The organism is Acinetobacter sp. 243_ASPC, from assembly GCF_001054715.1.
GTDB classification, from domain to species: domain Bacteria; phylum Pseudomonadota; class Gammaproteobacteria; order Pseudomonadales; family Moraxellaceae; genus Acinetobacter; species Acinetobacter soli.
Genome location: NZ_JVOR01000091.1, coordinates 1 through 57671, shown reverse-complemented (window position 1 = coordinate 57671; position 57671 = coordinate 1). Strand labels below are relative to the sequence as shown.

At 46.3% G+C, this 57671-nt stretch carries 57 protein-coding genes (1 of these 57 running past the window's edge); 31 read left to right on the top strand and 26 right to left on the bottom strand.

Annotation, left to right across the window (positions count from 1 at the left end; genetic code table 11):
* The 3 genes from ADA42_RS11045 to ADA42_RS11035 all read left to right on the top strand — a co-directional run.
* A protein-coding gene (locus tag ADA42_RS11045) for a VOC family protein (RefSeq protein WP_048765225.1) crosses the window boundary here: on the top strand, positions 1 to 248 show its end. Its footprint begins 304 nt before the window's first position; the window shows 248 of its 552 coding nt (coding positions 305–552); its start codon lies off the left edge, out of view; it ends in the stop codon at positions 246 to 248.
* A 106-nt stretch (positions 249 to 354) separates the two neighbouring features.
* Positions 355 to 642, top strand: a complete 288-nt coding sequence (locus ADA42_RS11040; RefSeq protein WP_048765222.1) for a GNAT family N-acetyltransferase — start codon at positions 355 to 357, stop codon at positions 640 to 642.
* Positions 643 to 644: 2 nt separating this feature from the next.
* Complete coding sequence (locus ADA42_RS11035; protein ID WP_048765217.1) at positions 645 to 1112, top strand: DUF523 domain-containing protein; 468 nt, start codon at positions 645 to 647, stop codon at positions 1110 to 1112.
* Here the strand turns inward: ADA42_RS11035 and ADA42_RS11030 are convergent.
* Positions 1109 to 2068 carry a bile acid:sodium symporter family protein gene (locus ADA42_RS11030; protein WP_048765215.1) on the bottom strand — a complete coding sequence of 320 codons (960 nt, stop codon included), beginning with the start codon at positions 2066 to 2068 and terminating at the stop codon, positions 1109 to 1111. The two genes, ADA42_RS11035 and ADA42_RS11030, sit on opposite strands and share 4 nt — an antisense overlap.
* A gap of 50 nt (positions 2069 to 2118) precedes the next feature.
* Positions 2119 to 2748, bottom strand: a complete 630-nt coding sequence (gene pncA, locus ADA42_RS11025; protein ID WP_025094599.1) for a bifunctional nicotinamidase/pyrazinamidase — start codon at positions 2746 to 2748, stop codon at positions 2119 to 2121.
* A 387-nt stretch (positions 2749 to 3135) separates the two neighbouring features.
* Between pncA and dapA the strand changes: the two genes are divergently transcribed.
* From dapA to ADA42_RS10985, 8 genes are all read left to right on the top strand, one after another.
* A complete protein-coding gene (gene dapA / locus ADA42_RS11020; RefSeq protein WP_048765213.1) occupies positions 3136 to 4032 on the top strand; it encodes a 4-hydroxy-tetrahydrodipicolinate synthase in 897 nt (298 codons plus the stop codon).
* 9 nt (positions 4033 to 4041) lie between these two features.
* Positions 4042 to 4647: a hypothetical protein gene (locus ADA42_RS11015; RefSeq protein ID WP_004933685.1), complete on the top strand. Its 606-nt coding sequence runs from the start codon at positions 4042 to 4044 to the stop codon at positions 4645 to 4647.
* Between the two features lie 37 nt (positions 4648 to 4684).
* On the top strand, positions 4685 to 5404 hold the full coding sequence (gene purC / locus ADA42_RS11010; protein ID WP_004933683.1) for a phosphoribosylaminoimidazolesuccinocarboxamide synthase: 720 nt from the start codon (positions 4685 to 4687) through the stop codon (positions 5402 to 5404).
* A 488-nt stretch (positions 5405 to 5892) separates the two neighbouring features.
* Positions 5893 to 6678, top strand: a complete 786-nt coding sequence (locus ADA42_RS11005; protein ID WP_004933682.1) for a transporter substrate-binding domain-containing protein — start codon at positions 5893 to 5895, stop codon at positions 6676 to 6678.
* Between the two features lie 33 nt (positions 6679 to 6711).
* Entirely contained in the window at positions 6712 to 7377 is a 666-nt protein-coding gene (locus tag ADA42_RS11000) for an amino acid ABC transporter permease (RefSeq protein ID WP_004944663.1), read from the top strand.
* 11 nt (positions 7378 to 7388) lie between these two features.
* Positions 7389 to 8048, top strand: coding sequence for an amino acid ABC transporter permease (locus ADA42_RS10995; protein ID WP_048765361.1), 660 nt, complete (start codon positions 7389 to 7391; stop codon positions 8046 to 8048).
* The gene (locus ADA42_RS10990) at positions 8026 to 8757 is read left to right on the top strand and encodes an amino acid ABC transporter ATP-binding protein (protein WP_048765209.1); all 732 of its coding nucleotides are present in this window, start codon (positions 8026 to 8028) and stop codon (positions 8755 to 8757) included. The genes ADA42_RS10995 and ADA42_RS10990 overlap by 23 nt, the downstream gene beginning before the upstream one ends.
* A 208-nt stretch (positions 8758 to 8965) precedes the next feature.
* Positions 8966 to 9820: a formate/nitrite transporter family protein gene (locus ADA42_RS10985; protein ID WP_048765360.1), complete on the top strand. Its 855-nt coding sequence runs from the start codon at positions 8966 to 8968 to the stop codon at positions 9818 to 9820.
* Here the strand turns inward: ADA42_RS10985 and ADA42_RS10980 are convergent.
* The 7 genes from ADA42_RS10980 to ADA42_RS10950 form a co-directional block, all read right to left on the bottom strand.
* Positions 9817 to 11853 (bottom strand): putative bifunctional diguanylate cyclase/phosphodiesterase, encoded by a 2037-nt coding sequence (locus tag ADA42_RS10980; protein WP_048765208.1) that lies wholly within the window; start codon positions 11851 to 11853, stop codon positions 9817 to 9819. The two genes, ADA42_RS10985 and ADA42_RS10980, sit on opposite strands and share 4 nt — an antisense overlap.
* Before the next feature lie 296 nt (positions 11854 to 12149).
* Positions 12150 to 13082 (bottom strand): IS5-like element ISAba40 family transposase, encoded by a 933-nt coding sequence (locus ADA42_RS10975; RefSeq protein WP_002033903.1) that lies wholly within the window; start codon positions 13080 to 13082, stop codon positions 12150 to 12152.
* Positions 13079 to 13291, bottom strand: a complete 213-nt coding sequence (locus ADA42_RS10970; protein ID WP_414629814.1) for a hypothetical protein — start codon at positions 13289 to 13291, stop codon at positions 13079 to 13081. The genes ADA42_RS10975 and ADA42_RS10970 overlap by 4 nt, the downstream gene beginning before the upstream one ends.
* A gap of 92 nt (positions 13292 to 13383) precedes the next feature.
* Positions 13384 to 14658, bottom strand: a complete 1275-nt coding sequence (locus tag ADA42_RS10965) for a replication-associated recombination protein A (RefSeq protein ID WP_161798549.1) — start codon at positions 14656 to 14658, stop codon at positions 13384 to 13386.
* Between the two features lie 79 nt (positions 14659 to 14737).
* Positions 14738 to 15922, bottom strand: coding sequence for an ASDC family class C beta-lactamase (gene blaASDC, locus ADA42_RS10960; protein ID WP_048765201.1), 1185 nt, complete (start codon positions 15920 to 15922; stop codon positions 14738 to 14740).
* Entirely contained in the window at positions 15923 to 17113 is a 1191-nt protein-coding gene (locus tag ADA42_RS10955; protein WP_048765198.1) for a PQQ-dependent sugar dehydrogenase, read from the bottom strand.
* Positions 17114 to 17235: 122 nt separating this feature from the next.
* On the bottom strand, positions 17236 to 17649 hold the full coding sequence (locus tag ADA42_RS10950; protein WP_025096031.1) for a Cd(II)/Pb(II)-responsive transcriptional regulator: 414 nt from the start codon (positions 17647 to 17649) through the stop codon (positions 17236 to 17238).
* Positions 17650 to 17713: 64 nt separating this feature from the next.
* On the opposite strand from ADA42_RS10950, the gene ADA42_RS10945 reads away from it, so the two are divergent.
* Positions 17714 to 18352, top strand: coding sequence for a cation transporter (locus ADA42_RS10945; RefSeq protein ID WP_048765196.1), 639 nt, complete (start codon positions 17714 to 17716; stop codon positions 18350 to 18352).
* Here ADA42_RS10945 and ADA42_RS10940 read toward each other — a convergent pair.
* A complete protein-coding gene (locus tag ADA42_RS10940) occupies positions 18349 to 18801 on the bottom strand; it encodes a YcgN family cysteine cluster protein (RefSeq protein WP_004933643.1) in 453 nt (150 codons plus the stop codon). The genes ADA42_RS10945 and ADA42_RS10940 overlap by 4 nt on opposite strands.
* Before the next feature lie 187 nt (positions 18802 to 18988).
* On the opposite strand from ADA42_RS10940, the gene ADA42_RS17885 reads away from it, so the two are divergent.
* The 8 genes from ADA42_RS17885 to ahr all read left to right on the top strand — a co-directional run bounded on the left by ADA42_RS17885 (position 18989) and on the right by ahr (position 24136).
* Entirely contained in the window at positions 18989 to 19147 is a 159-nt protein-coding gene (locus tag ADA42_RS17885) for a DUF1328 domain-containing protein (RefSeq protein WP_004933640.1), read from the top strand.
* Between the two features lie 192 nt (positions 19148 to 19339).
* Complete coding sequence (locus tag ADA42_RS10930; RefSeq protein ID WP_004933637.1) at positions 19340 to 20083, top strand: dienelactone hydrolase family protein; 744 nt, start codon at positions 19340 to 19342, stop codon at positions 20081 to 20083.
* 59 nt (positions 20084 to 20142) lie between these two features.
* Positions 20143 to 20505 carry an HIT family protein gene (locus tag ADA42_RS10925; protein WP_004933633.1) on the top strand — a complete coding sequence of 121 codons (363 nt, stop codon included), beginning with the start codon at positions 20143 to 20145 and terminating at the stop codon, positions 20503 to 20505.
* A gap of 130 nt (positions 20506 to 20635) precedes the next feature.
* Entirely contained in the window at positions 20636 to 21670 is a 1035-nt protein-coding gene (gene mutY, locus ADA42_RS10920; RefSeq protein WP_048765194.1) for an A/G-specific adenine glycosylase, read from the top strand.
* 37 nt (positions 21671 to 21707) lie between these two features.
* Positions 21708 to 22244, top strand: coding sequence for a M23 family metallopeptidase (locus ADA42_RS10915; protein ID WP_004933628.1), 537 nt, complete (start codon positions 21708 to 21710; stop codon positions 22242 to 22244).
* Between the two features lie 11 nt (positions 22245 to 22255).
* The gene (locus ADA42_RS10910) at positions 22256 to 22501 is read left to right on the top strand and encodes a hypothetical protein (protein ID WP_025096036.1); all 246 of its coding nucleotides are present in this window, start codon (positions 22256 to 22258) and stop codon (positions 22499 to 22501) included.
* Between the two features lie 34 nt (positions 22502 to 22535).
* On the top strand, positions 22536 to 23090 hold the full coding sequence (locus ADA42_RS10905) for a DNA-3-methyladenine glycosylase I (RefSeq protein WP_004933621.1): 555 nt from the start codon (positions 22536 to 22538) through the stop codon (positions 23088 to 23090).
* A gap of 23 nt (positions 23091 to 23113) precedes the next feature.
* Positions 23114 to 24136: an NADPH-dependent aldehyde reductase Ahr gene (gene ahr / locus ADA42_RS10900; RefSeq protein ID WP_004933617.1), complete on the top strand. Its 1023-nt coding sequence runs from the start codon at positions 23114 to 23116 to the stop codon at positions 24134 to 24136.
* 42 nt (positions 24137 to 24178) lie between these two features.
* Here ahr and ADA42_RS10895 read toward each other — a convergent pair whose 3' ends face one another.
* Positions 24179 to 25591, bottom strand: coding sequence for a PLP-dependent aminotransferase family protein (locus ADA42_RS10895; RefSeq protein WP_048765192.1), 1413 nt, complete (start codon positions 25589 to 25591; stop codon positions 24179 to 24181).
* Positions 25592 to 25681: 90 nt separating this feature from the next.
* Between ADA42_RS10895 and ADA42_RS10890 the strand changes: the two genes are divergently transcribed.
* Positions 25682 to 26035, top strand: a complete 354-nt coding sequence (locus ADA42_RS10890; protein ID WP_048765190.1) for a hypothetical protein — start codon at positions 25682 to 25684, stop codon at positions 26033 to 26035.
* On the opposite strand, the gene ADA42_RS10885 is transcribed toward ADA42_RS10890, so the two are convergent.
* Positions 26018 to 26923 (bottom strand): LysR family transcriptional regulator, encoded by a 906-nt coding sequence (locus ADA42_RS10885; RefSeq protein ID WP_048765189.1) that lies wholly within the window; start codon positions 26921 to 26923, stop codon positions 26018 to 26020. The genes ADA42_RS10890 and ADA42_RS10885 overlap by 18 nt on opposite strands.
* Positions 26924 to 27064: 141 nt before the next feature.
* Here ADA42_RS10885 and dkgB point away from each other — a divergent pair, with 141 nt between their 5' ends.
* Together dkgB and ADA42_RS10875 are read left to right on the top strand one after the other, a co-directional pair.
* The gene (gene dkgB, locus ADA42_RS10880; RefSeq protein WP_004933595.1) at positions 27065 to 27868 is read left to right on the top strand and encodes a 2,5-didehydrogluconate reductase DkgB; all 804 of its coding nucleotides are present in this window, start codon (positions 27065 to 27067) and stop codon (positions 27866 to 27868) included.
* Positions 27869 to 27877: 9 nt separating this feature from the next.
* Positions 27878 to 29056 carry an MFS transporter gene (locus tag ADA42_RS10875; RefSeq protein WP_004944623.1) on the top strand — a complete coding sequence of 393 codons (1179 nt, stop codon included), beginning with the start codon at positions 27878 to 27880 and terminating at the stop codon, positions 29054 to 29056.
* Positions 29057 to 29104: 48 nt separating this feature from the next.
* Here the strand turns inward: ADA42_RS10875 and ADA42_RS10870 are convergent, their stop codons facing one another.
* The 6 genes from ADA42_RS10870 to ADA42_RS10845 form a co-directional block, all read right to left on the bottom strand.
* Positions 29105 to 29752, bottom strand: coding sequence for an START domain-containing protein (locus tag ADA42_RS10870; protein WP_048765186.1), 648 nt, complete (start codon positions 29750 to 29752; stop codon positions 29105 to 29107).
* 199 nt (positions 29753 to 29951) lie between these two features.
* Positions 29952 to 30773 (bottom strand): 4-hydroxy-tetrahydrodipicolinate reductase, encoded by an 822-nt coding sequence (gene dapB / locus ADA42_RS10865; RefSeq protein ID WP_004933588.1) that lies wholly within the window; start codon positions 30771 to 30773, stop codon positions 29952 to 29954.
* A 119-nt stretch (positions 30774 to 30892) separates the two neighbouring features.
* Positions 30893 to 32011 (bottom strand): molecular chaperone DnaJ, encoded by a 1119-nt coding sequence (gene dnaJ / locus ADA42_RS10860; RefSeq protein WP_004944612.1) that lies wholly within the window; start codon positions 32009 to 32011, stop codon positions 30893 to 30895.
* A gap of 102 nt (positions 32012 to 32113) precedes the next feature.
* Complete coding sequence (locus ADA42_RS10855; protein WP_004933584.1) at positions 32114 to 32491, bottom strand: hypothetical protein; 378 nt, start codon at positions 32489 to 32491, stop codon at positions 32114 to 32116.
* Positions 32492 to 32623: 132 nt separating this feature from the next.
* Positions 32624 to 35752: an efflux RND transporter permease subunit gene (locus ADA42_RS10850; RefSeq protein WP_048765184.1), complete on the bottom strand. Its 3129-nt coding sequence runs from the start codon at positions 35750 to 35752 to the stop codon at positions 32624 to 32626.
* Positions 35749 to 36855 (bottom strand): efflux RND transporter periplasmic adaptor subunit, encoded by a 1107-nt coding sequence (locus tag ADA42_RS10845; RefSeq protein WP_048765182.1) that lies wholly within the window; start codon positions 36853 to 36855, stop codon positions 35749 to 35751. The genes ADA42_RS10850 and ADA42_RS10845 overlap by 4 nt, the downstream gene beginning before the upstream one ends.
* A gap of 148 nt (positions 36856 to 37003) precedes the next feature.
* On the opposite strand from ADA42_RS10845, the gene ADA42_RS10840 reads away from it, so the two are divergent.
* The 4 genes from ADA42_RS10840 to ADA42_RS10825 all read left to right on the top strand — a co-directional run bounded on the left by ADA42_RS10840 (position 37004) and on the right by ADA42_RS10825 (position 43085).
* The gene (locus tag ADA42_RS10840; protein ID WP_004944601.1) at positions 37004 to 37618 is read left to right on the top strand and encodes a TetR/AcrR family transcriptional regulator; all 615 of its coding nucleotides are present in this window, start codon (positions 37004 to 37006) and stop codon (positions 37616 to 37618) included.
* 187 nt (positions 37619 to 37805) lie between these two features.
* Positions 37806 to 40490 (top strand): phosphoenolpyruvate carboxylase, encoded by a 2685-nt coding sequence (gene ppc / locus ADA42_RS10835; RefSeq protein ID WP_048765181.1) that lies wholly within the window; start codon positions 37806 to 37808, stop codon positions 40488 to 40490.
* Positions 40491 to 40762: 272 nt separating this feature from the next.
* A complete protein-coding gene (locus tag ADA42_RS10830) occupies positions 40763 to 42058 on the top strand; it encodes a solute carrier family 23 protein (RefSeq protein ID WP_004933573.1) in 1296 nt (431 codons plus the stop codon).
* 112 nt (positions 42059 to 42170) lie between these two features.
* Positions 42171 to 43085, top strand: coding sequence for a LysR family transcriptional regulator (locus ADA42_RS10825; protein WP_048765180.1), 915 nt, complete (start codon positions 42171 to 42173; stop codon positions 43083 to 43085).
* Here the strand turns inward: ADA42_RS10825 and ADA42_RS10820 are convergent.
* From ADA42_RS10820 to ilvD, 4 genes are all read right to left on the bottom strand, one after another.
* Positions 43077 to 43811, bottom strand: a complete 735-nt coding sequence (locus ADA42_RS10820) for a sulfite exporter TauE/SafE family protein (RefSeq protein ID WP_414629815.1) — start codon at positions 43809 to 43811, stop codon at positions 43077 to 43079. The genes ADA42_RS10825 and ADA42_RS10820 overlap by 9 nt on opposite strands.
* Positions 43812 to 43944: 133 nt before the next feature.
* Positions 43945 to 45264 (bottom strand): NAD(P)/FAD-dependent oxidoreductase, encoded by a 1320-nt coding sequence (locus ADA42_RS10815; RefSeq protein ID WP_004933566.1) that lies wholly within the window; start codon positions 45262 to 45264, stop codon positions 43945 to 43947.
* A 186-nt stretch (positions 45265 to 45450) separates the two neighbouring features.
* On the bottom strand, positions 45451 to 46773 hold the full coding sequence (locus tag ADA42_RS10810) for a hypothetical protein (RefSeq protein WP_048765178.1): 1323 nt from the start codon (positions 46771 to 46773) through the stop codon (positions 45451 to 45453).
* A gap of 72 nt (positions 46774 to 46845) precedes the next feature.
* The gene (gene ilvD, locus ADA42_RS10805; RefSeq protein ID WP_004944583.1) at positions 46846 to 48531 is read right to left on the bottom strand and encodes a dihydroxy-acid dehydratase; all 1686 of its coding nucleotides are present in this window, start codon (positions 48529 to 48531) and stop codon (positions 46846 to 46848) included.
* Positions 48532 to 48843: 312 nt separating this feature from the next.
* Here ilvD and fmt point away from each other — a divergent pair, with 312 nt between their 5' ends.
* Both fmt and rsmB read left to right on the top strand, forming a co-directional pair.
* Complete coding sequence (gene fmt, locus ADA42_RS10800) at positions 48844 to 49803, top strand: methionyl-tRNA formyltransferase (RefSeq protein WP_048765176.1); 960 nt, start codon at positions 48844 to 48846, stop codon at positions 49801 to 49803.
* Entirely contained in the window at positions 49800 to 51104 is a 1305-nt protein-coding gene (gene rsmB / locus ADA42_RS10795) for a 16S rRNA (cytosine(967)-C(5))-methyltransferase RsmB (RefSeq protein ID WP_048765174.1), read from the top strand. Before fmt ends, rsmB begins: the two co-directional genes overlap by 4 nt.
* Positions 51105 to 51135: 31 nt before the next feature.
* On the opposite strand, the gene zupT is transcribed toward rsmB, so the two are convergent.
* The 4 genes from zupT to ADA42_RS10775 all read right to left on the bottom strand — a co-directional run bounded on the left by zupT (position 51136) and on the right by ADA42_RS10775 (position 55504).
* On the bottom strand, positions 51136 to 51942 hold the full coding sequence (gene zupT / locus ADA42_RS10790; protein WP_048765172.1) for a zinc transporter ZupT: 807 nt from the start codon (positions 51940 to 51942) through the stop codon (positions 51136 to 51138).
* A gap of 82 nt (positions 51943 to 52024) precedes the next feature.
* Positions 52025 to 52168, bottom strand: coding sequence for a methionine/alanine import family NSS transporter small subunit (locus ADA42_RS17880; RefSeq protein ID WP_004933550.1), 144 nt, complete (start codon positions 52166 to 52168; stop codon positions 52025 to 52027).
* Positions 52169 to 52180: 12 nt separating this feature from the next.
* Positions 52181 to 53659 carry a sodium-dependent transporter gene (locus ADA42_RS10785; protein ID WP_004944572.1) on the bottom strand — a complete coding sequence of 493 codons (1479 nt, stop codon included), beginning with the start codon at positions 53657 to 53659 and terminating at the stop codon, positions 52181 to 52183.
* 396 nt (positions 53660 to 54055) lie between these two features.
* Positions 54056 to 55504 (bottom strand): aldehyde dehydrogenase family protein, encoded by a 1449-nt coding sequence (locus tag ADA42_RS10775; protein ID WP_004944566.1) that lies wholly within the window; start codon positions 55502 to 55504, stop codon positions 54056 to 54058.
* A gap of 325 nt (positions 55505 to 55829) precedes the next feature.
* Here ADA42_RS10775 and ADA42_RS10770 point away from each other — a divergent pair, with 325 nt between their 5' ends.
* Together ADA42_RS10770 and ADA42_RS10765 are read left to right on the top strand one after the other, a co-directional pair.
* Positions 55830 to 56927 carry a zinc-binding metallopeptidase family protein gene (locus ADA42_RS10770; RefSeq protein ID WP_048765170.1) on the top strand — a complete coding sequence of 366 codons (1098 nt, stop codon included), beginning with the start codon at positions 55830 to 55832 and terminating at the stop codon, positions 56925 to 56927.
* Positions 56928 to 57083: 156 nt separating this feature from the next.
* Positions 57084 to 57623 (top strand): type 1 glutamine amidotransferase domain-containing protein, encoded by a 540-nt coding sequence (locus tag ADA42_RS10765; RefSeq protein WP_048765168.1) that lies wholly within the window; start codon positions 57084 to 57086, stop codon positions 57621 to 57623.
* Positions 57624 to 57671: the final 48 nt, after the last annotated feature.

Here is a 57671-nt window from a genome sequence, read left to right as displayed (position 1 = left end):
AAGCACATCTGGAAAACAATGGTGTGGACGTTCTAGGCGTGACCAATCACGGAATTTTCCACTCGATTTACTTTTTCGATCCGAATGGACACCGTATCGAACTCACTTATGATGATCCGCGCTCGCCTGAAAAGATTGCAAAAATTACCGATCAGATCAAACAAGAGATGCTAGACGAGTGGACACGCACCAAACGCGCCCCACATCATACACAGTTTTTACATGCTGAAGAATTGAGCGAAATCTAATTTTGAGGAGTTATGTATACTGGCGCTATTTTTTTGATTTTTCATGCTATGTTCGAGGCGTGCCGCAATAAGCAGCCCCATAATATCGTATAAGCAGGAGAATGCTTTGGACATACAAAAAATAGAAGATGGTAAACAGGGCATGTTTCAGGCCCTAGATGACGACAAAGTCGCGGGTGAAATGCACTTTACTTGGGTAGGCGATCATAGCCTGAGTATTGACCACACCGAAGTCGAAAGTGCGTATCGTGGAAGAGGCATTGGCCGTGAGTTGCTCGATGCCTTGATCAGCTTTGCTCGACAAGATCAAATCAAGGTCATTCCACTTTGCCCATATGCAAAATCGGTATTTGATAAACGCCCTGAATTGCAAGATGTGTTGCGAGACGCATAAATATGATTTTGGTCAGTGCCTGTTTGGCTGGTGAACCAGTACGTTACGATGCAAAAAGTTGTCCTATTGCACTGGTTCAACGTCTGCTGGCACAAGGTCTGGCCAAAAGTATTTGTCCCGAATGCTTGGGCGGATTACCTACCCCTCGCCCTGCTGCCGAAATTCAGGGCGGTTCGGGTGAGGATGTTTTGGCTGGTCGCGCACGGGTGATAGATGCGACGGGTGAAGATGTTACAGCCGCCTTCATCGAAGGTGCCCATCAGGCACTACGCATTGTAAAACTGCATAATGCCAGCGCAATTGTACTTAAAGAGAATAGCCCCTCATGCGGTTCACACTTTATTTATAACGGGCATTTTAATGGCCAGAAACAGGCAGGTTTAGGCGTAACTGCCGCACTGCTCAAACAGTACGGATTTGATGTTTTGTCCGAACATGAACTTGAAGATTGGTATCAACGACAACACTAATCAACAGATGTTGTATCTGTTTCTTGACGACTTTGACGCGCCCAATAAGTCGCCAGCAACGCGCCTGAGATGTTATGCCATAAGCTAAACAAGGCACTCGGTACAGCGGTCAATGGTGATGCCGCGAAATGAACCGCGGCCAGTGCCACACCTAAACCTGAATTTTGCATCCCCACTTCAACCGCAATCGCCTTGCCATCGCGATGCGAGAGCTTAAATGCTCGACTGGCCCAGTAGCCAATTAAAAACCCAAGTCCGTTATGCAGTATCACCACAGATAAAATCAACGCGCCCGACTGTAAAATCGCGGCTTTACTGGCCCCAATAATTGCCGCCACAATCGCAACAATCGCCACGACTGAAATCAGCGGCATCACCTCGATATATCGATTCACTGGCACTGCAAAAAAACGTCGCAGCAATAGCCCAATCACGATGGGCACCAGAATCACCTGTAAAATCGATACAAACATCGATATGGCATCAATCTGAATCCATTGACTGGCCAAAAAATAAAAAATAGCGGGTGTCAACAGCGGTGCCAGTAAGGTCGAAACACTGGTACATGCCACCGAGAGCGCAACGTTGCCTCGCGCCATATAGGTAATTACATTCGATGCCGTTCCACCCGGACAACATCCCACCAAAATCACGCCAATCGCGATCGCTGAAGGCAACTGAAATAATTGACACAGTAAAAAGGCCAGTCCCGGCATCACCACGAACTGCGCCACCACGCCAATCAATACGGCTTTAGGATGGCGCAGCATGTCTTGAAAATCGTCTAGCGACATGGTCATGCCCATGCCCAGCATAATGATCCCCAGTAGCCATGGAATATAAGCTTTAAGCCACACAAATAAATCCGGCGTCCAGAGTGCCAGCGCAGCAAAGACCACCACCCAAAGGGCAAAGGTTTTTTGCACAAATGCCGTAAAACGAAGTAAAGCTGTCATGAAGAGATAAAACCTTTAAAAACCAAAAATGAAAAGCATGCTTGCTGAACCTAGTTCAATAACTCACGCGATGAAATGCGTTTCACCCCTGCTTTTAACATATCTTGCCACGCATGCTGTAAAGAGCCATTCATGTCGATGGCTTTACAGGCATCGACCACCACGTAGCTATCAAACCCAGCCGCGCAGGCATCTATGGCAGTCCATGCCACACAAAAATCGGTCGCGATACCCACAATATAGACAGTATCGATACCACGCGCCTTTAAATATGCCGCCAGACCAGTTGTGGTCTTACGATCTGCTTCCATAAAAGCGGAATAACTGTCGATATCGCGGTGAACGCCTTTTCTTAAAATCAACTGTGCCGAAGGCAAATCAAGTGCGGGATGCAATTCGGCATCATGCGTCCCTTGAACGCAATGGCTCGGCCACAGGACCTGATCGCCATAAGGCAGTTGAATGTGCTGGTATGGCTGTTTACCTGCATGATTTTGGGCAAAGGAAATATGATCTTCGGGATGCCAATCCTGCGTGATGACAATCGTATCAAAACAAGCACCCAACTGATTAATACACGGAATAATCTGATCGGCATCTGCAACCGCGAGGTGCCCACCGGGCGTAAATCCATTTTGTACATCGACCACAATTAAAGCAACGTGATTGGGTTGTTTCATTTTTCTCTCCATGGAAATTCATGCCCACCGTCGCAGAGCGCTTCAGCAGTCTTTCTTATATGAGGAATCGATCATATTTTAAATATTTCACAGCATAGCAACTCATACGCCGCTGACAAGTCATGTTAAAAAATTCAATGATTGAATGCGTCGCACTGATTATGTGACAGATCGGCCACACCATCCTTTTGAGACTTTGTATTGTGTCAAAGTTTTTACATGCTTTGATCAAAGGATATTGTTCTTATCTCTCTGATCAGTCATAATTTGCATAATAGTCATCCAGCCTACTTGTTTAGGCCGTGACTTACACTCAAAATACTGCAGACCGTCCACTTTTCGTATTTACTATTTCATCCGGATGGAACAATAGGATATTTTTTTAAAATGACTCAGCAAGCACCGACCATTCAAGGTTCAATCGTCGCAATCGTCACCCCTATGTATAAAGATGGCAGTGTAGATTGGAAGGGTCTTGAGAAGCTCGTTGAGTGGCATATCCAACAAGGTACAAACAGTATTGTCGCCGTCGGCACCACTGGCGAAGCGTCAACACTTAGCATGGAAGAACACACAACCGTTATTAAAGAAATTATTCGTGTGGCGAACAAACGTATTCCAATTATTGCAGGTACTGGTGCAAATTCCACTCACGAAGCCATTGAATTGACAAAAGCCGCAAAAGAGCTTGGCGCAGATGCCGCACTTTTGGTGACGCCATATTATAATAAACCAACACAAGAAGGCCTTTATCAGCATTATAAAGCCATTGCAGAAGCCGTAGATATTCCACAAATTCTATACAACGTTCCGGGCCGTACCGGCGTGGATATGTCGAACGAGACGGCAATCCGTCTGGCCGAGATTCCAAATATTATCGGCATTAAGGATGCAACTGGTGACGTGCCACGTGGCAAAGCATTGATCGACGGTTTAAAGGGCAACATGGCGGTGTATTCGGGTGATGACGAAACCGCATGGGAATTGATTACGCTTGGCGCCAAAGGCAATATTTCGGTCACTGCCAATATTATTCCTAAAGCAATGAGTGAGTTATGTGCAACTGCTTTGCAAGGTGAGTCGGAGCAGGCAAAATCGCTCAATGAGCAAGTTGCAAATGTACACAATATTCTGTTTTGCGAATCGAACCCAATTCCTGTGAAATGGGCGCTACATGAGATGGGCTTAATCGAAACTGGAATTCGTCTTCCTTTGACTCCTCTCGCCGAACAATATCGCGAACCTCTCCGTCATCAGCTAAAAGCTGCGGGAATTATTCAATAAGAGCAAATTATGATGCAGTTACGTCTTGGGTTTACCTTCGCAATCGCCAGTATCGCTTTGGCCGGTTGTAACAGCTTGAGTTTAAATAATCATTCTTTGGACTATAAAAAGGCATCTAATGTTGCTCCGCTTGAATTGCCTGCCAATGCAACCATGCGCCCGTTTACACCGCTGTATCCGGCGCCGATTGTTGATGATCTGGCAATTCAGCATGCACCAAATTTTGAAAATAAACGCGGTAACCGCTATGCAGCGCCTCGTCCGGAACAGGTACAAGCGCAACCTGCAACTGCATCTAATACCAGCATGAGCATGAGTCGTCCGCGTTTGGTGACCGATGGAAACAAAAATCCGTTATTGCAAATTGACGGTCCATCAGAAGCGGTATGGCAATACACCATGGCCACGCTCAGCAGCATGAACTACACCGTGATTGCACAAGACAAAAATGCGTATCAAGCCACCATCAAAGTGGGTGAGCAAGTTTTTGTCCTCAGATTAACTGCCGTTGGTACAAGTAACAATCTGGCACTGTTTACGCCAAGTAACAGCTTTGCCGATACTGCGACTGCCAACCAAGTGTTAAACCAGATTAACCAAAACTGGCCAGCCTAGACTCTCTAGGCGATTTTTTTTTGAAAAAGGTTCCCCCATGTTAAAACAAACCTTGCTCTATACTGGCAAAGCAAAATCTGTATACGAGACAGACAGCGCAGACCATTTGATTTTAGTCTTTCGTGATGATGCCTCCGCGTTCAATGGCGAAAAAATCGAACAACTAGATCGTAAGGGCAAGGTCAACAACCGTTTTAATGCCTTTATTATGGAAAAACTGGCCGAAGCAGGTATCGAAACGCATTTTGAACAGCTGCTTACACCAAACGAAGTGTTGGTGAAAAAGCTCGACATGATTCCAGTCGAGTGCGTGATTCGTAACTATGCGGCAGGTTCATTGTGCCGTCGCTTAGGTGTAGAAGAAGGCAAAGAACTGACTCCGCCAACATTTGAATTGTTCTTTAAAGACGATGGCCTTGGCGATCCGATGGTGAACGAATCTCAAGCGATTGCTTTAGGCTGGGCGACAGCGGATCAGTTGGCTAAAATGAAAGAACTTACCTATCAAGTCAATGATGTGTTAAAAGCATTGTTTGATGCGGGTAACATGATTCTGGTCGATTTCAAACTTGAATTTGGTGTGTTCCACGACCGTATCGTCCTTGGTGATGAGTTCTCTCCAGACGGTTGCCGTTTGTGGGACAAAGACACCAAGAAGAAACTTGATAAAGACCGTTTCCGCCAAGGTTTAGGCGGCGTGGTTGAAGCCTACGAAGAAGTGGCAGCACGCTTGGGTATCGATTTAACAGATATCTAATTGTCTTGTGTTTAAAAAAAACAGCGCTTGGCGCTGTTTTTTTATGTTTGCTCCATCTTTATTTTCTTAGTCTATCGTCGAAGGCAATTCTGGTGCAAAAATTAAGCATCGATCAAAAATGATCCAAAAAAGTACATTTTAATGCATCTAGAACATTCATTCACTACTTACTTCACTCTATAAACCACATTAAGATACTGAAAAATATTAGTTTTTTAAAAAATATTTTTTAGTATTCGATTCAGCCTCGATATCGATGTTTATCTTCTGGTCTGACCTGGTCTTACCAGAAGGGACTATTTCCGTTTTTTTATACTCATTATTAAGCATTTTAAATAGTCCAACTTTTTATTGATTCAATTATGAAAACCTTAAAGCAATTTAAAATCATATACTTATATTAATTAATTTTCTTTTTTTCATCATGGCATGGTTGTTGCTAAATCTAGATACACAATCTGTTCTCCCCTATGCTTGCTGGAGTGACCATGTCAAACCGTACATCCTTTGTTTTTGCTTTAACCACGCTTTCTGCTGTTTTAGTTTCAAACTTTGCTCATGCCGATGCCCTAGCCGATATTAAAAAAGCCGGTGTAATTAAAATTGCAATTCCGCAAGATTTTCCGCCATTTGGCACTGTGGGGACCGATTTAAAAGCACAGGGCTACGATATTGATGTGGCCAAACTGATTGCACAAGATTTAGGAGTAAAATTGCAATTGGTGCCAGTCACCAGTGCCAACCGTATTCCCTATCTGACCACCAAAAAAGTGGATTTGGTGATTTCAAGTTTAGGTAAAAATCCTGAGCGAGAAAAAGTCATTGATTTTGCTGGACCCTATGCGCCTTTTTATAATGGCGTGTTTGGACAAAAGAATATCGCGGTAAAATCTGCTGCGGATTTAGCGGGTAAAACGATTGCCGTCACACGTGGTTCAATCGAAGATTTAGAGCTGAGCAAAGTCGCACCAAGCTCAACCACCATTAAGCGTTTTGAAGACAATAACTCGACCGTATCGGCTTTTTACTCAGGTCAGGTGAATTTGATTGCAACTGGCAACGTGGTCGCGGGAAGCTTAAGTAAACACTTTAGCAAAAAGCCGCTTGATACCAAATTCATTATTAAAAACTCGCCATGTTATATCGGTCTAAATAAAGGCGAAGCAGCTTTACAAGGCAAGCTCAATGCCATTATTAAAACCGCAAAAAGTAACGGTCAGCTCAATCGAATTTCGGTGCAATGGTTGGGTGCTCCTCTTCCAAAACAACTCTAATGTCACCCACGTCCGTTTGAATGAGAGATCGAGATGGCCTACGAGTTTGAGTTTTCCAGTGTTCTGCCCTACACCGGCATGATTGCCGAAGGGCTGGGCCGTACAGTGGTTCTAACACTGATTGGTACGGTGTTTGGTTTGGCACTGGGGGTGATTGGGGGAGCATGCCGTGCTTGGCGTATTCAACCGGTCAGTGCCCTGTTTCGGATTTATGTCGAAGTGATCCGTAATACCCCGTTTCTGGTGCAGTTGTTTTTTATTTTCTTTGGCTTACCCGCCATTGGCGTGACCATGAATGCATGGACTGCATCCATTTTGGCCATGATTATCAATTTGGGTGCTTATAGTACCGAAATCGTTCGTGCTGGTATTCAGGCCACGCCCAAAGGTCAAATCGAGGCAGCAGCTTCACTGGCCATGACCCGCTTTCAAATTTTGCGACATGTGGTTTTGCCACCGTCACTGGGTCGGGTCTGGCCAGCGCTGTGTAGCCAAATTATTATTGTGATGCTGGGTTCTTCGGTGTGTTCGCAAATTTCGATGGAAGAACTCACCTTTGTCGCCAACTTTATTCAGTCGCGTAATTTCCGTGGCTTTGAAATCTATATTGTGGTGGCGGTGCTGTATCTGGTGTTGGCGGTATGCGTTCGCGCAATCTTGATGCGAATTGGACGTGTCTGCTTTAAAGGGAGCGTTTAATCATGATGATGATGCAAGAATTTACGCTCTGGAACATTATTCAAAATCTGCTGAATGGCTTGGGCTGGTCATTGCTGTTATCGCTGATGGTCTTTGTGCTCGGTGGTGTGTGTGGCTTACTGGTTCTGATGCTTCGGATTAACCCAGATCCGATATTACAAAAAGTTGCTGTGGTGTATATCGAATTTTTTCAGGGTACGCCGCTGCTGATTCAATTATTTATGACCTTTTTTGGCCTGTCACTGTTGGGTATTGATATTTCACCATGGGCTGCTGCTGCCTTTTCACTCACAGCCTATGCCGCTGCCTATTTTGCCGAAATCTGGCGCGGCTGTGTACAAGCGATTCCAAGCGGTCAATGGGAGGCGGCTGCAAGCCTTGCGATGACGCGTTTACAGCAGTTTCGTTATGTGATTTTGCCTCAGGCAACTCGTATCGCCATTGCACCAACAGTCGGGTTTTCCGTACAGATTGTAAAAGCCACTGCCGTTACCTCGATCATTGGTTTTACCGAACTGACCAAAACTGGTTCTGTACTGGCCAACGCCACCTTTGAACCATTCTTGGTTTTTGGATTGGTTGCGATCGGTTATTTCATCTTGTGTTATCCACTGTCTGCCTTGGCAGCTTATCTTGAGAAGAAACTTCATGGCTCTGCTTCACATTCATAATTTGCATAAACGCTTTGGCGATCACCATGTACTCAAAGGTATTGGACTAGAAGTAGAAGCTGGTTCAGTGGTGTCGATTATTGGCCGCAGTGGTTCGGGCAAAAGTACTTTATTGCGATCGATCAATGGCCTCGAAACCATCGATGAAGGATACATCGAGGTTGATGGGACCTTACTTGAAGTCGGGCAAACCGATTTAACGGCACTGCGCCTGAAAGTCGGGATGATTTTTCAGCAGTTTAATTTATTTCCACATTTGAGCGTGATTCAAAATGTGATGCTGGCGGTCCAGATTGTCAAAAAAGTCGATAAGGCGGCGACTCGTGATCTGGCCATGCTGATGCTGGATAAAGTTGGTTTAAAACACAAAGCCGATGCCATGCCGAGTCAGCTTTCTGGCGGACAGCAGCAGCGTGTTGCAATTGCACGTGCATTGGCCATGTCGCCTAAAATCTTGCTCTGTGACGAGATTACCTCGGCACTCGATCCAGAATTGGTCAATGAAGTTTTGGCAGTCGTACGAGACTTGGCCCAAGATGGCATGACCTTGATCATGGTCACGCATGAAATGCGCTTTGCCCGTGACGTGGGCGACTACTTGCTGTTTATGCATGAAGGTCGCGTACATGAATACGGCCCTGCCAAAGAATTATTTGCAGCACCGCAAACCGATGAATTACGTTCGTTTATTCATTTAACTCACGCCTAAAACCTGTTCAGGGCAATTCATCTGCAGGATGTATTGCCTACTTTTTTCTACCGTCCTCAGTGATCTAAGATTACATAAATCACCTCGTTGAATACTGGACTCTTTGTAAAAATCTTATAAAAATAAAGAGAATAACACGCATAAATCAATGCCAGATGCTGGCTTATATGCATTTCAAAATCACATGATCACAATAAAGGAAATTGCAATGAGCGAGACTGAAAAAGAAAAAGCCGAGGTTGAAAAAGAAAAAAACGACAACAATCTAAGCTGGCAAGAGCGAATGGCAGTGGAAGAACACGAAAAGCTTTCGCCCCGCTTGGTTTATGAAATTATCCGCCGCGATGGCATTGAGGAGCTGAACCGTCCGACCAAGGCGCTGATTTTCTCGGGTATTACCGCAGGCGTGATTATCAGCTTCTCCTTTGTTTTTAAAGCCATTTTAACCGCCTACTTGCCCGCAGATGCACTTTGGGTAGATCTGGTCACCAACATGGGCTACACGGTCGGATTTGTACTGGTCATTATTGGACACATGCAACTTTTTACCGAAAACACCATTACTACGGTGGTTCCACTCTTTAATCCATTTACCTTTGATAAGCTCAAAGGCGTATTTCGGCTGTGGGGGATTGTATTTGTCTGCAATTTAATCGGAACGGCGCTGGCGGCTTTATTTTTACTCAACGCCCAGCTTTTTCCACCAGAAGTTGATCAGGCTTTACACGAGCTGGCCCATCATGTAGCTGCGTTGAGTGCCACAGACAATATTATTAAGGGAATCCCTGCGGGTATCCTGATTGCATCCTTGGTCTGGATGCTCCCTTCGGCCACCAACAAGTTTTTACTGATTTTCTTTATTACCTATCTGATGGGTTTGGGTGGATTTACACATGTGATCGTCGGCTCGGCAGAAATGGCCTACTGGGTATATCAGGGGCAGGCATCGCTTTATGACTATGTGCTTCAGTTTTTACTTCCGACCACCTTGGGCAATATTTTGGGAGGAACAGGCGTGTTTACCTTACTGATTTACGGACAGGTGAATGAAGAACTGGACTAATCGTGCAGCGTCTTGATCGGTAGTGGTCGCCCAAACAAAAAGCCCTGAAAACTAAAGCATTGGTTTTCTTTTAGGCAGTCGAGCTGCTCTTGAGTTTCGACGCCTTCGGCGACAATATTCAAATCAAGCAGATGGGCTAGACGGATAATCGTATTCACAATCGCCAGATCGCGCGGATTATCCACAATATTTTTTACAAAGGATCGATCGATCTTGAGCTGATCTAAAGGCAATAGCTTCAAGTAATTCAGCGATGAGTAGCCCGTGCCAAAATCGTCCATCGAAAAGCGAACGCCAATTTCGATCAGTTTTTTCATTTTTTGAATTGAACTGTGCATATCGCGATAAAACATACTTTCGGTCAGTTCTAAACGCAGGCGATGAGGATTGGCCTCTGTTTCGCGAATGATCTGCATGACGTTGTCTTCAAAATCGGATTGGCGAAATTGCTGTACACTAATATTGACCGATACCGTCCAGTGCGCCGAATGTTCATGCTGGCTCCATTGGTACAACTGCTGACAAGCCATCCGTAACACGCGATTGCCAATATGATGGATCAGATCCGATTTCTCGGCCTGTTCAATAAATTCGCCGGGTAAAATCAGCCCCCGTACCGGATGAATCCAGCGCAATAATGCTTCATAGCCAATAATGGTTTTATGCTGATCCACAATAGCCTGATAATACAACTCGAACTCATCTCGAATCAGTGCCTGCCGTAAATCTGAAATGAGCGAGGCGCGTGACACCACCTGCGATTCCATCAAAGGATCAAAGGTACAAATGCAGTTTTTTCCGTTGGCCTTGGCTTGATAGAGCGCCATATCCGCATATTTGAGCAGTGCATTTTGTGGAATGGAATCATCTTTAAATACAAAAATTCCGATACTGGCACTGGTTTGAATGACCTGATTTTCAAGTACAAAAGGCTGATAAATCACTTGAGAAATACGCTCTGCAATCGAATGTGCCTGCTGATGCGCTGTGGCCTCATCTTCACTTAAGTGAGACAGAATAATCAGCAGCTCATCACCACCCAGACGTGCCGTGGTTTCTGTTTCCCGCACACATTTGCTGACCCGTTTCGCCACCATTTTGAGTAAATGATCGCCGTAGTCGTGCCCCAAGGTATCATTGACCGTTTTAAAGTTGTCCAGATCCATCATCATGATTGCACTATGATGTTGCTCATCTTTACTGGCCTGAATCACCTGCTTTAGCCGCTCTTTGACATAGCGTCGATTGGGCAGTCCGGTTAATTCGTCATACAGCGCCATGTACTTGGCATGATCTTCGGAAGATTTCAACTGCGTGATATCGGTTCGGATAGAAATATAATTCTTTAATAAACCATTGTTGTCTTTAAGCGGCACTATGGTGGTATCGACCCAGTACAAATTGCCATGTTTGGTACGATTACAGATCTCACCTTTCCAAATCTGCCCTTGAGCAATGGTTTTCCACATGGTTTTAAAAAATGTCCGTGGATGATAGCCCGAGTTGATAATTTTATGCGTGCTGCCCACCAGTTCGTGATATTCATACTGCGAGATATCACAAAATTTCTCGTTCACATGGGTGATGATGCCACGATGATCGGTGATGGCCACAATCGAATGCGCATCGATCGCCAGTTTGTAGTTTTCGAAATCTTTCAGAATTTTCGCAAGCTGCTGCTGCATGCTAAGCTGATCAGCTTGTTCAACCACACTAAGGGTGATGCCCGCGACCTGCTGATCGCCTGAAAAATAAGGCGATACAAAGGCCATTTTAGAGAGAGTACCCTGCTTGTGACATTGAATCTGCCAGCAGGCCTGTCCCGAGTGTCCCTCAATTGCGGGTTGCAATAAGGGATAGATATGCTGCCACCAGTCATCTGGAAGTAGATCTTGCAAATCCCGTTGCTGACATACCGCGACATCCATGTTAACGCGTTCAAAGAATGCGGCATTTCCACCACACACCGTCATATTTTTATTTAAATAAGTGATGCTATTAACTGTATGATCCAGATTTAAACTATTTTTCACTTTTATATCAGCACTATTTTATTCTATAGACAAATCTGTCTATAAGTATAACATCATTTGTCATCCGTTTTATTTGGCATAAAAAATCTATTTAAATATTAGAAACATAATTTTACTATAAATTATAATTTTTTAAATTTTTCATTTTTAATAGATTAACTTGAAGATATATTCATGATTAACGGATCGATGGTATTTGATCCGTTATAATCTGCTTAAGCATTATGACATTTTATCTGTTGTAGGCTTTGTTGCACAAAGGCTTGAAAGATAGAGCTCCCCTAGAAGATCCAAATTTAAGTTACAACTCGGGTTTGAGGTCGGCCTAATTCCGTAAACTTATTTAAGATTGCCACACGTGTATGTATTTCATTGACTTGGCTTTGAAAGTTTCTCGCACTGAGTTTATCCCCTAATAATTTGATGCAATGCATCTTAGTTTCAACCAAACTTCGCCGGTGATAACCTGACCATTTTTTCCAAATGGTTCTTCCTAAATGCTTAACTGTTCGAAGCAGCTCATTTCGCTCTAACGAGCAAATCTTTGTATCTTTCCAAGGCTTTGCATTTTTCCTAGGTGGAATCACTGCATGTGCTTGCCGATCCGAAATTACTTGACGGCATTGTTTTGTGTCATAAGCCCCATCAGTATATACGGAGTCAATCTGCTCATCTTGTGGAATCTGATCAAGTAAATCACCAAGTACCTGCGAATCACTCACATTGTTAGTGCTGAGCTGAACTGCCCGTATTTGAAGGGTTTCAGCATCTATACCAATATGTAATTTACGCCATTGGCGGCGATATTCAGGCTGATGTTTCTTTCGTTTCCATTCACCTTCACCCAGAAACTTTAAACCAGTAGAATCGACGAGTAGGTGGAGACCATTACTGTTTTTTTGATAGTTAATTGCAATATCAAGATACTTTTGTCTTCTACAGAGAGTGGAATAATCTGGGGCTGTCCAATCTAATCTGCAGAGATGAATGAGACTTTGAACAAAGCCAGTGACCATACGTAAAGACAATCGAAATAGGGATTTGATCATCAGACAGCATTGAATCGCTGTGTCAGAATAAGTTTGATTTCGTCCATGTTTGCCTTTGGGTTGAGCATACCATTGAGTTTTGGGATCAAACCAAATTGAGAGATTTCCTCGATTTATCAGAGCACGATTGTAGAATGACCAATTGCTTGTACGATAAATTTTAGGTGTAGGCTTATTCATTTGCGAATTATATTACGGAATAAGGCTTTATCGGTAGGTTTGTGCAACAAAGCCTCTGTTGTATCATTTTCTAAATCCACCAATAACCTTGCAGGATAGACACGATCCCAGTTTTCTTTAAATTTTTTATGGATCGCATCGATTTCAAAGATACTGGTTTTCGCAACCTGTTGCGCATGTTGAATATCTCGCGCAGGTTTGCAATTCAAACTGCTCCAACATCCATTTTTTCCGCTGCTACCCATTTTTCTCATAATTCTATTGATAGAACTCTCATCTTTCTTGATGGGAGTTCCTTTGATTATTGTTGCTGCTGCTCATGTTGCCAGCGACGTTGCTGTAAACGCTCACCTTCGACTTCACGCTTGTTTCGGGCGTATTCGTATAGCTTGGTGCCTTTGAGTTCAGGCGGCAAATACTCTTGCTCTACAAAATGCTCCGGATAATGATGCGGATACAGATAATCCACACCATAGCCCTGCTGCTTCATCAGTTTGGTCGGTGCGTTGCGTAAATGCAATGGTACAGGCAAATTGGCGGTTTTTTCTGCCAAAGCCAAGGCCCGATCAATGGCCAGATAAGTGCTGTTACTTTTCGGACTCGTAGCCAGATATACGGCACACTGGCCCAAAATAATTCGCGCTTCGGGCATGCCCACAGCCTGCACTGAGCGAAAACATTCTCCGGCCAACAGCAATGCATTCGGATTGGAGTTACCAATATCTTCAGAAGCGGCAATCAGCATGCGCCGTGCAATAAATACGGGATCTTCCCCGCCTTTAAGCATTCGTGCCATCCAGTATAGCGCTGCATCCGGATCACTCCCGCGAATCGATTTGATAAAGGCCGAAACGATATCGTAATGCTGTTCACCCGATTTGTCGTAGCGGGCAATATTTTGTTGTGCCACCTTAACCGTTACGGCATTGTTGACCAGATTTTCCTGATCGGGCTCAAAAGTACTGGCAATTAAGTCGATCAGGTTGAGTGCCTTACGGGCATCACCAGCGGCGAACTGAAGCAGCGCATCGTATTCTTCAATATGAATATGGCGCGCTTTTAAAAAGGCATCCGAATCGAGCGCTCGATCAATTAAGCGTTGAATGGCATTTGCATCGAGCACATTCAAGGTATATACCTGACAACGCGACAATAGCGCACCATTCACCTCAAACGACGGGTTTTCGGTGGTGGCGCCAATCAGGGTAATCTTGCCTTTTTCAACCGCGTTCAGCAGCGCATCTTGCTGCGACTTATTAAACCGATGAATCTCGTCAATAAATACCACGGGAGTCAACAGGTCGCCACTTTCGGCAATCACCTCACGCAGCTCTTTAACCCCGGTATTGAGTGCAGACAGACTGATAAAAGGCCGATCTACCGCCTGTGCCAACAGCAATGCAATGGTGGTTTTTCCCACTCCAGGTGGCCCCCAGAAAATAATCGAGGGCAAATGGCCCTGATCAATCATTTGACGCAGTGGCGCATGTTCACCCAGCAAATGATCTTGTCCAATAATTTCTGATAAATCGCGTGGACGTAAACGTTCGGGAAGTGGAATATGAGTATCTGACATCATCAAAGACTTTATGGGGTTTTCCTGTAGTCTATTGCGTCTGGTGGAAATCTACAATTTGAATCTACACTGCAACTGATCATTTGTTGTGATTAGACTGAATAAGCTGCGTAAGCGTGGCATAGGCGGCACGAATGCGGGCTTCATTGGGAAAATTACGGTTTGCCAGCATGACCAGTCCAATCTGCTCACTTGGAATAAATACCACATAGGCTGCAAAGCCATTGGTTGCACCAGTTTTGTTTAGCCAAGTTTGTGCTGGCGCTTTGACCGGATGAGCAATCGGCTGAGCCGGCTGTGCATTTAGCGCCATTTGAGTTGAATTACCGGCCAGCAAAGTGTCTAAAGCAACAGGATAGGCATACTGCTCCCACCCCAAACCTTGCTGCATAGGCCCAACCTTAAAATAAGCGATTTGTGTGCTTTCCACTGCTTGTTGCAGGGCAGGTTTGAGCCGCTGCGGATTCAGCTCAGCATCTAAAAACTTGAGCATATCGGCTGAGGTACTCTTGAGCCCATACGCCTGTGCATCAAACATCCCCGGTGAAACCCGAATCGCTTGTTTAGCCTTATAGCCCCACGCGTAATGTGGCATCTGAGCAGTTGGAACCTGAATATAAGTATGGCGCATGCCCAGCGCCACCAGCAAATTGCGCTCCATTAAGGTGGTGTACGGGGCTTTCATGGCTCTCGCCGTCAGTTCTCCCATCAAACCAATGCTCGGATTAGAATATTCACGAATACGGTCTGGGGCTGCTTTGGGCTGCCACTGCTGAAAATACTTGACCATGTCGGATTGACTGGTGACCTGCTCGGGAAACTGTAGCGGAAAGCCCCCTGCGGTATAGGTACCCAAATTCAGTAGCGTAGCCTGATTCACGGCGCTTTGTTTTAACTCTGGAAAATACTGTGCGGGATGATCGCTGAGTTTCAGGTTGCCCTGTGCTTGCGCATAACCTGTTAGGGTCGCTGTAAACAGTTTACTCACGGAACCAAGTTCAAATAGTGTTTGCTCAGAAACCGCCTGCTGGGTTTGTACGGATGCCACACCATAATGACGGTAGTAATGCCGTCCGTGCATGGTGACTGCAACGGACATACCCGGAATCTGATACTGATCGATCAATGGCTGAAAATGCTGATCGATTTGATGCTGAACCTGCTGCGCGCTCAGTGGCTGAGCGACTGCAGTGCAGGAGATGAGTCCTGCCATACAGCCGGTAAAAGTGAACGATGCGATACGATGTAAATAAGTGGATTTCATTTAAAGTCTGTCGGTTGATGATTTGGGCGTTAATTTGAGTAGGCTGGCATTGGCGCCATCTTGAATCACCCAAAGACTTCCATCTTTGGCGGCATGCACGCCTCGAATCCGATGTTGCATATCAATGCGCTGTACTTCCTGTACGGGTTGCGATTGAAGATCAACCACCACAATGGATTCAGAAGATAACCCGCCGATAATGGCTTTATCTTTCCATGCTGGAAAGGCGCTATGCTGGTAAATAATCATACTGGACGGAGAAATAACCGGTGTCCAGCTCACCTCAGGCGCTTGAAATTCTGGGCGAGTATCGTGATCGGGAATTGGTTTTCCTGAATAATGATCACCATTGGAAACAATCGGATAGCCATAGTTGGCACCTTTCACAATCCGATTCAGCTCGTCACCGCCTTTGGGGCCCATTTCAACGACCCACAACTGACCTTTGGCATCGAAGGCCATGCCCAAAGGGTTACGATGACCCAGTGACCAGATTTGCGCAGCAACACCACCTTGACTGGCGAATGGATTCCCGGTTGCTGGCGTGCCATCGTCATTTAAGCGCACAATTTTACCCAAATTCGACGTCATATCCTGCGCTGGATCAAACTTTTGTCGTTCGCCCGAACTGATCCAGAGTTTACCTTCCTGATCAAAAGCTAAACGATGTGCATAGTGGCCCTGTCCCGACATTTTGGGCACTTGCGTCCAGATTTTTTGAATATCGGTCAAACGTGGCTGTGCTGCACGGGTCTGATCGAGTTTGGCACGGATTACCACTGCACCGTATCCACCGGTGCCTGCCTCAGCATAGCTCAGATAAATCCAAGAATTTCGCGCGTAATCGGGATGCACAATCACATCGCCCAATCCGCCCTGCCCGCCATAACTGACTTTCGGTACACCCGCAACCTCAAGACTTTTTCGAGTGGCTGGGTCAAAGAGTTTAAGCTTGCCTTGACGCTCGGTGATCAGTAATCGGTCATCGGGCAATGTGGTCAGCGCCCAAGGCTCATCAAATTTGGCAACCGCTTCCTGGTTAAATGTTTGCTCTACGCGGGTTGCCTGTTGCACGCTTGAGCTGCTTTGCGAATTGGATTGGGGTGCTTTGGAGTTGGTGTTGTTTGCACCGCACGCCCCCAACAAAATAAAGCTACTACACAGTATCGACGTGGCAAATTGCTTCGTCATCTCGTTATACTCCTGAGTCTTTGATCTTGTAGCATAAAAAATTCAGACTCGGCACAATGCTGTGAATATGTAGTTTTGTTTTACCAGATATGTCGAGAGACTAGCACAGTCAATCAAGACGACTAGATTGAGGGATCATGCTCTTTGAGCGTTTGTACAATTTTACAGTCGTCGATGGTCGTACTTGACTGACAACGTTGCCTGAGTTGTTGCAGCTCGGTTTTAAAGCGTTCAAACTGTTTGATTTTTTCATTGATGTGGCCCAAATGTATTTCGATCGCCTGATCGACCAGCGTACATTGCTGTTCAGGATGCTCCAGCAATTGCTGCAATGCCTCAATCTCTTTTAAAGACATCCCAAGCTCTCGACAATGTCGTATAAAAATCAGTTGATCCAGTGCCTGATCATCATAGTAACGATAGTTATTGTCTGCGCGTTTGGGTGCTTTGAGCACACCACGTTTTTCATAGAAACGGATGCTGTCGACAGAAACCTGCGATTTTTTTGCCAGTTCACCAATTAAATATTTCATCATGTGCTTGACCTTGGAGCGGCTCCAGCCTTTTTACTCAGCTTATCCCATACAGAGGAACTTGCATATGGCTCACTGCTGTCAACATCACCCACCCGAAAAACATCAGAGTGCTAAATTCAAAACGGCATTATGGATTGCACTTTTACTAAATCTTGGCATGTTTTTGATTGAAGTTTTCGGCGGTGCACATATTGGCTCGACTTCGCTATGGGCCGATGCACTGGATTTCTTGGGTGATTCCGTCAATTACATCATCTCGATTTTTGCGTTGGGCATGAGTCTGTACTGGCGAGCCACCGTTGCACTGCTTAAAGGCCTGACCATGGGGATCTTTGCCCTGATTGTATTGCTTAAAGTACTCTGGTCGATATTTTACGGCATGGCACCTGAAGCAATGACTATGGGTGCAATTGGCTTTATGGGCTTAATGGCCAATCTGATCAGCGCGCTTGTACTGTTTGCCTTTCGCGATGGCGATGCCAATATGAAATCGGTGTGGCTGTGTAGCCGTAACGATGCGATTGGAAATTGCGCCATTATGCTGGCTGCACTCGGTGTGTTTGGTACCCAAAGCATCTGGCCCGATCTGGTGGTGGCCTCAATCATGGCCTTTTTGGGTTTGACTGCCGCATGGAGCGTTACTCAACAATCACTTCAAGAGCGTCGGGACAGCCAAGTCATACAAAGTCGTAGGGCAGATTAACGAATCCAGCGTACGATGTATTCCTCGATATCGTCTTCATGTACCTCGGTTTCTGAAATACATCGCCCTGCTGCTGATTTGCGTGCTTTTAGCATACTTTGCCTTGAGCCCGTATTTAAATAATGCCATGAAGGTAAATTTTTCCCTTCATTTAAACGCCGATAGGCACAGCTCGACGGTAACCAACGAATGCTTTGCAAACGCTCAGGTGTCAGTTGAATACAGTCGGGCACGCTGGCTTGACGATTTTCATAATCAGAGCAACGCGCAGTGTTGCAGTCGAGCAGTTTGCAGGCCACCTGCGTATAGGCAATCTCATGCGTATCTTCATCTTCAAGTTTAATCAGACAGCACAGGCCGCAACCGTCGCACAGGGCTTCCCACTCTGCTGTATTGAGTGCATCAAGCGGATAGTGTTTCCAAAATTGGGGACGCAGTGCGGTGGTCATAGTGAATATCTCGGTACCAGAGCCTAAAGTATAACACTCTTTGCTGGCCCTTCGTGGTTGAGCGACCTTGTAACAAATGTTTCCTCAAGATGCTGTGTTTTATACATTTTCGCCACATAAACAACACATAGCCATCTGAAATTTCGCTCTATATTGAAAGAACGATAAATATAAGGAGATCAAAAAAATGTTCCGTTGGGCGATTATATTTGCAGTGATTGCACTTATTGCGAGTCTGTTAGGGTTTGGTGGCGTTGCTGGCTTGTCCAAAGATTTCGCAGTGATCTTACTCGTAGTTGCTGTTATTTTGGCAATTATCGGATTTATCTCGCGTGGTAGGGTATAACGATTCATTCGTGTCTATACGCTTCAACAATAAAAAAGAGGGATCGTACTGTACGGTCCTTCTTTTTTATCTTGAAAATCTTACATCAACCCACTATTTTTTGAACATCCTAAGACCATGTAGCAGGCTCTTTGAGTCACATAGTGCCTGATCTGCACAAGCTGACTTTTATTCTTTATAAGGATTTAACCCATGACAGCATCGATTATTACCCGTGAAATTGAGTACACCGCAAAGGACGGTACCCATCTGATTGGTTTTTTTGCAGCCCCCGCTACTAAAAGCCCGGTTGCAGGTGTGATTGTGGCACCTGAATGGTGGGGTCGCACCGACTATACGCTACAGCGTGCTCGTGAATTGGCCGAGCATGGTTATGCGGCACTGGCGATCGATATGTATGGCGAGAAAAAAGTGACCACAGAGGCAGCCCAAGCCAATGAGTGGATGACGCAAACCTTTCAAGATCCAGATACCATCGTCACACGTGCAACAGCGGGTCTTGAAACACTCCAAGCACAACCTGAAGTGGATGCAAGTCATGTGGCCGCGATTGGATTTTGTTATGGCGGTAAAGTTGTGCTCGATCTGGCACGCGAAGGCGCGCCCCTAAAAGCGGTCGTTTCGTTTCACGGCACACTCGCCCCGAAAGCACCTGCACAAAAAGGACAAATTCAGGGTGAAATTTTAGTGTTACATGGTGAAAAAGACAGCATGGTCACACTTGAAGATGTTGCTAAATTCAAAGAAGAAATGAACAATGCAGAGGTGGACTACAGCGTCGTGGTATTGGAAGGTGCCAAACATGGCTTTAGTAACCCGCTTGCCGATGAACGGGCCAAAGCAAATGGGGTAGATTTAGGCTATAGTGCACAAGCAGAGCAAGACAGTTTGGCTGCTATGTATGCCTTACTTGAACGTCATCTGTGTGCAAAGTGATGTATAAACGGTGCTGGGACACAAGGGTTTAAAGAACAACATCAATCGAGGATATGAAAATGACAGAGAAAAAATGCCCTTATTGTGAATTTGACGACTACGACGTCATTGATAAAAATGATTTTGGTGTAATTTTGCCCGAGGCAAATCCTCTGTCCAAAGGACACTCCATCATCATCCCGATTCGTCATGTCAGTTCTTTTTTTGAAGTGACAGATAAAGAGCGTAAAAGCCTGCTTTCTTTACTCGAACTTGCACGTAATGAACTCAAACTTCGTCATCAACCCGATGGTTTCCATGTGGCTTTTAATGACGGCGATGTCTTTGGCGAAGCGTCTGAGCATCTGCATATTCACATCATTCCACGCTATAAAGGGCAGCAGCTCAAACTCGATAAGCGCTGGGGGATTGTGCAAGACTAAACCGGCACACGCATAGTATCAGCTTAGGGACGATCAATGATCGTCCCTTTTGCATGGCTTTACTTGCAACGGATAGCTGTGATAATTCAATTTGGGTATACTGACCCCTTCCCTGCCGCTGTATGTTTTCATGTCTGATTTTTGTTTTTCCGATGCATTGCTGACTTGGTTTGATCAACATGGCCGACACGACTTGCCTTGGCAGGTGGCCGATGACCCTTATAAGGTTTGGGTCTCTGAAATCATGTTGCAGCAGACACAAGTCAAAACCGTATTGCAATATTTTGAACGCTTTATGACGCGCTTCCCCACTGTCGATGCGTTAGGCAGTGCCACATGGGATGATGTGGCGCCTTACTGGGCCGGTCTGGGCTATTATGCGCGGGCACGCAATCTGCATAAGGCAGCAGGCATCGTGCATCGGCAAGGTCATTTTCCTCACGATCTAGACGGCTGGATGGCCTTACCCGGAATTGGACGCTCCACAGCTGGCGCATTGATGTCGCTCGGATTACGCCAATATGGCGTGATTATGGACGGCAACGTCAAACGTGTCTTATCACGTTTTTTGGCACTTGAAGATGACTTTAGCAAACCTGCCAACGAGCGCATGCTGTGGCAGATTGCAACGCAGCTCTGCCCTCGGCAGCGTAATCACGACTATACCCAAGCGATTATGGATTTAGGTGCAACCATTTGTACGCCTAAAAAACCGTTGTGTTTGTATTGTCCGATGCAGCAGCACTGCAAGGCACATCAGCAAGGCATTGAAAGTGAATTACCTTTTAAGAAGCCCAAAAAACCAGTGCCGATACGCCATGCCGAAGTACTGTTAATCCAGTCGGAACAACAGTGGTTTTGGCAGCAACGCGATGCAAGCGGACTTTGGGGTGGCTTGTGGTGTCTCCCGATTATCGAGCATTCAGGCGAGATACAGCAATGGGTTAGGGAGTATGGTCTCAGTCCGCTGGCACAAAACGTACAGATCAGCCACAGCTTTACCCACTTTACCTGGGTGTTGAATGTACAGATGTTTCACGTGGAACATGATCAAAAGGAGCATCTGATGAGTGCAGCTGCCGGCGAGTGGCTCAGCCCCGAAGAAGCCACATCTCGGGGTATTCCCACCGCGATGAAAAAATTGATCTCTGCGCTGGATTCATGACATAGTGATGCCCAAAAGACACATCCAAGGAGGAGCTGTGCGCCCTTTTTTTGTCTATATTGGGATCATCTTTGTAACGGTTGTGTTGTCTGCCTGTACCACAACACCCAAAAAAACAACGCCTCTGCCTAGCGCAGATCTGGCACGATTAAAGGCCACCCCGCTCAGCCATCGCCTGCCCATTCCGGTGAAAGGCATTCAACGCGATGCACTCAGTGATACATGGGGAGCTGCGCGCAGTCATGGTCGTCGGCATGAAGGCATCGATATACTTGCTCCACGTGGAACAAAAATATACAGCACCACCGATGGGATTGTTGCAGACTTACGAGACAACAACTTAGGTGGTAAAGTCATCTGGATTATTGGTCCGGCCGCTTCATGGCATTATTATGCCCATCTGGACGGACACAAACGTGGTTTAAGCGTGGGTGATGCTGTCAAAAAAGGCGAGCTGATCGGGTATGTAGGCAATACCGGAAATGCACGCCATACCCTTCCCCATTTGCATTATGGACTTTATCTGGACGGAAAAGGCCGTGGTGCAGTAAACCCTTATCCATATTTACGTTAGGAACTTAAATGATGTCTGAAGCTTTGGTTAATCGACTGGTCGAATTTGCCGAATCGGGGAATCAACAAAAAATCTGTATAGATGGTCAAAGCTATCAAGGCTGGATCATGGAAATTACAGAGGATGCCCTCTTGATCAGTACTGGCTATGCCGATAAATCAGGTCAGGATTTCTGGATCAAGTTTGAAAACTTAGAACGCGCAGAATTATATTATTGGGACACATCGTCCGATCAGTGGACGCGTTTTACATTATAACAATAGATTAAGATTCAATTTCAAGGAGCATAAGATGAGTGTTCGGCGCTGTGGCTGGTGTTCTACAGATCCTGTGTATATGGCTTATCACGATCATGAGTGGGGTAAACCCGAACATGATGAAGCCAAACTCTTTGAAATGTTATGCCTCGAAGGTCAACAAGCTGGGCTTTCGTGGATCACGGTGTTAAAAAAGCGAGAAGCTTATAGACAACATTTTTTTCAGCATTCCATTGAAGAAATTGCCAAGTTCACAAATGACCAACTGGAACTCAAATTAGAGGATAAAGGCTTGATCCGACACATCGGCAAGCTCAAAGCCATTCGTGATAATGCGATTGCTTGGCAATCACTTAAACATCAGACACAGGATGTTTCAACATGGTTATGGGAAAAGGTGCAGCATCAACCAATACTTAATGATGTTCAAGATTATCGGCAAGCCCCGGCTCAAACAGAGCTCAGTGTCCAGTTGTCTAAACAACTTAAAAAACTTGGATTCAAATTTGTAGGACCCACGACCTGTTATGCATTTATGCAGGCTGTAGGCATGGTGAATGATCATGAAGATGATTGTTCGTTTAAATGAGTCAAGCATTAAGGATGTTAATCATGAGCAGTAATGAAATTCAAGCTTACGCCGCAATGAAAGCTGGCGAAGCACTCGTGCCGTATACATTTGATGCCGGTGAACTATTGCCCCATCAGGTAGAAGTCAAAGTCGAATATTGTGGGCTGTGCCATTCCGATGTTTCGGTCATCAACAATGAGTGGCATTCTTCGGTTTATCCGGTGGTGGCAGGTCACGAAGTCATTGGTACCATTACGCAGCTTGGCAGCGAAGCCAAAGGGCTCAAACTGGGTCAACGTGTCGGGATTGGCTGGACGGCAGAAAGCTGCCAGGCCTGTGATCAGTGTATCAGTGGTCAGCAGGTCTTGTGTACTGGTGAAAATACCGCAACCATTGTTGGCCATGCGGGTGGCTTTGCCAATAAAGTCCGTGCCGGCTGGCAATGGGTCATTCCCTTACCAGACGAACTTGATCCAACCAGTGCCGGGCCACTGTTGTGCGGTGGAATTACCGTGTTTGACCCCATATTAAAACATCAGATTCAAGCCATTCACCACGTTGCCGTGATTGGGATTGGCGGACTGGGTCATATGGCCATCAAGCTATTAAAAGCATGGGGCTGCGAGATTACTGCGTTTAGTTCAAATCCAAGTAAAACCGACGAACTCAAAGCCATGGGTGCCGATCACGTGGTCAATAGCCGTGATGATGCCGAAATTAAATCGCAACAAGGTAAATTTGATTTACTGCTGAGTACGGTCAATGTGCCTTTAAACTGGAATGCGTATCTAAACACATTGGCACCTAATGGTACTTTCCACTTTTTGGGCGTGGTGATGGAGCCGATTCCTGTACCTGTCGGTGCGCTACTTGGAGGTGCTAAATCACTAACCGCATCGCCTACTGGCTCGCCTGCTGCCTTACGCAAGCTGCTCGAATTTGCTGCCCGTAAAAATATCGCGCCGCAAATCGAGATGTATCCTATGTCGAAGCTCAATGATGCGCTTGAGCGTCTACACTCGGGCAAGGCACGTTATCGAATTGTGCTCCAAGCCGATTTTTAATCTGCTCGCGTAAATCTGGTGATCGCTCGTGATCGCCAGATTTTAACCATGCTGTTTCACCCAATCTGCCAAAAAGATAATCGCTGCATGATAATCACGCCGCAAAGCATGCCCCACACTCAGCCGGATAAAATGTCCATAACGCTGATCTTCACCAAATACCGTACCCGGAACAATATTGATGCCGTGTTGCTGGGCAACCTCGTATAACGTCATACTATTGATCGTTTCGGGTAGCTCAAGCCATAAGGCATAGCCCCCTTGAGGCTGACTCAAACCAATGCTTAAAGGCGCAAATGCATTTAAAATCGCGTCTCGATAGGCTTCGACCTGTTGAAGCAAACGTGGATATAACTGATTCAGATGCGCACGATAGGCACGACTAAAAATAAAATCGGCCAGCGCCAGTTGCAATGGTGTATTCACAATCATGTTGTGTGAAAGAAACTGTGGACGCATGGATTCGAGCTGAGCCCCAATACAAAACCAGCCGATTCTATACGCGCTCGATAATGATTTTGACACCGAACTGACCCAGACCACATACCCTGCCTCGTCCCAATGTTTGATTGGTCGCGGGCGCTGCCCGTTGTGACTGCATTCGGCGTAGATATCATCTTCTAAAATAATACATTCATAACGTGCCGCTAACTGCGCAATGGTCTGCTTATCCTGATCGGCCAAACAATAGCCCAAAGGATTTTGATAATTGGCCGTGAGTAAACACAATTTCGGCCGATGCTGCTGCATGGCCTGTTCAAGGCGTAATAGATCAGTGCCGCTATGGTCTGCTGGAATCTCGATAATATGTCGATTTAAACCCGCCAGCATTTGCAGCTGTCCGTTAAAAGTCGGCGTTGGAATCAGGACACTATCGCCTTCACGACTTAACTGCTGAATCAATAACGATAACGCCGGCATACACCCATTGGTGATAAAGATATCACTGGGTGCCACATAAATGCCGTCTTCACGCCAGTGTTCACTCAATGCCTGACGTAAGCGCAAATGGCCCTGCTTTTCACAATACAAAAAATCTTCAGGTTTACAATATTTCAAGGCGCGTTGTATCGAGCGACGCAAGCCATCGATTGGCACCAGCTCAGGGCTAAGCTGAATGGCACCAAAGGGAATCAAATGATTTTGAATAGAGGCTTCCTGAATCTGATTTTGTAACATCAGATTGGAAACCTCACGTGGCATCGATTCAAATTCAGGGCTAACGGGTAAACGACTCAACCCACTTCTGGGTTTGACAAAATAACCCGATTTTGGACGGACATAGATCAACCCCTGTGCCTCAAGCCATTCATAACAACTTTTTGCAGTGCTGACACTCACATGATGCTGGGCTGCAAAATCACGCAAAGAACTTAACTTCTGCTGCGGCAATAACTGTTGCTGATAAATTTTATGTGCAATCTGCTGTGCCAAGCGCTGATAGTGAAAGGCCATATCTGTACCGCTTTTTTATAAAAATCTGTATCTGTATTGATCCATACAAACCGATTAACCTCTAAAAAGCAACATATATGAGATAACACCATGAAAAAGTTAGGGTTTATATTTATATTCCTGTTGAGCGCCTGTCATCCGCTCGATGCGAAACAGCAGCAGCAAGATTATATTTGTCAGAGTATGATTCAGGGCTATCTTAAAATGCAGCAACTGTATGATTTTCGACTCTGGCAGCGCGAGTCGCATACTCCCAACCAGATCCGCTATCAGTATCGTCCAGCCAGTGAGCATGGCATGCTGATCGGCACATTAAAAACCGAGCAATTGGTGTTTGAATGCAGCCAGAATCAAAATCTGTTTCGTATACAGCGCCCCAACGAACATGCATCCTTATTGCAGGTTCAGCTTCCAAGTGTCACACAATCATTCATCTGGCGTTGAAAATTGATCTTTTAGCTCATCGGCCAAAAAGTCGATGAATAAGCGGATGCGGTTTGGCAAGTGCTTTTGCTGATAGTACACCGCATGAATATGCTGAAGCTGGCGCTCAATTTGATCTTCAAACAATGCCACCAGTCGGCCTGCTTGTAGGTCTTGCCAGATCTCGAACTCAGATAAACGTGCAATGCCGTGGCCACTCAATGCCAGCTGACGGACAGTTTCACCACTGGAGGCAGTAATTTTAGGTTCAATCCTGTAATACTCCTCGCCCACCTTGAGGGGCCATGTATTTAAATATACCGGACGGCTAAAGCCAATGGTCTGATGTGTATTCAGTTCATGTGAATGTCGGGGATGCCCATGTTCGGCCAGATATTCAGGACTGGCTACAATATAAAGCCGGCTTTTGCAGATCAGGCGTGCATGCAAACTGGAGTCATGCAATGCGCCAAAACGAATCGCAACATCTGTTTTGTGTTCAAGTAGATCAATCACCTGATCGTTGTTATTGAGTTCGATCTCGATGTTGGGATAGCGCTGCATGAATTTTTTCATTAAGGGTGCAATCACGTGCAGCACAAACGGTGTGGCCGAATCGACGCGAAGCTGTCCCGAGGTATCATTGTCCGATTTTAACAGTGCCTCTTCGGCATCTGACAGATCGGCCAAAATCGTCCGTGCCCGTACCAAAAATAAACTGCCCTCTTGGGTGAGTTTAATTTTACGCGTGGTTCGTTCTAATAAGGTCACATTGAGTTTTTTTTCAAGCCGGTTAAGTGCACGGCTAATACCCGATGGCGTTTGATTGAGTTGCTCTGCAGCCGATACAATCGATCCGGCATCGACAATACGAATAAACGCAACTAGCTCTTCTATGGTCGATTTCATATCTAGATCATGATTCTTGACAAATACTCAACGATATTTTGCGTATTGCAGTATTTTTTCGCAACAATTATCACCGCAGAATAATCATCATTGTTTTAAATTCTTGCTCGCAGTCCGCGGGCGTAAAAAATAGGTACGCATATGATTCTTCCTGCATTTGGTTTAGGTACGTTTCGTTTAAAAGATCAGGTGGTGGTGGATGCGGTGAAAACCGCCTTAGAGGTCGGTTATCGCGCCATCGATACAGCCCAGATTTATGACAACGAAGCCGAAGTAGGTCAAGCCATTCAAGCCAGCGGTGTGGCACGTGACCAGTTATTTTTAACCACTAAAATCTGGGTCAGCAATCTGAACGAACAAGATTTAATCCCCAGCTTAAAAGACAGCTTGGTGAAACTCAAAACCGACGCTGTGAATTTAACCTTGGTGCATTGGCCTGCGCCACAAAAAAACATTGATCTGGTGGCTGTCATGCAGCTATTGATGCAGGCCAAACAGCAAGGCTTGACCCAGCATATCGGGATTTCAAATTTTAATATCGCACAAACGCAACTGGCAATCGATACGGTCGGTGCAGAGCATATTGCCACCAACCAGATCGAACTGAGTCCGTATCTGCAAAATGCCAAACTGGTTGATATGCTCAAACAGCATGAGATTGACGTTACCTCCTACATGACACTGGCCTACGGCAAAGTCTTGCAAGATCCTGTACTCAAGGCCATTGCGGCCCAGCATCAGGCCAGTACCGCTCAAATTGCACTGGCATGGGCGTTACAACGCGGTTTTGCCGTCATTCCGTCATCGACCCAGCGTGAACATCTGATTCAAAATCTGCAAGCACAGCAGATTCAGCTGAGTGCAGATGACATGCAACAGATAGCAGCGCTTGAGCGTAACGGTCGAGAGGTCAATCCGGCTGAACTTGCTCCTGAGTGGGACTGAGATTAGGCCATGAAACTGAACTTTCCTCTGCTCGCCTTGGCGATTGGCGCGTTTGCCATTGGAACCACCGAATTTTCACCAATGGGCTTATTGCCCAATATCGCCAGTGATTTACAGATCAGTATTCCGACAGCGGGAATGTTGATTACAGGATACGCCTTGGGCGTTATGCTCGGTGCACCGATCATGACGCTTTGGCTGGGACATGTGCCACGGCGCAAGGCGTTAATCTTACTGATGACACTGTTTACCGTGGGCAATATTTTAGCGGCACTGGCACCGAATTACTGGAGCCTGATGGCCGCACGCCTCATCACCAGTCTCAATCATGGCGCATTTTTCGGTATTGGTTCGGTGGTGGCGGCCAGTGTGGTTCCCGTACATAAACAGGCCAGTGCCGTGGCAGCCATGTTTATGGGCCTGACCATTGCCAATATTGGGGGAGTTCCTCTGGCCACATGGCTCGGTCAGACAATTGGCTGGCGAATGGCATTTTTAAGTATTTCGGGACTGGGGCTACTGACCATGATCTCGTTGTATCAAGCCTTGCCACAGGGGCAGTCGGGTCAACGTCCGAATATTCGAGCAGAACTAAAGGTGCTGACCCGGTTTCCCGTCTTGATGGCACTGCTGACCACGGTATTGGGCTCTGGTGCGATGTTTAGCCTCTACACCTATATTGCACCAAGTTTGCATCGCTTTAACGATGCAACACCGAGCTTTGTAACGCTGATGCTGGTTCTGATCGGGATTGGATTTTCGATTGGCAATCACTTGGGAGGCAGATTGGCGGATCGCGCTTTAAATGCAACGCTGATTGGTTTCTTATCGATGGTAATCGTGATGATGTTGCTCTTTCCATGGTTGGCGCAAACACAACTGGGCGCAGCGATTGCCGTGATTCTCTGGGGTATTGCCACTTTTGGTCTGGTTCCTCCGGTCCAAATGCGCGTCATGAAAATTGCACACGAGGCGCCCGGGCTGGCATCATCGATTAATGTGGGTGCATTTAATTTAGGCAATGCACTGGGTGCCGCGGCAGGTGGCTGGGTCTTGAGTCAACAGCTCGGTTATGCAGCTGTCTCCTACACCGGCGCTGGTTTAGCCGGATTAGGGTTACTGCTGGTACTGCTGCAAATGCGAGTGGCACAGACCGCGCATTCTCATGCCAAACCGTGCACCGATTAAATTTAAGCGTCCTCAGGGACGCTTTTTTATTGCTTTACTTTTATTGCTTTATTTTAACACGTCGGGTAAATAGACATTCGATACTGTGGACTGTGCCAGCTCTGTTTTCATTTTCATCAGCATTTGATAGGGCTGCTGCTCGACAAACATATTCACGAAACTCAGCGGAATACTTCCTGCAGGGTCGGCATAACCCGATGTGGTGACCTTTACTTTCTGCGCACCTAACTTTTGAAACGTCCAGTCTCCGACATAGTGATGTATGCGAATTCGGCCCGGCTGTTCGGGATATCCACCAGACAAGGCCATATTTCGAATCACGATACGGTCTGTCGCATCCTTACTCAAACTACTTTTCACCACCACATCACGATCTTTTAGCGGAAAAGGAAAATCGAGCACCATATACAGTACAAACTCGCCCTTCTTGTCGTCTCTCGACAAAATCTTGGCATCCCCCATATAAGGCACCCACTCTGGCGCACGAGCGACATCAAGCACCAAACTGACCGCCCGCTCAAGCGGCACATCATAGGTGGTTTCTGCCTTGTATTGAATCACTGGATTGGCCTCTGAACGATAGGTCCAGACCTTGATATTGTTGCGAACAAGGCTCAGTTTTTCGTTGGCAGGCGCACTTTGGGCAGATGTGGTCAATGTGAGCAGCAAAGCCAAAAGCCATGATTTTTTTTTCATATTGTTCTCATTATTTATGCCATACCGAGCAAGTTCGAGCAGTATCATTGGGTTGCACCAAAGCCAATTGCTTGACGCGGCTCAACGACAGACTTTATAGGGGGCAGCGCCTTATGGGTATTCGGTCATTTTTTATTTTAAGGCCAAATCGCCTCAATGTGAGACGATTTGATTTATTAAGAAGAATAAGAATGAAGCTTTATACGTCGATCTCGTTAAAACCCAGTACATCTTTCATGTCGTATTTGCGGGCATCTCGTCCGACCACCCATGCCGCAGCACGCACAGCACCCGATGCAAAATTCATGCGGTTGGTGGCTTTGTGAGTGATCTCAACACGTTCACCTTCACCAATAAACATCGCGGTATGTTCACCGACGATATCGCCGCCACGGATGGTTTGAAAGCCAATACTTTGACGCTCACGCGCACCAGTATGCCCTTCACGACAATACACTGCATCGGTTTTCAAGTCACGGCCTAGGGTTTCTGCAATCGCCTCACCCATCATCAGTGCAGTGCCAGACGGCGCATCTACTTTATGACGATGATGTGCTTCAATAATCTCGATATCCACACTGTCGCCAAATACTTTAGAGGCAAGCTCAAGCAATTTGATTGAAACGTTTACCCCTACAGAATAGTTTGCAGCATACACCACTGGAGTACGCGTTGCGGTCTCGTTCAAAAGTTGCTTCTGTTGTTCTGAAAAACCTGTCGTGCCAATCACCATGGCCACACCAGCCTCAGCACACAGTTGTAGATGCTGCTCGGTCGCAACAGGTGCAGTAAAATCAATCACCACATCGCAGTCTTTTAATACTTCAGACAGGCTACCCGCTACCTTGACCCCAATCGATCCGATTCCTGCCAGCTCACCTGCATCTGTACCGACCAAGCTGCTTTCTGGGCGCTCAACCGCCGCCGCCAACTGATAGCCGGCCTGTTGCACAGCCTGAATAAGAATGCGACCCATACGGCCACCCGCACCCAAAACACCAATGCGTGGAGATGCTGACATAATTTTAATCCTGAAAATAGATAATCAAACGTTGCAGCCTACTATATCAAAACTCAGGCAGTGCGCTAAAAAAATCGCCATAAAAAAACCTGCCGAAGCAGGTTTTTTTTCAGTATCACTTAATCGAACAAACGGTCGAGAAAGGATTTTTTCTTAGGTGAAGAACCGTGATCGTCTCCATCCAAGCTGGCTTGCAATTCTTTTAACAGTTCACGCTGACGGCTGGTCAAGTTTACTGGTGTTTCAACCACAATACGGCAAAGCAAATCACCGACCATGCTGCTACGCACTGGACGTACGCCTTTACCGCGCAAGCGGAACAGTTTGCCAGTTTGCGTGCCTTCTGGAATCTTTAAACTCACGCGGCCTTCAAGCGTTGGAATTTCAATCTCTTTACCCAATGCGGCATCTGCAATGCTGACCGGCACATCCATATATAGGTCTGCACCATCACGCTGGAAGATTTCATGCTCGCGCACCACTACTTCGACGTAAAGATCGCCAGACTGGCCATCACGTACCGCTTCGCCTTTACCGCTTAAACGTACACGGTCGCCGTTGTCTACGCCAGCAGGAATGGTCACTTCCAAAGTTTGCTGACGGTCGGCAACGCCTGAACCATGACATGCATTACATGGATTTTTAATAATTTTACCTTGGCCACGACAGGTGCCACAGGTTTGCTGAACCGAGAAAAAGCCTTGCTGCATACGTACCTGACCCGAGCCATGACAGGTTCGGCAGGTTTCAACGTCATTCGGATTTTTCGAGCCTTTACCGTCACACACCTCACACGGTGCCGGTGCAGTAAAGGTAATGGTTTTCTTCACGCCACGAACCGCTTCTTCAAGCGTAAGTTCCATTACGTAGCGCAGGTCTGAGCCACGGCGTTGACGCTGTTGCTGACGACCACCGCCGCCACCGAAGGCACCACCAAAAATATCGCCAAACTGACTAAAAATGTCTTCTGCGCTAAATCCGCCGAAGCCACCACCGCCGCCGCCAAAACCGCCTTCAAATGCATTATGACCCATACGGTCGTACATGCTGCGCTTTTCAGCATCGGACAGTACTTCGTATGCTTCAGCAGCTTCTTTAAACTTTTCTTCTGCTTCGTGGTTATCGGGGTTACGGTCCGGGTGATACTTCATCGCCAACTTACGGTAGGCTTTTTTGATCTCATCATCACCTGCGGTTTTCGAAACGCCTAAAACCTCATAATAATCTCGTTTAGCCATGACTGGCGATGCTCCTCACGGAATTTATTTAATACCTGATTGCGATTAAATTGGGGGCGTGCGTCATCATTACAAGGGAGATTGCGAAAAAAAATAACGGTTTTAAAAAACCGCTTTCTTTTTTAAATACTTAGACATGCCTTTAATCAATGCATTGAGCAAATACAACCAGGCAATTGCAGCAAAAATCACACCGGCAATGGTCAACGCGGTGACCCAGAGTGCGCTGTTCCATGCAAAGAAAATCAGGGGAATAAACCAAAGCGAGGCAAATAAGGTCATGAGCAGAAATAGCACGGTACTGTGCATGATCCAGACGCCGTGCGCCTGAATCCAGACTTCTGCATTTTCAACCAGAGCAACTTTTCGAGCCAGAAAATAGGCAACCACTGCTAAAACCACACTTGCCAATGCAAGAAACATACAGACATAAGAAATCGTAATATAACGACGATGCTGTTTTAATTGATCTTGCCCCATTCGTATCTAACCTCGAATCCATTGCATTTTTAGGTTTCATTGCAATGAATGTATGCTCTGTTTTTTTGTGTTAACAATAAGGTGCTACTATATTTGACTTTTCACTATTTCGCACCTTTTATTCGCAAAAAATTATGACAAAGTTGGCGTTTTTTTAACCTTAAACCATGCTGCATACAGTGCTGGCAAGAAAAATAAAGTCAAAAAGGTCGCCACGATCAATCCCCCCATAATGGCAACCGCCATAGGACCAAAGAAAATACTGCGCGATAACGGAATCATGGCCAAGACCGCAGCCAGCGCCGTCAGTAAAATCGGTCGGAATCGGCGCACGGTCGCATCGATAATAGCCGTCCATGGATCATGCCCGGCTGCAATATCCTGCTCGATCTGATCAATCAAGATCAGTGAATTACGCATGATCATGCCTGAGAGCGCAATGGTGCCCAGCATGGCCACAAAACCAAAAGGTTTATTGAACAGCAATAAAAACAAGCTCACACCAATCAAGCCCAGCGGTGCAGTCAAAAACACCATCAGGGTTCGCGAGATACTTCGAAGCTGTAGCATCAGCAGCGTCAGCACTACGCCTAAAAATAGCGGCATGCCAGCATTGACCGATGCCTGGCCTTTAGAAGACTCCTCGACCGCACCGCCGACATCGATTAAATAACCGCTCGGCAACTGACTGCGCAACTGATCAATCGAGCTTTGCAGCTCAGACACCACCGTAGCAGGCTGTAAATCGGTGTGAACATCGGCACGAACCGTAATGGTGGGCAATCGATCTCGGTGCCAGATAATCCCATCTTCAAATGTGGCATTGATTTTGGCAATTTGCCCAAGCGGTACACTCTGACCGCTACTGGTCGGCACCGCCAGACTGCCCAGTGAGGCCACATCGGCACGTTCATTCTGATCACCGCGTAAACGGATTTCGATCAGTTCGGTTTTTTCGCGATATTGATCAATCACGCTGCCTGTCAGCGAGCTATTTAAGAAGTTGGCTAAATCAGTATTGCTAATTCCCAATTGACGCGCGCGTTCCTGATCAATTTCAAGTTGAATGCGTTTACTCGGTTCACCCCAATCCAGATGTACGTTACTGGCATTCGGATTTTGACTTACCGTCTGTGCTACTTTTTGCGCCCAGTCACGTACCAGATCCTGATCTTCTCCCGAAACACGATATTGGATGGGATAGCCCACGGGTGGGCCATTTTCAAGTAACGACACTCGCGTTCTGGCGTATGGCAGTAACAATTTAATCTCTCGCTCAAGTGAATGGCGAATCTCATTGCGGTTTTCAAGTGACGAAGCCAGCACCACAAACTGGGCGAAACTGGCCTGTGGAAGCTGTTGATCGAGTGGTAGATAAAAGCGTGGTGACCCTGTACCGACATAAGCCACATAATTATCGATGCCCGATTGTTTCGCCAAAAACTGCTCGACTTTTTTTGCCGCCTGCTCGGTGGCGGTTAAAGACGCGCCTTCTTCTAGTTTGATATCGACCAAAATTTCGGCGCGATTAGAGGGCGGAAAAAACTGCTGTGGCACTAATTTAAATAGCAAAACAGCCCCGACAAACAGTCCAACCGTCACCACGATCACGGTTTTCCGGTAGCTCACGCAGGTATCGACGGCATGACGAAAAGCCTGATAAAAACGCGTTTGATAGGGATCATGCCCATGATCATAAGGCACAGGCTGAGGTTCGGGCTGTTTGCGCAGTTTCGCCCAAAGACGCTGATACCACGGCGCGCGCTGTGGCGTATGGCTAAAATCGGGCAGCAGCTTTTCACCTAAGTACGGCACAAAGACCACCGCTGCAATCCATGACACCACCAAGGCAATGGTCACCACCTGAAAAATGGATCGGGTATATTCGCCAGTACTTGAACTGGCTGTAGCAATGGGTAAAAAGCCCGCGGCAGTAATCAGGGTACCTGTAAGCATTGGAAATGCGGTGGTTTTCCATGCGAAGCCCGCGGCCTTGAGCCGGCTGTAGCCCTGTTCCATTTTAATCGCCATCATCTCCACCGCAATGATGGCATCATCGACCAGTAGGCCCAGCGCCAAAATGAGCGCGCCTAGGGAAATTTTGTGCAGGCCCACATCAAACAGATGCATGCCTGCAAAGGTCATGGCCAAGACCAGTGGAATTGAAAACGCCACCACCAGTCCGGTTCGGAATCCTAAAGAGAAGAAACTGACCAACAGCACAATAATGACCGCTTCTGCCAGTACCTGAATAAACTCTCGAATACTGTGCTGAACCGCCACCGGCTGATCTGAGACCTTGCTTAAGGTCATGCCCAAAGGTAAAGTTTTTTGCAAATGAGAAAAAGTCTGTTGCAGTTGCTTCCCCAAAGCAATGATGTCGCCGCCTTTACGCATCGATACCGCAATACCAATGCCATTGTCTCCCATAAAGCGCATCCGCGGCTGTGCCGGTTCACTAAAGCCACGATACACCTCGGCGACATCACTGAGTCGAATGGTTTTATCACCGACTAAAATCGGCAATTGCTTTAGATCTTCAACAGAACTCAGCTTCCCGGTCAGACGCACCTGCATCCGGTCGGAGGGGGTTTCAAAAAACCCGGCACTGACCATATTGTTTTGCTGCTGTAAGGCCTGCTGAATGGCACTGACGGGTACACCGAGCTGCGCCATTTTGGTATTGGACAGTTCAATCCAGATTTTTTGGTCTTGCAGGCCAATCAGTTCTACTTTGGCAACATCGGGTACGCGCTGTAGTTCAAGCTGCAAACGGTCGGCATAGGCTTTAAGAAGCGCATAATCAAAATCTTTCCCGGTCAAAACATAAATATTGCCAAAGGTATCGCCAAATTCATCGTTAAAAAAAGGCCCCTGCACACCAACGGGAAGCTCATGCTGAATATCGCTCACTTTTTTGCGCACGTTATACCAAATATCCGGGATATCGGCAGAGGTGTACGTGTCTTTGGCAAAGAAAGTGACCATCGACTCACCCGGACGCGAATATGATGAAATCCGGTCATATTGACCTGTGGTCATGAGTTCTTTTTCAATCCGGTCGGTGACTTGCTCTGCCACCTCTTTGGCCGTAGCCCCCGGCCAGTAGGTCTGCACCACCATCACTTTAAAAGTAAAAGGTGGATCTTCGCTTTGCGAAAGTTGGGTATACGAATACACCCCCACCACCATCAAAAGCAGCATAAAATACAGCACCAAGGCTTTATTTTTCAGTGACCATTCAGACAGGTTAAAATTCATGATGCAGCCCTCGCTTGAAGGTTGACAGCACGGTTATTTCGATCGATCGGACGAATTTTTTGCTGCTCACGCAATAAATGCACACCGCCCACCACCACCCAATCGGATGGCTGAAGCCCTGACAGTATGCTGACCTGTTCACGGCCGTAGTCCCCTAAGCGAACCGGAACTTTCTTGAGCGTATGATTGGCTTGTACGACCCATACATAGGGCTGCTGGTGCGTCGCCGAGACACTACTGAGCGGAACACTCAATGAGGTCTGAGTCGGCTCACTCAAAAACACCCGCGCACTTTGCCCCAGTTGAATACTCGGTTGTGCCTGTGAAAATGCCACCTTGACACGAAAAGTTCGTGTTGCGTCAGCTGCGGGCGAAATTTCCCGAACATATGCCGGATAAACATTTTCCGAGCTTGACCACAAGCGCACACTGGCAGACTGACCAATTTTTAGCGTACTGATCAGTTGCTCGGGTACGCCAATCACCACTTCACGATCACCATCGATCGCAAGCTGATAAACTGTCTGCCCTGCGCTTACCACCTGCCCAACCTCGATTTCTCGCGCAGTAATAACGCCTGCCTGAGTCGCCCGTAGCTGGTTATAACGGGTTTGATTGGCTGCAACATCCAGATTCGAACGGGCCTGCTTTAAACTTGCTTGTGCCGCGGTATATTGATTTTTAATTGCATCAAACTGGGAACGACTCACCGCATTAATCGGCAGTAACTGTTGATAGCGCTTTAGTTCGTCGCTGGCAACCTGTGCCGCCGCACTGGCATTATCAAATTGTGCCTGTGCTGCATTGAGCTGTAACTGCGCATCCTTGACATCGAGTTTGGCCAGTATCTGGCCAGCACGAACGCGATCCCCCACATCCACATCACGTTCGGTAATCTGACCCGCAACCCGAAACGACAACGCCGTTTGCTGGCGGGCTTCAACTTGCCCCGCATAACTGTGTTGTGCTTGTGCGCTGCTGCTCGGTTTAGTCACCATCACCAAGGGAATGTCTTGATTGACTGTTTTTTCTTTCTGACACCCCAACAACGTGATACTGCATAAAATGATCAAGCCCGAAAGGCCAATGTGTGCTCTGTTCATGATCCCAGTACTCTTTTCAAATTTATTTTTAAGGCACAATATGCGATTATCTTAAATTGTTTATTTTTTAATTAATATACCCATAAGTACACTAATTAAAAAATAAACATCATTGCTTTGTTTTTCAAAAAATTTATTGAGGTTTAATGTGCAAAATTCTGGAAGACCAAAAGATCTTGAGAAACGACAACGTATTCTGGAAGCAGCAAAAAATATCTTTTTAAAACAGGGTTATCATCATGCCGGTATGAATCAGATTGCACAGATGGCAGGTGTGACTAAATTGACGGTCTATAATCATTTTCAAGATAAAGCCAATCTGTTTGTCTGCGCCATTGAAGAAAGCTGTGAAACCTACATTTCTGCCGACACATTTCAGTTACAGCCCCAATCCGATTTCAAGCAACAACTGGCGAGTATTAGCCGGTGTGCACTCCACACCATTTATTTACCCGAAGCACTCAAGCTTGATCATGTGCTGTATGAACTTGCGGCAGAAAAAAGCCCATTGGTGAAACAGTTTTTTGCAGCATCACATCAAAGACTCTGCAACATGCTGACTCACTTTTTTGAGCAAGCCAGCAAACTCGGGTTGATTCAAGCCGATGATCCACTGCGCCAGACCGAATTGATCTTGTCGTTATTACTGGGTTTACGTCACCAAAATGTCTTGCTTGGCATAGAAATGCCTCCTACGCCTGATGAGCTTGAGCTCAGCATTCAATATGCTATCGAGATTTTCATGCTCAAATACAGCCCTTAAATGCTGGCGATCTGGTCAATTGATTTTGTTTTTCTACATCACGAAACATTTGCGTAGCAACGCACCTTTTTTGCTTAATACACGGTAAAAAATGCATTTTTTTTCATGTAACGACTTGGAATGTTTGCTAATCGGCGTATATTCAGGTGGTTGAAAGTGAATATAGTAGAAGAACAGGAGAACTAGAATGATTCAACAAATTGATGCTCCACTGCGTGAGGATGTACGCTTACTGGGAAATTTACTGGGCGAAACACTCAAACAACACGCAGGACAAGATTTGTTTAATCAGATTGAACAAATTCGTGCACTCGCCAAAGGTGCACGTGACGGTCAAGCGAAAGTTGAAAAGCAATTAGAAAAGTTATTTTTAAATTTAAAGGACGAGGAAATCTTACCGCTGACCCGCGCGTTTTCCTATTTTTTGAATTTTGCCAATATTGCAGAACAATACCATGTGGTTCGTAGCCGTCGTCAAAGCGAGTTTGATGCACATGCCCCTTCACCGAATCCGCTGATTCGCCTGTTTGAAAAATTTCAGCACAACCACATCACCCCGCAACAACTGTTTGATCAGGTATGTGAGCTGAATATTGAACTGGTACTGACTGCGCATCCGACCGAAGTCAGCCGACGCACCCTGATTCAAAAATATGACGATATCAATGATGCCCTGTCAAAACTCGATCAGCAAAAGCTGACCCCGCAAGAGCGTGAGCAAGTGCTCACCAACCTGAAGCATTTGATCTGTTCGGCATGGCAGACCGATGAAATTCGTCAAAACAAGCCAACGCCGCTCGATGAAGCCAAATGGGGTTTTACCACCATTGAACAAACCTTGTGGAACGCAGTACCTAAATTTGTTCGAGAACTAAATACACTGGTGCATCAGCACTGCAACGCGACCTTACCACTTGATATTTCTCCAATTCGTTTTGCCTCATGGATGGGCGGCGACCGTGACGGCAATCCGAATGTCACACACACGGTCACGCAAGAAGTGTTGTGGCTGTCCCGTTGGCAGGCGGCCGATCTGTATCTGCGTGATATCGAAAGTTTACGCTGGGAACTCTCGATTCAGGCCTGTTCTGAAGAATTAAGCCTTGCGCTGGGTCGTAGTCATCCCGAGCCATACCGTGAATACTTACGTACCACGCGTGAACGCCTGAAAGCTACACGTCACTGGTTGTCGCTACGCTTGCAAGGTCTAGATGGCGATGACAGTCAGATTATCCGCCACAAACAGGAATTACTTGAACCGTTGCTGTTGTGTCATCGTTCACTGATCGCCTGTAACTTACCGGAACTGGCCAATGGCAAGCTGCTCGATTTTATTTACCGCGTAAACTGCTTTGGTATCGAACTACTTAAACTGGATATTCGTCAGGAATCGGGGCGTCATCGTCAGGCGATTTCCGCCATTACCGAATATTTAGGCTTGGGTAATTTCGAATCCTGGACTGAGCAAGCCCGTCAAAACTTTCTGATTCAGGAATTGCAAAGCAAACGCCCGCTTCTGCCTAAATATCTTAAAGAACCAGAAGGCAGCCTGATTGAACATCCAGATGTCAAAGAAGTGTTTGCCACCATGCGTACACTGGCTGAGCAGCCGCCAGAAAGTTTGGGTGCATATATTATTTCCATGGCCGAATATCCAAGCGATGTCCTAGCCGTTTTGCTTCTGCAAAAAGAAGCCGGTATTTTGAATCCGCTTCGTGTGGTACCACTGTTTGAAACCTTAAAAGATCTAGACGGCGCAGCCAAGACCATGGAAACGCTGTTTAATATGGACTGGTACAAGCAGCACATTCAGGGCAAACATGAAGTCATGATCGGTTACTCCGACTCTGCCAAGGACGCAGGCTTTATGTCGGCCAACTGGGCACAGTATCGTGCGCAGGAAGAGCTGACGGCGGTGGCCAAGGCGCACAATGTACAGCTCACCTTATTTCATGGTCGTGGCGGCTCGATTAGCCGTGGCGGGGCGCCAACACAGCAGGCCCTGTTTTCACAACCACCTGGCTCTATTTCTGGAGCCATTCGTGTGACTGAACAGGGTGAGATGATCCGCTTTAAATTTGGTTTAGAAGGCGTTGCGTTACAAAACCTTGAAGTGTATACCGCAGCAACCCTTGAAGCGACCTTACTGCCACCACCCGTACCGAAGGCAGAGTGGCGTGAGCTGATGCATCAGATGACGGACATTTCAGTTCGCGTATATCGCGAGACCGTGCGTGAAAATCCTCATTTTGTACAGTACCTGAGAACCGTGACGCCTGAGCTTGAACTGCAAATGTTGCCACTGGGTTCACGACCGGCCAAACGTAAAGTAAGCGGCGGAATCGAATCGTTACGTGCCATTCCTTGGGTATTTGCATGGACGCAAATTCGACTCATGTTGCCAGCTTGGCTCGGCACCGGTGCAGCCATTAATCAAGTGATCGATGAAAACAAAAAGCCGCTGCTCGACGAAATGCTGGCAGAATGGCCGTACTTCCAAACCCTGATCGATATGCTGGAGATGGTTCTCTCCAAAGCCGATGCCAATGTCGCGTTGTATTACGAATCGCATCTTACTCATGATGATGAGCTTAAGGTACTGGGCGAAATGCTACGCGCACGTTTGAACGATGCCGTTCAGACCTTATTGACCATGAAAGGTGAATCGAAGCTGCTCAGTAAAAATGATGTACTGGATCAAGCTATGCAGGTACGTAAACCCTACCTGTTGCCATTGCATTTACTTCAGGCAGAACTGATGAAACGGCGTCGTGAATATACGGCAAAAACCAACGCCGATCATACACCTGTCGATCACGCACTGATGGTGAGTATCGCCGGAATTGCAGCGGGTCTGCGTAATACGGGCTAATCGCTGAAATCTATTCATTATCGGCGGTGAGCACAGGCTCGCCGCCGATTCATTCATGTGAAAAAAAACGTTTTTTTAACAATGGTTCAATTTTTTGTAATGTATAGTTTAAGTAAATCAATACCTTGATTTCATACCGAATTATCTTTACCGTTTGGTAAATAATAAAAATAAATCTATGATTTTGAACACATAAGGTCATCAACGAGTAATTATAACTCATCGCCAGACAGGGTATGATGTGCTCCAATTGGATTATTTGAGCCTATTTTATGTCCAGCTGGTTTCCAAAATGGAAGGCGTACAGCGGTCAGATCGATCATCGACCAGTCGCAACCAACGAATATCTCCCTCCTGTTCAAAGCGCGGTACTGGGCATCCAGCATGCATTCGCCATGTTTGGTGCGACGGTGCTAGCTCCCCTTTTGATGGGATTCGATCCAAATCTGGCCATTTTAATGTCTGGTATTTGTACCATTTTATTTTTTCTGATGACCGGCGGCCGGGTGCCGAGCTATCTCGGTTCAAGCTTTGCCTTTATTGGAGTCGTGGCGGCGGCTACGGGTCATGTGACAGGTTCGGGTGCCAATGCCAATTTATCGGTTGCACTGGGTGGTATTGTCGCCTGTGGTGTGGTCTATGCTGCAATTGGCTTTTTGGTCATGCTGACTGGTACCCGCTGGATTGAAAAACTCATGCCACCTGTGGTGACTGGTGCCGTGGTGATGATTATCGGCCTGAATTTAGCACCCGTTACTGTCAAAGCAGTTGCCGGGCATCCCTTTGATATGTGGATGGCACTGATTACCGTACTGTGTATGGGAACCATTGCTGTGTTTACTCGGGGGCTATTACAGCGTTTACTGCTCTTGATTGGACTACTGATGTCTTATCTGATCTATGCCATCGTGACCAACGGACTGGGCTTGGGTAAGGCCATTGATTTTGGTCAAATCGCTACGGCGGCATGGTTTGGTCTACCGAGTTTTAGTGCTCCCACCTTTCAAACCAATGCCATGCTGATTATTGCGCCAGTGGCACTGATTTTGGTGGCCGAAAATCTGGGACATATTAAAGCTGTCGGTGCCATGACGGGTGAAAACCTGACGCCACATTTAGGCAAGGCTTTTGTGGCAGACGGAATTGCGACCAGTCTTTCTGGCAGTGTGGGCGCACCCGGCATGACCACCTATGGCGAAAATATCGGTGTCATGGCGGTTACACGCGTGTACTCGACCATCGTCTTTGTGATTGCGGGTGTATTTGCCATGTTTTTAGGGCTGTCACCCAAATTTGGTGCCGTGATCAGTACAATTCCGACCGCCGTTCTGACCGGTGCATCGATTGTGGTATTTGGCTTAATTACCATTGCCGGTGCCAAAATCTGGATTGAAAACAAGGTCAATTTTGGCAACAACAAAAATTTGATTGTGGCCGCGGTGACCATTATTTTAGGTGCCGGTAATTTTGAGCTCACCTTTGGCAGTTTTAATCTGGGCGGTATTGGTACGGCGACATTTGCCGCCATCTTGCTGAATTTATTTTTTAGTCTGAAAGACAAAAGTTAAAGCATCTAGATACGATCAGCAGCCTTAGGGCTGCTTTTTTTATGTCTTTACGCTGCGAGCATGCATCATTTTCAGTATGATAAGCTGGCTCACTCAAGGATTGAACGTTGCCATGCGCTACGATTTTGTTGACCTTCGCTTGTTTTTACATGTCGTCGATACAGGCAGCCTGACTCACGGTGCTGAGCGGGCCGCGCTTTCCTTGCAAGCTGCCAGCGAACGTATTCGTAAATTAGAACACTATTTCGGTAGTGCCCTGTTTACGCGGCATCGAACTGGTGTCGAACTGACTCCTGCGGGGCAACGCGTTTTAGATCATGCCCGTGTGCTGTTGCAGCAAGCTCAATTGTTAGAACAAGACATGAACCGCTTTCGCGCTGAACCCCAGCAGCGACTCCACTTATGGTGTAACTCATCGGCACAAAGTGAATATCTGCCGACATTACTGCCAATGTTTTTGCTCAAGCACCCTACGATCAGTATTGAATTGCATGAGGCAGAAAGCTCTGAGATTATTCAGGCACTCGAACAGGGACGCGCACAATTGGGGCTGGTTTCAAGCTTCTCCCAGACTGAATATTTACAAACTCAAGATTTTGTCCATGATCCTTTGGTGTTGATATGCCCAGCTACGCATCAGTTTACTCGCCAGCATCCGCTCAATTTACCGGCGGTGTTTAGCGAGAGTATGATCGGATTAAGTACGCATCACTCCTTACAGCGCTCAATCGATATTCAGGCACGTGTGCTCGGTATTCACATCGATTACCGTTTACGCCTACCAAATTTTACTGCCATTGCCGAAGTGGTGGCCGCAGGTGCGGGTGTGGCGATTATGCCAGCGCGTGCAGCAAGCCGTTTAAAAGAGAGCCACGCCTTGGCCCTGTTGCCACTGAGCGGTGCATGGGCCAATCGGAAATTACTCATTGTGGCACGCGACTTTAGCCAGCTCTCGACGATGTATCGTGACTTTACCGATTTTTTATTGACGCATCGGCCCGCAGCTCCCAAGCTGCAATTATGTTAAAGGCGAACCCAGCATATACAGCCCCAGCAGCATCAGCCCCACAAAAAACAGTCGACGGAATTTTTCTTCGGCAATTTTGTAGCGGATTTTTTGTCCCCACCACATACCCAGCAATGCAGGCAATACCGCAAGCCATGCCAGTCGATAATCCACGACACTGGAGGCACCTGTGTAAAGGTATAAATAAATCGCCAGACAAATAGTAGAAAAGGTAAATACCAATCCAAGCGACTGCACCAGTTCATCACGCTTTAACCGAAGCGATTGCAAGTATGGTACAGCCGGAATAATAATCACCCCGGTAGAGACAATCAGCGCACCGCCGATATATCCCACAATCGGTGACAGCCAACCCGCATGGCGCGAAAGATCGGGAAGTTGTTTGACAAAGAGTCCAAATCCACCATAGGCAATTAACATACCGCCCAACAGCATTTCACTGGTTTTTCCAGAAGATGCACTTAAAGTAGGTAAAAAGCTCCAGCACGTCCCGAGTACAATACCCAACAATAACGACCAAAAACGCTGAATCAGTGCCCAGACTTTACCTTCGGCAAAGAGTTGCCATATGTTGGTGATCATGGAGGGAACGATTAAGAGTGCCGCGGCCTGAAACGGCGAAATCGCCATGCTCATTAGGCCCATGGCGACAGTCGGTAAGCCAAGCCCCAACGTGCCCTTGACCAGCCCCGCAAAGATAAAAACCGCAATCACCAGTAACAGCATGTCCACCGTTTCATTTCCTCCCTAATATATGAATCATGCTAATTCAATACGGGTGGCATCACGATGCTTGATTTTGGAAGTGAGCCTCAAGCAAAGATTGAGGCTCTAAAACAGAGGTGAGCAGCAGATGGAGTTAGTGCAATTTAAGCTGTGGTGAAGAACCTTTTGAGAGCAAGTCTTTGATGATCATTAAGCTGGTCTTGAATACCCCATGCAAAGCCACCTGATGAAAGCGGTACAACGAGATGTACATCATGCGGGCAAACAGACCATCAACATTAATATTACCCAAGATATTGCCCACGGTACTCTGATCGCTCAACGACACCAAGGAGCCTTTGTCTTTAAACTCAAAGCTACCCAGTGGTTTACCTTCTAAACGCAGCGCCATGGCTTTGGCTAAAAAGATGGCTTGCTGATTGGCCACCTGTGCACGCGGCGGAACTGGGCGCTCTGCACCTGCGGGAATGTAACAGGCACAATCTCCCATGGCAAAAATGTCTTCATCGAGTGAGCTTTGCAAGCTGGCATTGACCACCAGTTGATTAATTCGGTTGGTTTCCAGACCACCAATTCCTTGCAGAAAGTCGGGCGCTTTGATGCCGGCAGACCAGACTTTTAAGGTGGCAGGAATCTCGATTTCATCTTCGCAGTAGACCGTATGTGCATCAATCTCGACCACTCGACAATTTTTGATCACCTGCACACCAATCTCACGCAGTGTGGCTTCGGCGTCGTGTGATACCCGTTTGGGTAAGGCAGGCAAAACGCGAGGTGCCGCTTCGATTAGGCTGATTTTGACATCTTTAGGGTCGATACTGTTTAGGCCATATTTGGAAAATTGATTGGCTGCATGGTGTAATTCTGCTGCCAGTTCTACGCCAGTTGCGCCCGCTCCAATAATTGCAATATTGAGCTGCTTGTGATGATGTTGTACCAGATTTTTAGCCTGCGCCTCCAAATATAAACTTAAAAATTCGCGCTGAAAACGATCGGCTTGAGGTCGGGAATCGAGAAAAATACAGTGCTCTTTGGCACCCACAGTGCCAAAATCATTGGAAGTCGAACCAATGGCAACCACAAGGGTGTCGTAGGCAATACTGCGTTCTGGCGCAACTTCTTTACCGTCTTCATCTTGAAGCGCTGCCAATAAAATCGTTTTGTCTTTACGGTCAATATCAATCATGCGCCCCAGAAAAAACTCAAAGTGATGCTGGCTGGCATGGGCAAAGTAATTTAACTCGTCTTCGTAAGAATTGAGTGTGCCGGCCGCAACTTCATGCAGCAAGGGTTTCCAGATATGCGTGAGGGCAGCATCAACCAAAATAATCTCGGCTTTATTCCTTTTTCCCAGCTGGTTACCCAAACGCGTGGCCAGCTCCAATCCTCCTGCACCGCCGCCAACAATGACGATTCGATGTTGTTTTTCGGCATACTTGTTTTGAGTCGACATAACGTCCTCCAATTTTCTTATGCATGACGACCCATCAGCAGCCATGCATAAGAAAATTGCAAGCTATTATAAACATGAATAATTTGAATAAAAAATAAACTTTTACAGCGGCTGTGTAGTTTTAGGTAATCAATCTGTTTGTGCTGGTCTCATTCAATGCGACATGCTTAAAAAGCGCATCACGATTCATTTTTTTGATGCGCCAGATGATTGGGCGAATGATACAACCGCGTCGTGTTTGTACTGCTGCTCCAGTACATGACTAAAGATACTTTCAATCAGCCAGACACGATACAAGCTGTTAAACACATATTGCTGTCCATCAATTCGTAAGGCCAGCACCGGAAAATCGGGTTGATGGTGTGCAATACAGGCCTGATCATTGTGGTTTAAGCGCTGCAATACTTCATCTTCTGGCAATAAGCTGTCAATACGCAACTGCTGGCGCAAGGCTTCAAAGTGTGCCTTAAAAGACAGGTCGCGTCCTTTGGTCCAGACTGCTTCTAAAATACAATGAATGGTCTCGATCTGCTGCTCTTCGGGCACACTATAATACAGCTGGGCCATATTGTGCGTTGCAGCCTCTGTCGGACGGCAAAACGGCGTGAATGCCACTTCAGTCCGTTTAGATAAACGAGTGGCCAGACTCCAGTCAAACCAGTCACGCCCCTGATACGGCAGTGGATACACATTGAGCTTGATGTCGTAGTAATTGGCCAATTCTTCACGAATATAAGCCAGTAATAACCAACTGATCGGATCTTCAAGCGCAATAAACAGATCTAGCTCGGGTTTGAGTGCCTGAATCTGAGCCAATTCTTCAGCATCATTGATCAGATGCTCACGCCATTCAATGTGATTGATCAGAAAAAGCGGTGCACCGGTCAAAAGTTTTTGCTGACGCAAACGACGGGCCAGTCGGAGTAAATCATCTACTGCGTGGTAGTTACGGCCACCAAATTCAAAGAAACTTGCTGCCACTGGTACATCTTTAAAAATTCGTTCTGGAAAGTTTTGCGGGCTATGCTGCTGACTGGCCATGGTATATAAGGTTCGTAGCTTGCCATATTGCTGCTGCCACAGCATATGAAATACATCTTCAAGCAAGTACAAAAAATCTTTACCAGTCAGCGGGGTATTGCGCAAAATTACTTCGGCTTGTTGCAAAGATTCAGGTGTAGGAAGTTCTGGTGTTTCATCAAAGCTAAAACGATGCTGCCGAGCCAAAATTTTGGCGTCGTTCAAACAATAATTTTGCCAGTCGGCATGCGACATACTATTTGGCGGCGCGGCGGCTTCGCGCGAAATAATGACTTTGAGCGGCTTAAGTTCGTCGCTTAAAATATCATCAAGATGATTCAGCTGTTGTACGGCAAGATAACTGTAGACATCGTCTAGACGCAGATAAATCTGCAATCCTTGATCGGTTGGTAAAACCGCCTGACGCGAAGGTTTTTGATAAAACCAACTCGACCGAATCGGATCAAACCAACGTCTTAACAGTGACATGTATAGCGCCTCGAACAATAAACCCCTGTAATCATACAAGGGTTTATAACAATTTAGGGACAATATGATCAATTATAGATCAAGATTTAGATCGGTAACTGCGCCTTTGTCCGCACCCACTGCAAGTTTTGCAAATTTCGCCAAAGCCCCGCTGGTATATTTCGGTCTTGGCTTTTTCCATTGTGCACGACGTGAGTCCATCTCATCGTTAGAGATATGTAAGGTGATCTCACGTGTTTCTGCATTGATCGAAATTTTATCACCATTTTTAACCAAACCAATAGGCCCGCCGTCATAGGCTTCAGGCGTGACATGGCCAATGACAAAGCCATGACTTCCACCAGAAAAACGACCATCGGTTAACAGTGCCACCGACTGCCCTAGGCCTTTGCCAATGATGGCAGAGGTGGGTTTGAGCATTTCGCGCATGCCTGGGCCGCCTTTAGGGCCTTCGCCACGAATTACCACCACTTCGCCTTCTTGAACCTCGCCTTCTAAAATACCACGCATCGCGCCTTCTTCACCCTCAAACACGCGGGCCGGGCCTTCAAAATACAACCCTTCTTTACCAGTAATTTTGGCGACAGCACCGGTTGGTGACAAGTTACCTTTGAGCACCACCAAGTGTGAATCTTTTTTGATAGGCTGATCAAAAGGCAAAATAATGTCCTGACCCGCTGGATAATCTTCTACTTCGGCCAAGTTTTCGGCCAGTGTTTTACCCGTTACGGTTAGGCAGCTGCCATCTAACATACCCTGTTGTAGCATGCGTTTCATCAACGGCTGGATGCCACCAATTTTGATCAGCTCAGACATCAGGTATTTGCCTGACGGACGTAAATCGGCCACCACCGGCGTTTCTTTGCCAATACGAACAAAATCGTCTAAATCTAAATGCACACCTGCGCTATGTGCCATCGCAATCAAATGCAATACTGCGTTGGTCGATCCGCCCAGTGCAATCACCACCTTAATCGAGTTTTCAAAGGCAGCTTTGGTCATGATGTCGCGCGGACGAATATTGAGGCGTAGCAGATTCATCACCGCCTCGCCAGCACGATGACAGTCCTGACGTTTATCTTCTGAAATGGCATCTTGTGCTGAAGAACCCGGTAAACTCATACCCAAAGCTTCAATGGCAGAGGCCATCGTGTTGGCAGTGTACATACCGCCACACGAGCCAGGACCAGGCAGCGCCACTTCTTCGATGTGCTTGACCTGAATGGCATTGATTTCGCCTTTGGCGTACTGTCCCACCGCTTCAAACACCGAAATCATGTCGGTATGCCCCTGACCCGGTTGAATGGTGCCACCATAAATAAACAGGCCAGGACGGTTTAAGCGCGCCAGTCCCATAATACAGCCCGGCATGTTTTTGTCGCAGCCACCAATGGCAATCACCCCGTCATAGCCCTGACAGCCAATCACAGCCTCAATCGAGTCGGCAATGATCTCACGCGATACTAAGGAATACTTCATGCCTTCGGTACCGTTTGAAATACCGTCGGAAATGGTAATGGTATTAAAAATAATACCTTTGCCGTTGGCTTGGTTTACCCCTTGCTCAACTTCACGTGCCAAGCCATCGATATGCATGTTGCACGGCGTGACATTGGCCCAAGTCGATGCGATGCCAATAAAGGGACGGGTAAAGTCGTCATCCTTAAATCCGACTGCACGCATCATCGAGCGTGCAGGTGCATTTTCGATCCCGTCATAAACCGGTGCCGAATGCTGGCGTATTTTGTCATTACTCATGCGTTTTTCTCCGTGGCTGAGGCAAGGTCCTGTCGCTACGCGGGTATCACCTCATTGGTGTTATGCTGTTTTTTTCGCCCGTCACTGAATACAATAACGAAAAAACGCTATTAAATCTTGTTACACACGGCAAAGTGAAATGAATAATTTTTTGGTAATTCATAATCTATTTTTATGACTTTGATTTTATTTTATAAATTTTTGTATGGCTGATAGGTTTTGAGTGCGGATCGTATCGAGAATAATGCGCTTTTTCGCGCTTAGCGGGGTTTTGGCTTATACTGGTACACATGTTTATTTTGGAATGTCTGTGTGAAGATTATTTTTGCTGGCACCCCTGACTTTGCTGCATCTGCATTAGACGCTTTGCTGCAAACATCGCACGAAATTGTTGCTGTCTATACCCAGCCTGACCGTAAAGCAGGTCGCGGGCAAAAATTAACGCCCTCACCAGTCAAACAACTGGCCTTAACGCATCATTTGCCGGTGTATCAGCCCTTGCATTTCAAGTCTTCGACTGACGAGGGCAAAAGCGCCCAAGCCGAACTGGCCGCTTTAAATGCCGATGTGATGGTGGTTGCTGCCTATGGTTTGATTTTACCCCAAGTGGTGTTAGATACGCCAAAATACGGTTGTCTCAATATTCACGGCTCATTGTTGCCACGCTGGCGTGGAGCAGCTCCGATTCAGCGTGCGATTGCCGCAGGTGACCCTGAGACAGGCGTGACCATCATGAAAATGGCGGCAGGACTAGATACTGGCGATATGTTGCTAAAAACACACTGCCCTATTCTAGACACCGACACCTCTGCCCACTTATATGAAAAGCTGGCCGAACAAGGCGCAGAGGCCATTTGCACGGTGCTTGAATCTGAGCAGCAATTACAAAAACTACTGGCCGAGCGCGAAGTACAAAACGAAGAGCAGACCGTTTATGCCCACAAGCTGACCAAAACCGAAGCTCGAATTGACTGGACACAAGATGCCATTCAGATCGATCGAAATATCAGGGCATTTAACCCATGGCCTGTCGCGTTTATTCCACTCGATGATCAAAATAATCTTCGGGTGTGGGAATCGGCTGTTTCAACCCTGAGTGCAGCAGATACCCAAGCGGGGCAGATTATTGCCATCGATAAACAGGGCGTGCATGTGAGCTGTGGTGCAGGCGTGGTTTGTCTTAAAGCATTACAATGGCCAGGGGGCAAAGCATTAAATCCTGTACAGATTGCACAGACACAAAAACTTAATGTTGGGCAGGTACTTGCATGAAACAGTTTCCGCGTCCAAGTACAGACCTCAATTTACGTGCCCAAGTGGTCAGCACCCTACTCAAAGTGCAGCAAGGTCAGTCACTCTCGGGGATTTTGCATCAGCAGCTCAATGACATTCCGGATCGTGATCGCGCCTTGTTTCACGAACTGGTCTTGGGTACGTTGCGTCAGTGGTTTGCCTTAAAAGCCATTACCCTGCCCCTATTGACCAAACCCCTTAATAACGAAACGGTCGAAAGCTGTTTGTATCTGGGGCTATACCAAGTGCTGTGTACCCGTATTCCGGCACATGCTGCTATTTCTGAAACCGTCACAGCCACCAAGCAACTGGGCTTTCATGCCTTAAGCGGGATTGTGAATGCCATCTTACGACGTGCTACTCGTGAAACAGATACATTTCAAAGCCAGCTACAACAGGCACATGGCCTACCAAGCTGGTTGTACAAACGATTAAAAAGAGACTGGCCAGCACAACTCGATGATCTCTGCCAACAGCTTAAACACACCGCACCGCTGACCTTACGCATTAACCAGCGCCAGATCGGACGCCATGCTTATCTGCTCAAACTGCAAGCACAGTCGATACAAGCCAGAGCCTGTGCATGGTCGGATGTAGGTATTGTGATCGAGCAGTCAGTTCAAATCACCGAGCTGCCGGGCTATCAACAAGGTTGGTTTTCGGTACAAGATGAACATGCACAGCTATGCGCCAGTTTGTTGCACGATCTAGACCAGAAAATCGTGCTGGATGCTTGCGCGGCACCGGGCGGTAAAACGGCGCATCTGCTTGAGGCATTTAAACCTGAGCAGCTGATTGCGCTGGATCACGATGCCAAACGTTTACTGCGTGTCAGTGAAAATATTTCGCGCTTACAGTTAGATGCCTCAAGACTTGAGATTCTTGCCGCAGATGCCACCACATGGCAGGCGCCCGACGTATTAGATTGTATTGTACTGGACGCTCCTTGTTCGGCGATTGGTGTATTACGTCGCCATCCCGACATTCGCTTACTCAGACAATCGACCGATATTGCACAAACCGTGGCGTTGCAGCAGCAGATTTTGAAAAATCTATGGCCTCAACTGAAGGTCGGCGGAACGTTACTCTATATCACCTGCTCCATCCTCAAACCTGAAAATGAGCAACAAATGCAGGCCTTCTTTGCAGAACATGCCAACGCATCGGAGCTTAAAATCGAGGCCGACTGGGGGATTGAGCAAGCTTACGGACGCCAACTGCTACCGACCTTTGGACAAGGTGACGGATTTTATTACTGCCGCATCAAAAAAATCGCATAACGCGATTTTTTAGCTGGCGGTGTGATGTGTCTCAGATCCATTTAAACAACACCAGACTCACTGCCAGCACCGCCATGCCTGTAACCAGTCCATATACTGTTTCGTGACCTCGACCATAGCGCTGGGCAGTGGGTAAAAGCTCATCCAGTGCAAGATACACCATCACGCCTGCAATCAGTCCAAAAACGATACCAAACACCAGATCACCCATGTAGGGCACTAACAGGAAATAGCCGAGTGCGGCACCAACTGGCTCGGCAAGACCAGAGAGTAGACTGGCCAAGATCGCATAGGACTTTTTGTTGGTGGCCATGTATACCGGTACGGCAATCGCAATCCCTTCAGGAATATTATGAATTGCGATGGCGACTGCCAAAGGTGCACCAAGCATTGGACTGTCTAAGGTTGCAAAAAAAGTGGCCAGCCCCTCTGGAAAATTATGTGCCGTGATGGCCAGCATGGTCAATAATCCGGTCCGCTGCAATTGACGCCGATCAAGCTGCTGTGCTGTATTTTTTTCGACCAAATCATGTGGGTTAGGAACCCATCGATCCAGTAGCAATACCCCAACCACACCCGCCAAAAATGCAGCCGTTCCCCAAGCAAAGCCGATCTTGTCATCAAAGACTTGGCTAAACGCATGGATTGATTTATTCAGGATTTCTGTGAGTGAGATATAAATCATCGCACCAGCAGAAAAGGCCAGACCAAAAGAAAGCAGACGAAAGCTGGGCTGCTTGAAGAACAGCACAATTGCTCCCCCTATGAGGGTGGCGAGCCCTGCAAGTAAGGTCACACTAAATGCAATCAAAACCTCGGAGCTCAATAGTGCCGTCATATGCTATTGATCCTAAAACAAGAAAGCCATCATCTTAATTGATAATGACTTTCATTTACAATTTGTTTTATGGCGCTTTTATTTAGAGTGTGTGCTGATCTTTGACATCCTCAAGCACATCATCGAGCTCTTCTGGATGCTTCATCAAATGAAGAATCGACAAAATCAGCCCGCCCCAAACAAAGACCATGGAGATAATCATCATAATGATTGCAAACTTATTCATACTGGTTCTCTCCTAGCGATCTTTCATTTTACTAAGTACCACAGCAATCACAGCACAGAACAACACACTGCCCCAACCAAAGATGCCCAGCAAACTTGCGCTATAAGTATCATAGCCATTTTTGATTAAATTATATACGGTCATGCTGAGCGTGGTTAACAAAATCAGCGACGTAATTACAGTTAAGGTGAAATCCCACCCTTTACCTAATTGAATGGTCGAGATGCGATTAACGTGATCACGAAGCGCTTTGAGAGCAGTACGCTTAAACCATGCAACACTAATAATCGACAATAATGCACCGCCGATAATGCCAATATTGTTAATGAAATGATCGATAATATCGACCAGCTTGATGGCATTAACGCTTGAAAATAGAAAGATCGACACGACCGCACTGCCACCACCAATAATGGTCACGGCTTTTTTACGTCCCCACTTTAGCTTGTCTTGCATTGCTGCAATGGGAACTTCCAAAATACTGACCATCGAGGAAATACCGGCGACAAACAAAGACGAGAAGAACAGTAAACCAAAAAGATCGGCGCCAGCACCCAAGCTCGAAATAATTTTAGGAAACGCAATAAAGGCTAGTCCAATACCGCCACTGACCACCTCTTTGACTTCACTGCCTGCCGCATGCGCCATAAAGCCCAATGCCGCAAAAATCCCAATCCCTGCCAAAATTTCAGTCGATGCATTGGCAAAACCTACAATCAGGCCCGATCCAGTGAGGTTGGTTTTGGGTTTTAAATACGATGCATACGTCACCATAATACCAAAGCCCACCGAAAGTGAGAAAAAGGTATGACCATAAGCTGCAAGCCAGACCTTATAGTCCATCATGGCAGCCCAGTTCGGGGTAAAAAATGCATTCAAGCCTTCGACAGCACCTGGCAATCGTAAGGACTGAATCACCAAAATGGTAAACAAAACAAAGAGCAATGGCATAAAGATCTTATTGGAGAGTTCTACGCCCTTTTTCACGCCACCATACAAAATAATCAAGGTCAGTGCCCAGATACCCAGAATTGGCCAGAACAAATGACTTACAAAAGTCAGATCAAGCCCCGATGCTTTGCTGGTTTGCAAATAAGTATTGAAGAAAAAATCTTCTGGATTACTGCCCCACATTTGACCGACGGAGAAGTAAATATAACTACCGGCCCACGTGAGTACACTGGCGTAGTACAGCCCAATCACGATACAGACACAGACCTGCCACCATCCCAGCGTTTCGCCGCCTTTAAATAATTTACGATAAGCTTTGGGTGGTGAACTGTTACTGCGATGCCCCACCGCATAATCGAGAAATAACAGCGGTAAACCTGCGGTAATCAGTGCCAGTAAATATGGAATTAAAAATGCACCACCGCCATTTTCGTAAGCCACATAAGGAAAACGCCAGATATTGCCCAAGCCCACGGCAGACCCCACCGCAGCAATAATAAAACCTGATCGCGAGGACCAGTTTTCACGAGTATCAGTCATAATATAAATTCCCTGGTTTTTCTTGCTTAAATTTTTATTGATTACTGCAAGAAAAATACCACCTGTAAAATCTTGAACGTATTGATGGCAGCCTCGCTGGGTAAGCGTCACGACATGCCCCAAACAGACAAAAAACTGTTCCTTCTTCCTTAAAGATGGTTCATGTGGTTTTTGTCTTTCTTATGCTTGAACAATACCTGTTTTTATCAAGATTTTCTCTTTTTTGATGCATTGATTCATGAACTGGATAATCATTTCAATCAGATTTGCCGATTTTTAATGCAAAAATATGTTTTTAGTCGATCTGTTGATCAGGCTGGCTTAACAGATATTAGCATTTCAAAGAAAAAACTGTTCCACGTGGAACAGTTTTTGTACAGCGTTGGACACTCAAGCTTAGCCGTTTTTGATGACTAATAGGCGCTCTTCTTGCATATCCCGAACAGCGGAATGAATTCCTTCACGCCCTAAACCAGAATCTTTGACGCCTCCATAAGGCATGTTATCTACCCTGAAAGTGGGAATATCATTAATGATCACCCCACCCACCTGTAAATGCTCCCATGCATACAGCATTTTGTTTAGATTTTGAGTGTATACACCTGCTTGTAAGCCAAAACGACTGCGATTTATTTTGGCAATTCCCTGCTCAAAATTTTTGTATTTTTCTAAAATGGCAACAGGCCCGAAGGCTTCATCTTTATAAATCTCGAGGTTTTCATCCACCTGTTCTAACAACGTCGCCTCAAATAAAACACCATTAAGTTCGCCACCTGCCAAAATTTTGGCGCCTTTTTTCTCTGCTTTGTCTATCCATTTTTTTAAGCGAACCGCTTCTTTTTCCTTGATCATTGGCCCAACTACTGTCGACTCCTGTGCCGGATCACCCGCTTTGAGTTTTTTCACTTTGGCCAGCAGTTTCTTTTTCAGCTCGGCATAAAGATCACTGTGAACCAAAATACGCTGTACGCTAATACACACCTGCCCTGACTGACCGTATGCTCCCGCAATTAAACGATCAATCAAAGCGTCTGTTAGCGCTGTATCAGGCTCAATCATGACCGCAGCATTGCCACCAAGCTCAAGCGTAACCTTTTTACGGCCAGCTCGGGCTTTCATATCCCATCCCACCTGATCTGAACCAGTAAAACTTAGCATTTTAAAACGGTCATCAGTTACCAAAATATCTGCCGCACTGCGCTCACAAGGCAGTATCGACCACGCTCCTTGTGGCAGATCAGTTTCAGCCAAGATTTCAGCAATTTTGAGGGCACTAATAGGCGTCAAACTGGCTGGTTTGAGTACAAAAGGACAACCTGCCACAATGGCGGGTGCAATCTTGTGTGCGGTCAGGTTCAGTGGAAAGTTAAACGGACTAATCAGCGACAAGGCCCCAATAGGAACATGCTTCACCATGCCTTCATAAGCTGCCGCAACAGGCGTCACAGCCAGTGGCATCACCCGGCCAGCATCCATTTGCGTGGTCGCATCGGCCGCCAGTTGAAAGGTATTGATCAACCGCTCAACCTCGGCAGCGGCTGCAGCGCGTGGTTTACCTCCCTCTGCTATTAAAATATCAGTCAGCAGCGCTTTTTCTTGCGTAAAACGTCGCACACAATGCAGTAAAATCTGCTGCTTTTGATACGGCTTAAGCGCTGCCATATCAGCTTCGGCTTGTACCGCTGCAACAGTCGCTTTTTCTAGAGTCTTGGCATCAGCGACTGCAACACGCGCATATACCTCACCGGTATATTTATGATGAACATCCAGCCATTGCCCAGTTTTACTGGCTTTTCCAGCCACATAAAGTGGATATTCGATTGGTTTTTTGGAGCTTGTTGTCATTCTGGTTCCTTATTGTCATCTATCGAATTTATAGATTCTTTCTGACTTATGTGCTTATCATTATCGTTTTGAGTATGGAAATACACTGTGTTTCGGTAACAAAAAAAGACCTTCGGCAAAGCCACTCGTCTGGCTTTTACGATCATTATGTTATTCAATCGAGTATTAAATGGCCCAGCATATTCTTTGCTCAGATGATTTCATCGGCAACAATTTCACGTATAATTGAAACTGTAATGTGCATTGGTTGATCAGCTTGATCAAGTCTTCTACTGTTGTCTTTATCAGGCCCAGCAGCTCTCTACCGTCATAAAAGATCATTCCTATGAAAGTTTTCTACTGTCACAATTGCCATCATCAGGTATTTTTTAACAATACCTTTTGTCAAAACTGCAATGCGTTGCTGGGCTATCAAGTGAATCGCAAGACGATTGGAACTTTTGATCGAATTGAAGAACTAAAGTGGAAAAGCCTGAATCCAGACGATGCAGGAGAGTTATATAAACCCTGCTACAACTACCATCATCATCATGCCTGTAACTGGATGGTTTCAGCAGATGACCCGAATATTTACTGTGAATCGTGTCGGCTTACGCATACGATTCCGGACTTATCCATTAACAACAGCACGATGTATTGGCATCGACTTGAACAAGCCAAACGCCGTTTTTTATATCTGACTCAACAACTCAATATCTTTCCACGTCCCAAAAAAAACGATCAGGACCGTTATGGTCTAAGATTTAATTTTTTAGTACCTTTGCCAAACCAACCCGTGATGACTGGTCATCATATGGGCACCATCACCCTCAATGCCAGTGAGGCCGATGTGGTTCATCGTGAAAAAACTCGACTCGATATGGGCGAAAACTATCGAACCGTTTTGGGACATTTCCGTCATGAAAGTGGGCATTATTACTTTGATGTCATGACCTATTTATATCCAGATTGGCTTGAAGAGTTTCGCTATTTCTTTGGCGATGAACGACTAGACTATGGTCGGGCGCTACAAGAATATTATGAAAATGGGCCAATCATGAACTGGCAAGAGTTTTATATCAGTCGCTATGCCTGTGCACATCCATGGGAAGACTGGGCTGAAACATGGGCGCATTATTTACATATGATGGATACCCTAGACACGGCTTATCATTCAGGTCTGTGTATCGAAGCCAATCGTAAAAACGATCCGGATATGCACTTCAAAGAATCACCGATTGGATCTGTCGACTTTGAGCATACCATTAACAACTGGTTTGCTTTAAGTTACTCACTCAATGCACTAAATCGAAGTATGGGATTGGGCGATGCTTATCCGTTTACTCTATCTAACGGGGTACTCGATAAGTTACGATTTATTCATCGAACGCTGATGAAAGTTGCGCTCAAACCCGAAACTCGTAATCCTTCAGAGTTAATATAAAGATAAACATCATCCTCCATGACTGCGATTCAATCGAAAAGGTATTGAATCCTTACAAATTTGATCTAACGACACAGTTCACGTATAAAACTGCAACACGGTTGGGTAAAGGTATTGGTTAGTCTTGAAGCACTCATGACAACAACGAGACCAACAATGACCAAACACGTGCTTTTTATTACCTCAAATGCAGGTATCGAACATGATGAGCTGATCAAACCACTCGAATTTTTAAAATCAAAAGGTTTTGCTACACAGCATGCTGCTGAGCATCACAAAGCGGTTCAAACTGTTGTTGGAGATCAAGAATTAGGTGAAAAATATTCGCCAGATTTGGCTTTAGTTGATGTTGATCCCTCAGCCTACGACTTACTCGTCATTGCAGGTGGTACCGTCAATGCCGATTTATTGCGTTTAAATTCAGACGCGCTCAATATTATTCAACACTTTACCGACCAAGGAAAGCCCATCGCCGCGATTTGCCATGCGCCGTGGATATTTATCAATGCAGAACGCATTAAAGATAAAAACCTGACGTCGTATAAAAGTATCCGACTAGATCTTGAAAATGCAGGAGCAAACTGGGTAGATGAAGCCGTTCATCGCTGCAATACAGGCGGATGGGTACTGATTACATCACGTAATCCAGATGATATTCCTGAATTTAACGCGGCAATTTTAAAAGAATTAAGTTAAGTGGTTTTCCACTTATTTTAGGCATAAAAAAGCCCCCTTAACGTATGT

What these genes read in the sequence shown, in the direction of transcription:
- ADA42_RS11035 (WP_048765217.1), top strand. Translation starts at nt 645, where the DNA reads ATGATTTTGGTCAGTGCCTGTTTGGCTGGTGAACCAGTACGTTACGAT.
- ADA42_RS11030 (WP_048765215.1), bottom strand. Translation starts at nt 2,068, where the DNA reads ATGACAGCTTTACTTCGTTTTACGGCATTTGTGCAAAAAACCTTTGCC.
- pncA (WP_025094599.1), bottom strand. Translation starts at nt 2,748, where the DNA reads ATGAAACAACCCAATCACGTTGCTTTAATTGTGGTCGATGTACAAAAT.
- dapA (WP_048765213.1), top strand. Translation starts at nt 3,136, where the DNA reads ATGACTCAGCAAGCACCGACCATTCAAGGTTCAATCGTCGCAATCGTC.
- ADA42_RS11015 (WP_004933685.1), top strand. Translation starts at nt 4,042, where the DNA reads ATGATGCAGTTACGTCTTGGGTTTACCTTCGCAATCGCCAGTATCGCT.
- purC (WP_004933683.1), top strand. Translation starts at nt 4,685, where the DNA reads ATGTTAAAACAAACCTTGCTCTATACTGGCAAAGCAAAATCTGTATAC.
- ADA42_RS11005 (WP_004933682.1), top strand. Translation starts at nt 5,893, where the DNA reads ATGTCAAACCGTACATCCTTTGTTTTTGCTTTAACCACGCTTTCTGCT.
- ADA42_RS11000 (WP_004944663.1), top strand. Translation starts at nt 6,712, where the DNA reads ATGGCCTACGAGTTTGAGTTTTCCAGTGTTCTGCCCTACACCGGCATG.
- ADA42_RS10995 (WP_048765361.1), top strand. Translation starts at nt 7,389, where the DNA reads ATGCAAGAATTTACGCTCTGGAACATTATTCAAAATCTGCTGAATGGC.
- ADA42_RS10990 (WP_048765209.1), top strand. Translation starts at nt 8,026, where the DNA reads ATGGCTCTGCTTCACATTCATAATTTGCATAAACGCTTTGGCGATCAC.
- ADA42_RS10985 (WP_048765360.1), top strand. Translation starts at nt 8,966, where the DNA reads ATGAGCGAGACTGAAAAAGAAAAAGCCGAGGTTGAAAAAGAAAAAAAC.
- ADA42_RS10975 (WP_002033903.1), bottom strand. Translation starts at nt 13,082, where the DNA reads ATGAATAAGCCTACACCTAAAATTTATCGTACAAGCAATTGGTCATTC.
- ADA42_RS10965 (WP_161798549.1), bottom strand. Translation starts at nt 14,658, where the DNA reads ATGTCAGATACTCATATTCCACTTCCCGAACGTTTACGTCCACGCGAT.
- blaASDC (WP_048765201.1), bottom strand. Translation starts at nt 15,922, where the DNA reads ATGAAATCCACTTATTTACATCGTATCGCATCGTTCACTTTTACCGGC.
- ADA42_RS10955 (WP_048765198.1), bottom strand. Translation starts at nt 17,113, where the DNA reads ATGACGAAGCAATTTGCCACGTCGATACTGTGTAGTAGCTTTATTTTG.
- ADA42_RS10950 (WP_025096031.1), bottom strand. Translation starts at nt 17,649, where the DNA reads ATGATGAAATATTTAATTGGTGAACTGGCAAAAAAATCGCAGGTTTCT.
- ADA42_RS10945 (WP_048765196.1), top strand. Translation starts at nt 17,714, where the DNA reads ATGGCTCACTGCTGTCAACATCACCCACCCGAAAAACATCAGAGTGCT.
- ADA42_RS10940 (WP_004933643.1), bottom strand. Translation starts at nt 18,801, where the DNA reads ATGACCACCGCACTGCGTCCCCAATTTTGGAAACACTATCCGCTTGAT.
- ADA42_RS17885 (WP_004933640.1), top strand. Translation starts at nt 18,989, where the DNA reads ATGTTCCGTTGGGCGATTATATTTGCAGTGATTGCACTTATTGCGAGT.
- ADA42_RS10930 (WP_004933637.1), top strand. Translation starts at nt 19,340, where the DNA reads ATGACAGCATCGATTATTACCCGTGAAATTGAGTACACCGCAAAGGAC.
- ADA42_RS10925 (WP_004933633.1), top strand. Translation starts at nt 20,143, where the DNA reads ATGACAGAGAAAAAATGCCCTTATTGTGAATTTGACGACTACGACGTC.
- mutY (WP_048765194.1), top strand. Translation starts at nt 20,636, where the DNA reads ATGTCTGATTTTTGTTTTTCCGATGCATTGCTGACTTGGTTTGATCAA.
- ADA42_RS10910 (WP_025096036.1), top strand. Translation starts at nt 22,256, where the DNA reads ATGTCTGAAGCTTTGGTTAATCGACTGGTCGAATTTGCCGAATCGGGG.
- ADA42_RS10905 (WP_004933621.1), top strand. Translation starts at nt 22,536, where the DNA reads ATGAGTGTTCGGCGCTGTGGCTGGTGTTCTACAGATCCTGTGTATATG.
- ahr (WP_004933617.1), top strand. Translation starts at nt 23,114, where the DNA reads ATGAGCAGTAATGAAATTCAAGCTTACGCCGCAATGAAAGCTGGCGAA.
- ADA42_RS10895 (WP_048765192.1), bottom strand. Translation starts at nt 25,591, where the DNA reads ATGGCCTTTCACTATCAGCGCTTGGCACAGCAGATTGCACATAAAATT.
- ADA42_RS10890 (WP_048765190.1), top strand. Translation starts at nt 25,682, where the DNA reads ATGAAAAAGTTAGGGTTTATATTTATATTCCTGTTGAGCGCCTGTCAT.
- ADA42_RS10885 (WP_048765189.1), bottom strand. Translation starts at nt 26,923, where the DNA reads ATGAAATCGACCATAGAAGAGCTAGTTGCGTTTATTCGTATTGTCGAT.
- dkgB (WP_004933595.1), top strand. Translation starts at nt 27,065, where the DNA reads ATGATTCTTCCTGCATTTGGTTTAGGTACGTTTCGTTTAAAAGATCAG.
- ADA42_RS10875 (WP_004944623.1), top strand. Translation starts at nt 27,878, where the DNA reads ATGAAACTGAACTTTCCTCTGCTCGCCTTGGCGATTGGCGCGTTTGCC.
- ADA42_RS10870 (WP_048765186.1), bottom strand. Translation starts at nt 29,752, where the DNA reads ATGAAAAAAAAATCATGGCTTTTGGCTTTGCTGCTCACATTGACCACA.
- dapB (WP_004933588.1), bottom strand. Translation starts at nt 30,773, where the DNA reads ATGTCAGCATCTCCACGCATTGGTGTTTTGGGTGCGGGTGGCCGTATG.
- dnaJ (WP_004944612.1), bottom strand. Translation starts at nt 32,011, where the DNA reads ATGGCTAAACGAGATTATTATGAGGTTTTAGGCGTTTCGAAAACCGCA.
- ADA42_RS10855 (WP_004933584.1), bottom strand. Translation starts at nt 32,491, where the DNA reads ATGGGGCAAGATCAATTAAAACAGCATCGTCGTTATATTACGATTTCT.
- ADA42_RS10850 (WP_048765184.1), bottom strand. Translation starts at nt 35,752, where the DNA reads ATGAATTTTAACCTGTCTGAATGGTCACTGAAAAATAAAGCCTTGGTG.
- ADA42_RS10845 (WP_048765182.1), bottom strand. Translation starts at nt 36,855, where the DNA reads ATGAACAGAGCACACATTGGCCTTTCGGGCTTGATCATTTTATGCAGT.
- ppc (WP_048765181.1), top strand. Translation starts at nt 37,806, where the DNA reads ATGATTCAACAAATTGATGCTCCACTGCGTGAGGATGTACGCTTACTG.
- ADA42_RS10830 (WP_004933573.1), top strand. Translation starts at nt 40,763, where the DNA reads ATGTCCAGCTGGTTTCCAAAATGGAAGGCGTACAGCGGTCAGATCGAT.
- ADA42_RS10825 (WP_048765180.1), top strand. Translation starts at nt 42,171, where the DNA reads ATGCGCTACGATTTTGTTGACCTTCGCTTGTTTTTACATGTCGTCGAT.
- ADA42_RS10820 (WP_414629815.1), bottom strand. Translation starts at nt 43,811, where the DNA reads ATGCTGTTACTGGTGATTGCGGTTTTTATCTTTGCGGGGCTGGTCAAG.
- ADA42_RS10815 (WP_004933566.1), bottom strand. Translation starts at nt 45,264, where the DNA reads ATGTCGACTCAAAACAAGTATGCCGAAAAACAACATCGAATCGTCATT.
- ADA42_RS10810 (WP_048765178.1), bottom strand. Translation starts at nt 46,773, where the DNA reads ATGTCACTGTTAAGACGTTGGTTTGATCCGATTCGGTCGAGTTGGTTT.
- ilvD (WP_004944583.1), bottom strand. Translation starts at nt 48,531, where the DNA reads ATGAGTAATGACAAAATACGCCAGCATTCGGCACCGGTTTATGACGGG.
- rsmB (WP_048765174.1), top strand. Translation starts at nt 49,800, where the DNA reads ATGAAACAGTTTCCGCGTCCAAGTACAGACCTCAATTTACGTGCCCAA.
- zupT (WP_048765172.1), bottom strand. Translation starts at nt 51,942, where the DNA reads ATGACGGCACTATTGAGCTCCGAGGTTTTGATTGCATTTAGTGTGACC.
- ADA42_RS17880 (WP_004933550.1), bottom strand. Translation starts at nt 52,168, where the DNA reads ATGAATAAGTTTGCAATCATTATGATGATTATCTCCATGGTCTTTGTT.
- ADA42_RS10785 (WP_004944572.1), bottom strand. Translation starts at nt 53,659, where the DNA reads ATGACTGATACTCGTGAAAACTGGTCCTCGCGATCAGGTTTTATTATT.
- ADA42_RS10775 (WP_004944566.1), bottom strand. Translation starts at nt 55,504, where the DNA reads ATGACAACAAGCTCCAAAAAACCAATCGAATATCCACTTTATGTGGCT.
- ADA42_RS10770 (WP_048765170.1), top strand. Translation starts at nt 55,830, where the DNA reads ATGAAAGTTTTCTACTGTCACAATTGCCATCATCAGGTATTTTTTAAC.
- ADA42_RS10765 (WP_048765168.1), top strand. Translation starts at nt 57,084, where the DNA reads ATGACCAAACACGTGCTTTTTATTACCTCAAATGCAGGTATCGAACAT.